The 56,429-nt window shown below is 68.3% G+C and carries 54 protein-coding genes (1 of these 54 cut by a window edge); 25 read left to right on the forward strand and 29 right to left on the reverse strand.

Translation table 11 applies throughout. The features are described from left to right. Positions 1 to 829, forward strand: the 3' portion of a protein-coding gene (locus ACQ5DX_RS18655; protein WP_430333974.1) for a polyphosphate kinase 2 family protein. 35 nt of this gene lie to the left of the window's left edge; only the last 829 of its 864 coding nucleotides appear in the window; its start codon lies off the left edge, out of view; it ends in the stop codon at positions 827 to 829. Positions 830 to 862: 33 nt separating this feature from the next. Here ACQ5DX_RS18655 and ACQ5DX_RS18660 read toward each other — a convergent pair whose 3' ends face one another. Together ACQ5DX_RS18660 and ACQ5DX_RS18665 are read right to left on the reverse strand one after the other, a co-directional pair. Continuing rightward, positions 863 to 1,084 carry a hypothetical protein gene (locus tag ACQ5DX_RS18660; RefSeq protein ID WP_430333975.1) on the reverse strand — a complete coding sequence of 74 codons (222 nt, stop codon included), beginning with the start codon at positions 1,082 to 1,084 and terminating at the stop codon, positions 863 to 865. Positions 1,085 to 1,252: 168 nt separating this feature from the next. Beyond that, a complete protein-coding gene (locus ACQ5DX_RS18665; protein WP_430333976.1) occupies positions 1,253 to 2,293 on the reverse strand; it encodes an NAD(P)-dependent alcohol dehydrogenase in 1,041 nt (346 codons plus the stop codon). A 186-nt stretch (positions 2,294 to 2,479) separates the two neighbouring features. Between ACQ5DX_RS18665 and ACQ5DX_RS18670 the strand changes: the two genes are divergently transcribed. Next, positions 2,480 to 4,030, forward strand: a complete 1,551-nt coding sequence (locus ACQ5DX_RS18670) for a cellulase family glycosylhydrolase (RefSeq protein ID WP_430333977.1) — start codon at positions 2,480 to 2,482, stop codon at positions 4,028 to 4,030. Positions 4,031 to 4,097: 67 nt separating this feature from the next. Here ACQ5DX_RS18670 and metE read toward each other — a convergent pair whose 3' ends face one another. From metE to ACQ5DX_RS18690, 4 genes are all read right to left on the reverse strand, one after another. Continuing rightward, positions 4,098 to 6,386, reverse strand: a complete 2,289-nt coding sequence (gene metE / locus ACQ5DX_RS18675) for a 5-methyltetrahydropteroyltriglutamate--homocysteine S-methyltransferase (protein WP_430333978.1) — start codon at positions 6,384 to 6,386, stop codon at positions 4,098 to 4,100. Between the two features lie 119 nt (positions 6,387 to 6,505). Further along, positions 6,506 to 7,402 (reverse strand): 3-hydroxybutyryl-CoA dehydrogenase, encoded by an 897-nt coding sequence (locus ACQ5DX_RS18680; protein ID WP_430333979.1) that lies wholly within the window; start codon positions 7,400 to 7,402, stop codon positions 6,506 to 6,508. A gap of 91 nt (positions 7,403 to 7,493) precedes the next feature. Beyond that, entirely contained in the window at positions 7,494 to 8,783 is a 1,290-nt protein-coding gene (gene aceA, locus ACQ5DX_RS18685; RefSeq protein WP_430333980.1) for an isocitrate lyase, read from the reverse strand. Between the two features lie 437 nt (positions 8,784 to 9,220). Beyond that, a complete protein-coding gene (locus ACQ5DX_RS18690; protein ID WP_430333981.1) occupies positions 9,221 to 10,063 on the reverse strand; it encodes a hypothetical protein in 843 nt (280 codons plus the stop codon). 421 nt (positions 10,064 to 10,484) lie between these two features. On the opposite strand from ACQ5DX_RS18690, the gene ramB reads away from it, so the two are divergent. Beyond that, positions 10,485 to 11,894 (forward strand): acetate metabolism transcriptional regulator RamB, encoded by a 1,410-nt coding sequence (ramB, locus tag ACQ5DX_RS18695; RefSeq protein ID WP_430333982.1) that lies wholly within the window; start codon positions 10,485 to 10,487, stop codon positions 11,892 to 11,894. Between the two features lie 21 nt (positions 11,895 to 11,915). Here the strand turns inward: ramB and ACQ5DX_RS18700 are convergent, their stop codons facing one another. After that, positions 11,916 to 13,562 carry an AMP-binding protein gene (locus tag ACQ5DX_RS18700; protein WP_430333983.1) on the reverse strand — a complete coding sequence of 549 codons (1,647 nt, stop codon included), beginning with the start codon at positions 13,560 to 13,562 and terminating at the stop codon, positions 11,916 to 11,918. A 131-nt stretch (positions 13,563 to 13,693) separates the two neighbouring features. Further along, positions 13,694 to 14,440: a TetR/AcrR family transcriptional regulator gene (locus tag ACQ5DX_RS18705; protein WP_430333984.1), complete on the reverse strand. Its 747-nt coding sequence runs from the start codon at positions 14,438 to 14,440 to the stop codon at positions 13,694 to 13,696. Positions 14,441 to 14,607: 167 nt separating this feature from the next. Here ACQ5DX_RS18705 and ACQ5DX_RS18710 point away from each other — a divergent pair, with 167 nt between their 5' ends. After that, on the forward strand, positions 14,608 to 15,192 hold the full coding sequence (locus tag ACQ5DX_RS18710) for a carboxymuconolactone decarboxylase family protein (RefSeq protein ID WP_430335738.1): 585 nt from the start codon (positions 14,608 to 14,610) through the stop codon (positions 15,190 to 15,192). 26 nt (positions 15,193 to 15,218) lie between these two features. Beyond that, positions 15,219 to 15,920, forward strand: coding sequence for a GTP pyrophosphokinase (locus tag ACQ5DX_RS18715; protein ID WP_430333985.1), 702 nt, complete (start codon positions 15,219 to 15,221; stop codon positions 15,918 to 15,920). A 55-nt stretch (positions 15,921 to 15,975) separates the two neighbouring features. Here ACQ5DX_RS18715 and ACQ5DX_RS18720 read toward each other — a convergent pair whose 3' ends face one another. Together ACQ5DX_RS18720 and ACQ5DX_RS18725 are read right to left on the reverse strand one after the other, a co-directional pair. After that, a complete protein-coding gene (locus tag ACQ5DX_RS18720) occupies positions 15,976 to 17,106 on the reverse strand; it encodes an Ig-like domain-containing protein (RefSeq protein ID WP_430333986.1) in 1,131 nt (376 codons plus the stop codon). Positions 17,107 to 17,130: 24 nt separating this feature from the next. After that, positions 17,131 to 18,327, reverse strand: a complete 1,197-nt coding sequence (locus ACQ5DX_RS18725; protein ID WP_430333987.1) for an Ig-like domain-containing protein — start codon at positions 18,325 to 18,327, stop codon at positions 17,131 to 17,133. A 532-nt stretch (positions 18,328 to 18,859) separates the two neighbouring features. On the opposite strand from ACQ5DX_RS18725, the gene ACQ5DX_RS18730 reads away from it, so the two are divergent. Next, the gene (locus tag ACQ5DX_RS18730; RefSeq protein WP_430333988.1) at positions 18,860 to 20,467 is read left to right on the forward strand and encodes an MFS transporter; all 1,608 of its coding nucleotides are present in this window, start codon (positions 18,860 to 18,862) and stop codon (positions 20,465 to 20,467) included. An 81-nt stretch (positions 20,468 to 20,548) separates the two neighbouring features. Here ACQ5DX_RS18730 and ACQ5DX_RS18735 read toward each other — a convergent pair whose 3' ends face one another. Beyond that, positions 20,549 to 21,406 carry an SDR family oxidoreductase gene (locus tag ACQ5DX_RS18735; protein ID WP_430333989.1) on the reverse strand — a complete coding sequence of 286 codons (858 nt, stop codon included), beginning with the start codon at positions 21,404 to 21,406 and terminating at the stop codon, positions 20,549 to 20,551. Positions 21,407 to 21,524: 118 nt separating this feature from the next. On the opposite strand from ACQ5DX_RS18735, the gene ACQ5DX_RS18740 reads away from it, so the two are divergent. Both ACQ5DX_RS18740 and ACQ5DX_RS18745 read left to right on the forward strand, forming a co-directional pair. Next, positions 21,525 to 21,914 carry a winged helix-turn-helix transcriptional regulator gene (locus ACQ5DX_RS18740; protein ID WP_430333990.1) on the forward strand — a complete coding sequence of 130 codons (390 nt, stop codon included), beginning with the start codon at positions 21,525 to 21,527 and terminating at the stop codon, positions 21,912 to 21,914. Between the two features lie 49 nt (positions 21,915 to 21,963). Next, on the forward strand, positions 21,964 to 22,824 hold the full coding sequence (locus ACQ5DX_RS18745) for an alpha/beta hydrolase fold domain-containing protein (protein ID WP_430335739.1): 861 nt from the start codon (positions 21,964 to 21,966) through the stop codon (positions 22,822 to 22,824). Positions 22,825 to 22,843: 19 nt separating this feature from the next. Here ACQ5DX_RS18745 and lpdA read toward each other — a convergent pair whose 3' ends face one another. Beyond that, the gene (lpdA, locus tag ACQ5DX_RS18750) at positions 22,844 to 24,244 is read right to left on the reverse strand and encodes a dihydrolipoyl dehydrogenase (protein WP_430333991.1); all 1,401 of its coding nucleotides are present in this window, start codon (positions 24,242 to 24,244) and stop codon (positions 22,844 to 22,846) included. A gap of 965 nt (positions 24,245 to 25,209) precedes the next feature. Between lpdA and ACQ5DX_RS18755 the strand changes: the two genes are divergently transcribed. Together ACQ5DX_RS18755 and ACQ5DX_RS18760 are read left to right on the forward strand one after the other, a co-directional pair. Next, positions 25,210 to 27,255 (forward strand): prolyl oligopeptidase family serine peptidase, encoded by a 2,046-nt coding sequence (locus ACQ5DX_RS18755; RefSeq protein ID WP_430333992.1) that lies wholly within the window; start codon positions 25,210 to 25,212, stop codon positions 27,253 to 27,255. 66 nt (positions 27,256 to 27,321) lie between these two features. After that, positions 27,322 to 28,374, forward strand: coding sequence for an alpha/beta hydrolase (locus ACQ5DX_RS18760; RefSeq protein WP_430333993.1), 1,053 nt, complete (start codon positions 27,322 to 27,324; stop codon positions 28,372 to 28,374). A 78-nt stretch (positions 28,375 to 28,452) separates the two neighbouring features. Here the strand turns inward: ACQ5DX_RS18760 and ACQ5DX_RS18765 are convergent, their stop codons facing one another. Together ACQ5DX_RS18765 and ACQ5DX_RS18770 are read right to left on the reverse strand one after the other, a co-directional pair. Continuing rightward, the gene (locus ACQ5DX_RS18765) at positions 28,453 to 28,581 is read right to left on the reverse strand and encodes a hypothetical protein (RefSeq protein WP_430333994.1); all 129 of its coding nucleotides are present in this window, start codon (positions 28,579 to 28,581) and stop codon (positions 28,453 to 28,455) included. A 126-nt stretch (positions 28,582 to 28,707) separates the two neighbouring features. After that, positions 28,708 to 29,520, reverse strand: coding sequence for an alpha/beta hydrolase family protein (locus ACQ5DX_RS18770; RefSeq protein ID WP_430335740.1), 813 nt, complete (start codon positions 29,518 to 29,520; stop codon positions 28,708 to 28,710). A gap of 207 nt (positions 29,521 to 29,727) precedes the next feature. Here ACQ5DX_RS18770 and ACQ5DX_RS18775 point away from each other — a divergent pair, with 207 nt between their 5' ends. Then, positions 29,728 to 29,928 (forward strand): PspC domain-containing protein, encoded by a 201-nt coding sequence (locus ACQ5DX_RS18775; RefSeq protein ID WP_430333995.1) that lies wholly within the window; start codon positions 29,728 to 29,730, stop codon positions 29,926 to 29,928. A 99-nt stretch (positions 29,929 to 30,027) separates the two neighbouring features. Here ACQ5DX_RS18775 and groL read toward each other — a convergent pair whose 3' ends face one another. The 6 genes from groL to ACQ5DX_RS18805 all read right to left on the reverse strand — a co-directional run bounded on the left by groL (position 30,028) and on the right by ACQ5DX_RS18805 (position 35,650). Then, positions 30,028 to 31,653, reverse strand: a complete 1,626-nt coding sequence (groL, locus tag ACQ5DX_RS18780; protein WP_430333996.1) for a chaperonin GroEL — start codon at positions 31,651 to 31,653, stop codon at positions 30,028 to 30,030. Positions 31,654 to 31,913: 260 nt separating this feature from the next. After that, the gene (locus ACQ5DX_RS18785; RefSeq protein ID WP_430333997.1) at positions 31,914 to 32,435 is read right to left on the reverse strand and encodes a DUF6764 family protein; all 522 of its coding nucleotides are present in this window, start codon (positions 32,433 to 32,435) and stop codon (positions 31,914 to 31,916) included. Positions 32,436 to 32,546: 111 nt separating this feature from the next. Next, positions 32,547 to 33,326, reverse strand: coding sequence for an HAD-IIA family hydrolase (locus ACQ5DX_RS18790; RefSeq protein ID WP_430333998.1), 780 nt, complete (start codon positions 33,324 to 33,326; stop codon positions 32,547 to 32,549). A gap of 38 nt (positions 33,327 to 33,364) precedes the next feature. After that, the gene (locus ACQ5DX_RS18795; protein WP_430333999.1) at positions 33,365 to 34,219 is read right to left on the reverse strand and encodes a mechanosensitive ion channel family protein; all 855 of its coding nucleotides are present in this window, start codon (positions 34,217 to 34,219) and stop codon (positions 33,365 to 33,367) included. A gap of 115 nt (positions 34,220 to 34,334) precedes the next feature. Next, positions 34,335 to 35,111 (reverse strand): hypothetical protein, encoded by a 777-nt coding sequence (locus tag ACQ5DX_RS18800; RefSeq protein WP_430334000.1) that lies wholly within the window; start codon positions 35,109 to 35,111, stop codon positions 34,335 to 34,337. Next, a complete protein-coding gene (locus ACQ5DX_RS18805; protein WP_430334001.1) occupies positions 35,066 to 35,650 on the reverse strand; it encodes a hypothetical protein in 585 nt (194 codons plus the stop codon). Before ACQ5DX_RS18805 ends, ACQ5DX_RS18800 begins: the two co-directional genes overlap by 46 nt. A 224-nt stretch (positions 35,651 to 35,874) precedes the next feature. On the opposite strand from ACQ5DX_RS18805, the gene ACQ5DX_RS18810 reads away from it, so the two are divergent. The 3 genes from ACQ5DX_RS18810 (at position 35,875) to ACQ5DX_RS18820 (ending at position 37,986) form a co-directional block, all read left to right on the forward strand. Continuing rightward, positions 35,875 to 36,342 (forward strand): SRPBCC family protein, encoded by a 468-nt coding sequence (locus tag ACQ5DX_RS18810; RefSeq protein WP_430334002.1) that lies wholly within the window; start codon positions 35,875 to 35,877, stop codon positions 36,340 to 36,342. Positions 36,343 to 36,436: 94 nt separating this feature from the next. Beyond that, complete coding sequence (locus ACQ5DX_RS18815; RefSeq protein ID WP_430334003.1) at positions 36,437 to 37,150, forward strand: phosphatidylserine decarboxylase; 714 nt, start codon at positions 36,437 to 36,439, stop codon at positions 37,148 to 37,150. 47 nt (positions 37,151 to 37,197) lie between these two features. After that, positions 37,198 to 37,986: a CDP-alcohol phosphatidyltransferase family protein gene (locus ACQ5DX_RS18820; RefSeq protein WP_430334004.1), complete on the forward strand. Its 789-nt coding sequence runs from the start codon at positions 37,198 to 37,200 to the stop codon at positions 37,984 to 37,986. A gap of 121 nt (positions 37,987 to 38,107) precedes the next feature. Here ACQ5DX_RS18820 and ACQ5DX_RS18825 read toward each other — a convergent pair whose 3' ends face one another. After that, positions 38,108 to 38,986: an endonuclease domain-containing protein gene (locus ACQ5DX_RS18825; RefSeq protein WP_430334005.1), complete on the reverse strand. Its 879-nt coding sequence runs from the start codon at positions 38,984 to 38,986 to the stop codon at positions 38,108 to 38,110. 236 nt (positions 38,987 to 39,222) lie between these two features. Here ACQ5DX_RS18825 and ACQ5DX_RS18830 point away from each other — a divergent pair, with 236 nt between their 5' ends. After that, complete coding sequence (locus ACQ5DX_RS18830) at positions 39,223 to 41,400, forward strand: AAA family ATPase (protein WP_430334006.1); 2,178 nt, start codon at positions 39,223 to 39,225, stop codon at positions 41,398 to 41,400. Between the two features lie 21 nt (positions 41,401 to 41,421). After that, complete coding sequence (locus ACQ5DX_RS18835; RefSeq protein ID WP_430334007.1) at positions 41,422 to 42,735, forward strand: hypothetical protein; 1,314 nt, start codon at positions 41,422 to 41,424, stop codon at positions 42,733 to 42,735. A 46-nt stretch (positions 42,736 to 42,781) separates the two neighbouring features. Here the strand turns inward: ACQ5DX_RS18835 and ACQ5DX_RS18840 are convergent, their stop codons facing one another. Further along, positions 42,782 to 43,204 carry an NUDIX hydrolase gene (locus ACQ5DX_RS18840; protein WP_430334008.1) on the reverse strand — a complete coding sequence of 141 codons (423 nt, stop codon included), beginning with the start codon at positions 43,202 to 43,204 and terminating at the stop codon, positions 42,782 to 42,784. Positions 43,205 to 43,403: 199 nt separating this feature from the next. On the opposite strand from ACQ5DX_RS18840, the gene ACQ5DX_RS18845 reads away from it, so the two are divergent. Genes ACQ5DX_RS18845 through mnhG form a run of 6 tightly spaced genes read left to right on the forward strand, consistent with a single transcriptional unit; the run spans position 43,404 to position 49,551 of the window. Then, positions 43,404 to 46,235 carry a Na+/H+ antiporter subunit A gene (locus ACQ5DX_RS18845; RefSeq protein ID WP_430334009.1) on the forward strand — a complete coding sequence of 944 codons (2,832 nt, stop codon included), beginning with the start codon at positions 43,404 to 43,406 and terminating at the stop codon, positions 46,233 to 46,235. Then, on the forward strand, positions 46,235 to 46,792 hold the full coding sequence (locus tag ACQ5DX_RS18850; protein ID WP_430334010.1) for a Na(+)/H(+) antiporter subunit C: 558 nt from the start codon (positions 46,235 to 46,237) through the stop codon (positions 46,790 to 46,792). Before ACQ5DX_RS18845 ends, ACQ5DX_RS18850 begins: the two co-directional genes overlap by 1 nt. Then, on the forward strand, positions 46,789 to 48,390 hold the full coding sequence (locus tag ACQ5DX_RS18855; RefSeq protein ID WP_430334011.1) for a Na+/H+ antiporter subunit D: 1,602 nt from the start codon (positions 46,789 to 46,791) through the stop codon (positions 48,388 to 48,390). Before ACQ5DX_RS18850 ends, ACQ5DX_RS18855 begins: the two co-directional genes overlap by 4 nt. Continuing rightward, on the forward strand, positions 48,387 to 48,959 hold the full coding sequence (locus tag ACQ5DX_RS18860) for a Na+/H+ antiporter subunit E (RefSeq protein ID WP_430334012.1): 573 nt from the start codon (positions 48,387 to 48,389) through the stop codon (positions 48,957 to 48,959). Before ACQ5DX_RS18855 ends, ACQ5DX_RS18860 begins: the two co-directional genes overlap by 4 nt. Continuing rightward, positions 48,956 to 49,216, forward strand: a complete 261-nt coding sequence (locus tag ACQ5DX_RS18865) for a monovalent cation/H+ antiporter complex subunit F (protein ID WP_430334013.1) — start codon at positions 48,956 to 48,958, stop codon at positions 49,214 to 49,216. The genes ACQ5DX_RS18860 and ACQ5DX_RS18865 overlap by 4 nt, the downstream gene beginning before the upstream one ends. Next, entirely contained in the window at positions 49,213 to 49,551 is a 339-nt protein-coding gene (gene mnhG / locus ACQ5DX_RS18870; RefSeq protein WP_430334014.1) for a monovalent cation/H(+) antiporter subunit G, read from the forward strand. Before ACQ5DX_RS18865 ends, mnhG begins: the two co-directional genes overlap by 4 nt. An 18-nt stretch (positions 49,552 to 49,569) precedes the next feature. Here mnhG and ACQ5DX_RS18875 read toward each other — a convergent pair whose 3' ends face one another. From ACQ5DX_RS18875 to ACQ5DX_RS18900, 6 genes are all read right to left on the reverse strand, one after another. After that, positions 49,570 to 49,752, reverse strand: coding sequence for a hypothetical protein (locus tag ACQ5DX_RS18875; protein WP_430334015.1), 183 nt, complete (start codon positions 49,750 to 49,752; stop codon positions 49,570 to 49,572). Positions 49,753 to 49,819: 67 nt separating this feature from the next. Further along, positions 49,820 to 51,148, reverse strand: a complete 1,329-nt coding sequence (locus ACQ5DX_RS18880; protein WP_430334016.1) for a DUF5933 domain-containing protein — start codon at positions 51,146 to 51,148, stop codon at positions 49,820 to 49,822. A 24-nt stretch (positions 51,149 to 51,172) separates the two neighbouring features. Next, complete coding sequence (locus ACQ5DX_RS18885; protein WP_430334017.1) at positions 51,173 to 52,291, reverse strand: glutamate--cysteine ligase; 1,119 nt, start codon at positions 52,289 to 52,291, stop codon at positions 51,173 to 51,175. Positions 52,292 to 52,394: 103 nt separating this feature from the next. Next, complete coding sequence (sodC, locus tag ACQ5DX_RS18890) at positions 52,395 to 53,102, reverse strand: superoxide dismutase[Cu-Zn] (RefSeq protein ID WP_430334018.1); 708 nt, start codon at positions 53,100 to 53,102, stop codon at positions 52,395 to 52,397. A 62-nt stretch (positions 53,103 to 53,164) separates the two neighbouring features. Beyond that, on the reverse strand, positions 53,165 to 53,743 hold the full coding sequence (locus ACQ5DX_RS18895; RefSeq protein ID WP_430334019.1) for a LytR C-terminal domain-containing protein: 579 nt from the start codon (positions 53,741 to 53,743) through the stop codon (positions 53,165 to 53,167). Positions 53,744 to 53,827: 84 nt separating this feature from the next. Beyond that, positions 53,828 to 54,154, reverse strand: a complete 327-nt coding sequence (locus ACQ5DX_RS18900) for a DUF3263 domain-containing protein (RefSeq protein ID WP_430334020.1) — start codon at positions 54,152 to 54,154, stop codon at positions 53,828 to 53,830. A gap of 227 nt (positions 54,155 to 54,381) precedes the next feature. Here ACQ5DX_RS18900 and ACQ5DX_RS18905 point away from each other — a divergent pair, with 227 nt between their 5' ends. The 3 genes from ACQ5DX_RS18905 to ACQ5DX_RS18915 are packed head-to-tail and all read left to right on the forward strand — an operon-like array spanning position 54,382 to position 56,056. After that, complete coding sequence (locus ACQ5DX_RS18905) at positions 54,382 to 54,987, forward strand: peptide deformylase (protein ID WP_430334021.1); 606 nt, start codon at positions 54,382 to 54,384, stop codon at positions 54,985 to 54,987. 11 nt (positions 54,988 to 54,998) lie between these two features. Beyond that, complete coding sequence (locus tag ACQ5DX_RS18910) at positions 54,999 to 55,241, forward strand: GNAT family acetyltransferase (protein WP_430334022.1); 243 nt, start codon at positions 54,999 to 55,001, stop codon at positions 55,239 to 55,241. A 14-nt stretch (positions 55,242 to 55,255) separates the two neighbouring features. Then, on the forward strand, positions 55,256 to 56,056 hold the full coding sequence (locus ACQ5DX_RS18915) for an exodeoxyribonuclease III (RefSeq protein WP_430334023.1): 801 nt from the start codon (positions 55,256 to 55,258) through the stop codon (positions 56,054 to 56,056). Here the strand turns inward: ACQ5DX_RS18915 and ACQ5DX_RS18920 are convergent, their stop codons facing one another. After that, entirely contained in the window at positions 56,057 to 56,401 is a 345-nt protein-coding gene (locus ACQ5DX_RS18920; RefSeq protein ID WP_430334024.1) for a GNAT family N-acetyltransferase, read from the reverse strand. It abuts the gene before it with no gap. Positions 56,402 to 56,429: the final 28 nt, after the last annotated feature.

Raw genomic sequence — 56,429 nt, forward strand, 5'->3', positions numbered from 1 at the left:
ACCGGCGATCGAGGCACTGCGCGCGGGACCGCACACGAAGGTCTCGAAGATCGACCCCAAGGCGACGCCCGGCTTCGTCGGCAGCAAGACCGACGGTGAACGCCTGCTCGAGGAGCGCGGCGCAATGCTGTCGGCGCTGCAGGAGAAGCTGTACGCCAACGGCCGCTCCGGCGACAAGCGGTCGGTACTGCTGATCCTGCAGGGCATGGACACCGCCGGGAAGGGCGGCATGGTGCGGCACGTCATCGGGCACGTCGATCCGCAGGGCGTCGACCATGCGGCGTTCGGTGTACCGACGCCCGAGGAGAAGCGCCATCACTATCTGTGGCGGATCAACAAGGCGCTGCCGCGGGGCGGCCAGCTCGGCGTCTTCGACCGTTCGCACTACGAGGACGTGCTGGTGGTCCGGGTGCACAATCTGGTGCCGCCGGACGTGTGGCATGGCCGCTACGAGGAGATCAACCAGTTCGAGCGCGAACTGGTCCACAACGGGACGACGCTCGTGAAGGTCGCGATGTTCGTCTCGCTCGACGAGCAGAAGCAGCGATTGGCGGAACGGCTCGAGCGACGCGACAAGTACTGGAAGTACAACCCCGGCGACGTCTCCGAGCGGGCCCTGTGGCCGCAGTATCAGGAGGCGTACCAGGCGATGCTGGACAAGACGTCCACCGATCACGCGCCGTGGTACGTCGTGCCGTGTGATCGCAAGTGGTACAGCCGAATCGCGGTGACGGAGCTACTGATCGACGCGCTCGCGCGCCTCGACCTGGACTGGCCGCTCGCCGAGTTCGACGTCGAGGTCGAGAAGGCGCGCTTGTCCCGCTCCTGACCGCGATCGCCGACGGCGTCGATTCAGGTCTATTCAGAGCATGTGCGGCGTGCTGTGGTGCATCTTGTGATCGTGGCGGGTGACGCCTCCGAAGATCGCGGCAGACAGCGCGAACGCCGTGAACGACACGAGCCCGGCGATCAAGGCCCACCCGGCGAATCCACCCCCGGCGGCCACCAGGAACAGTCCCATCGTGGCGATGCCGGTCAGCGCCAATCCGTATCCGGCCCATCCGGCGAAGTCGTTGATGGTCATCTGCAACTCCCTCCTCGAATGCGACGCATAGAGGTCCGTGCCCTGACGCTACGCCGCACGGGGCGAGTGCGCGAGAAACCGACCGGTCGCAGCCGACACCCGAAATGACCTGTCGCCCACGCGATCGCGTGGGCGACAGGTCAGGATGCGAGCGAGAGCGGCAGCCGGTCAGAACGTGGCGGCGTCGATCACGAAGCGGTAGCGCACGTCGCTCGCGACGACGCGGTCGTAGGCCTCGTTGATCCTGTCCGCCGAGATCAGCTCGATCTCCGCTCCGATGCCGTGTTCGGCGCAGAAGTTCAGCATCTCCTGGGTCTGCGGGATGCCGCCGACGAGCGATCCGGCGAGGCTGCGGCGATTCTTGAGCAGCGAGAAGCCGCGGACACTGATCGGGTTCTCGGGCAGGCCGAGTTCGACGAGCGTGCCGTCGACCGCGAGCATCGACAGGTACCGGTCCATGTCGAGGTTGACCGAGACGGTGTTGAGGATCAGGTCGAACCGGCCGCGCAGCGCCTTGAACGTCTCCTTCTCGGCGGTCGCGTAGTAGTGGTCGGCGCCGAAGCGCAGTCCGTCGTCCTTCTTGCTGAGCGACTGGCTCAACACGGTCACCTCGGCGCCCATGGCATGCGCGATCTTGACGCCGACGTGCCCCAGACCGCCCATCCCGACGATCGCGACCTTCTTGCCCGGGCCGGCGCCCCAGTGCGCGAGCGGCGAGTACAGCGTGATCCCGGCGCACAGCAGCGGTGCCGCGACATCGAGTCCGAGTCCGTCCGGAATGGCGAGCACGAAGTCCTCGTCGACCACGATGTGCGTGGAATATCCCCCGGCCGTGCGCTTTCCGTCACGCCCCACCGTGTTGTAGGTGTCGACGACGCCGTTCTCGCAGTACTGCTCCTCCCCGGCCTCGCAATTCGAGCACGTGCGGCACGAGTCGACGAAGCAGCCGACACCCACCCGGTCCCCCACCGCATGCCGGGTGACCCCGGATCCCACCTGGGCGACGATGCCGGTGATCTCGTGGCCGGGCACCACCGGGTACGCCGTGCCACCCCACTCGTTGCGAGCGGTGTGGATGTCGGAGTGGCAGATGCCCGCGTACTTGATCTCGATGAGCACGTCGCGTGGGCCGACGTCACGGCGCTCGATGGTGGTCTTCTCGAGCGGGCCGTCGGGGGAGTTCGCTGCGTAGGCGGAGACGTCGATCATGCCTACATGCCTACCGGGTGTTCGGAAGCATGCGCAACGAAGGCCACATGACCTGCGGAGACGCCGGAAGCCGATTTCGGCGAAACGCCCACCCAGGGTACCCGGTTCCGTCTACCATCGCCGCAATTGGACAGATGTCCACGTTCTCGGCGCGAAGTGCCCACTCGACACGAAACGAGGGATGGGATGTGTAGATCAGGCTCTGTCGTCGCTGCGGTGGTCGCAGCCTGCGCACTCTTGTTCGTACCGTCGACCGCCGCCGTCGCGGCGCCGCAGTCCAGCCCGATCTCGGCGCTGCACACCGAAGGCACGAGCCTGGTCGACGGCTACGGCCGCACGGTGCTGCTGCACGGAGTGAACAACGTCGACAAGGCGGCTCCGTACGTCGAACCGGGTGACGGTTTCACGCTCACCGCGGCCGACGCCGATCTGCTTGCGGGGCACGGCTTCAATACCGTCCGACTCGGTGTGTCGTTCGACGCGCTCATGCCGAGCCGCGGCGTGATCGACACCGCCTTCCTCGATCGGGTCGCCGGCGTGGTCGACGTCCTGTCGGCGCGCGGCATCCATGTCCTCCTCGACAACCACCAGGACGGCCTCGCGCCGCAGTGGGGAGGCAACGGGTTCCCGGAATGGTCGATCGAGTCACGGCCGCAGCCGTGGGAGCCCAATCCCGGATTCCCGCTGTACTACCTCATGCCGAGCATGAACGCCGGCTGGGACGAGGTGTGGGGCAACACGCACGGTGCACTCGACTACCTCGGTACCGCCCTGGCAGCCCTGGCCGAGCGCGTGCACGGCAAGCCCGGCGTGCTGGGGATCGAGCTGATGAACGAACCGTGGCCCGGTTCGGCGTTCGTCTCGTGCTTCCCGAACGGGTGCCCCGGGTTCGACGCCAAGTACCAGGCCGCGATGCAGAAGCTGACCAACGCTGTCCGGCAGGCGAATTCGAGCATCCCCGTGTTCTGGGAGCCGAACGTCACGTGGAACGAGACGATGCCGTCGTACATGGGCGACCCGCCCCGCACCCCCGCGATCACCGACCCGAACGTCGTGCTCGCCCCGCACGACTACTGCATCCCGAGCCAGATGGCGATCTATCTGGGACTGCCGGAGTCGCTGCGTTCCCTCTGCTCGGCTCAGCAGGGCAAGACGTGGGGGAACATCGACTCGTTCACCGAGCGGACGCAGATCCCCGCGCTGGTCACCGAGTTCGGTGACGGCGACGCCACCGTCCTCGAGAACACCCTCGCGCGCGCCGACGAGCGCTTCATCGGATGGCAGTACTGGCACTACTCGTCGAGCTTCGGGCCCTCGCCCAAGCCGGATCCGTTTCTCGGTGACATCGGACGTCAACTCGTTCGCACCTACCCGCAGGCCACGGCAGGCGTACCCGGGCGAATGATCTTCGACGCCGACAACGGCGACTTCGCCTACCGCTACACCCCGCGGGCCGCGACCAAGCCCACCGAGATCTTCGTGTCGGATCTGCACTACCCGAGCGGCTACGAGGTGACGGTCGACGGCGGCCATGCCACGTCGGCACCGGGCGCCCGGGTCGTCACCGTCGTCGCCGACGGCACCGCCCCCGTCACCGTGAAGATCAACCGCCTCGGATCGCCCGGAATCGACGTGCCCGACGGGCCGATCAGCACCGGATCGTCCGGCAGCACCGGATCGTCCGGCAGCAGCAGCTCACTCGGCAGTACCGGATCGCTCGGCAGCACCGGGTCCTAGAAACACAGCACACCGGGATCGGATCCGCAGACGATCCGATCCCGGTGTGCTGCAGGGGTCGGCGTGCCTACCCCTGCGCGGCACGCCGCCGCAAACGCCGTGCCGCCGCGACGAGGTTGCGCAGCGACGGCTCCAGCTGCCAGTAGTGACGGGTCTTGAGCCCGCCGTCGGGGTTCGCCCACAGCCGGTCGAGGTCCACCGATTCGGCGGCCTCGGTCAGCAGTTCGTCGAGTTCGTCGATGTCGGGGATCCGCGCCGATCGGCTCTCGTAGACACCGGGACCGACACCGTGCGTGAGCGCCTTCTCCTTGATCGCCTCCAGCACCCAGCTGATCGAACGGGTCGCGACGATGGCCGTGACGTCGGCGTCCAGGCGCTCGATCGCATCGACCACCGACCGCTTGCCCGAGTACGTCAGATGCGTGTGGATCTGCGTCTCCGGCTTCGCACCACCGGTGGCCAGCCGGAACGCGTCGACCGCCCAGTCCAGGTACTCCGTGCGCCCGGTCTCCCGCAGCGGCAACAGTTCCCGGATCGCCGGCTCGTCGACCTGGATGATCACGATGCCCGCGGCCTCGAGGTCCGCGATCTCGTCGCGGATCGCGAGCGCCAACTGGTCGGCGGTCTCGTGCAGCGGCTGGTCCTGCCGGACGAACGACCGCGCCAGCATCGTCACCGGACCGGTGAGCATGCCCTTGACCGGCTTGTCGGTGAGCGACTGCGCGTACGTGATCCACTCGACCGTCATCGCCTTCGGGCGGCGGATGTCGCCGTACAGCACGGGCGGACGCGTGCACCGCGAGCCGTACGCCTGCACCCAGCCGTTGTGGGTGAACGCGTAACCCTCGAGCAGCTCCGCGAAGTACTGGACCATGTCGTTGCGTTCGTGCTCGCCGTGGACGAACACATCGAGGCCGATGTCCTCCTGCAACGCAATGGTCTTCGCGATCTCGTCCTGGATGCGCTTGTAGTACTCGTCCCAGCCGAGCCGACCCTGACCGAGGTCGTAGCGGGCCTGCCGGATCGCGTCGGTCTGCGGGAACGACCCGAGCGTCGTCGCCGGCACGAGCGGCAGGTCCAACCGTGCCTGCTGCGCGACGCGCCGCTCCTCGTACGGTGCGCGGACGCGGTCCGCGGGCCTGATCGCGTTGACGCGCGCGCGGACGTCGTGCTTCTGCTTGAAGTGCACCGACGTCGGCTTCTTGCGCCACCGCTCGGACGGACCCTCGGTGAGCGCCTTGGCCAGCGAGACCACCTCGCCGACCTTCTGCTTCGCGAAGGCGAGGCGGTCGGCGACGTCGCCGGGCATGTCGTACTCCATGAGCACGTCGTAGGGGACGTGCAGCAGCGAGCACGACGTCGACACGACCAGGTCGGGAGTGACGTCCTTGATCTTGTTCAGGTAGGTGAGCGTGTTGAAGCGGTCGACGCGCCACACGTTGCGGCCGTCGACGATGCCCGCGTAGATCCGCTTGCGCCTGATGCCGGGGATCTTCGCGAGTTCCTCGGCGGTGATGCGACCGTTCACCAGGTCCAGACCGAGCGCCTCCACAGGGGTGGCGGCGAGGATCGGCAGCGCCTCGCCGAGATGCCCGTACGGTCCGGTGACCAGGATCCGCGGACGCAGCGGGGCGTGCGCGAGCGTGTCGTACGCACGCCCGAGTGCCGCGAGTTCCTCGGGCGTACGGTCCTCGGTGAAGGACGGCTCGTCCAGCTGGATACACGTCGCGCCGGCCTTGGCGAGCTGCGCGAACAGCTTCTCGTATTCCGGGAGCAGCCGGTCGAGAAGGTCGAGCGTCGAGAAGCCCTCCTGTGTGGAGCCGGGGGCGATCTTCGACAGCAGTAGCAGCGACACCGGCCCGAGCACCACCGGACGCAGTTCGATGCCCATGGCCTTCGCACGCTCGAACTCGTCGAGCAGAGTGTCCGATCGCAACTCGAACGTCGAGTGCTCGGACAGCTCGGGCTGCCGGTAGTAGTAGTTGGTGCCGAAGAACCGCACCAGCTCGAGCGGCGGGAAGTCGGGCCGGCCGCGAGCGATCGTGAAGTAGAAGTCGAGCGGGTCGAGCTCGCTCTCGAGCGGGGCGAACCGCTCCGGGACCGCCCCGAACAGCAGCGCGTTGTCGAGGACGTGGTCGTAGTAGGAGAACGTGTTGCCGGGGACCTGCGTCAACCCGGTGGCGGCCAGCTCGCTCCAGGTCTGCTCCTGCAATTCCTGTGCGACGGAGACGAGTTCAGCTTGGGTGCCCGTCCCGTGCCAGTAGGCCTCGAGGGCCCGCTTGAGTTCGCGACGGGGCCCGATGCGCGGGTATCCGAGGACGCTGGATCCGTACCCGGCGGTGTTTGCGGCGGACATTCGGATCGACCTTTCCCTTCGAAGCCACTCGAGCCCGTGCGCCTTGTCCGCTGCCGAGAGAGCGCGGAGAAGGCGCACGGGCGCCGAGGAGCGGGCTTGGTGTTGCCGTGAAGTGCGGGCTAGCTTGCCTTCTTGGTGACACGGCCGTTGTCGGCGTACTCGTAGAAGCCGGCGCCCGACTTCTTGCCGACGAGCCCTGCCTCGACCATCCGCAGCAGCAGAGGCGGTGCCGAGTACAGCGGCTCCTTGAACTCCTCGTACATCGAGTCGGCGATCGACTTGACGGTGTCAAGCCCCACCAGATCGGTCAGCGCGAGCGGGCCCATCGGGTGCGCACATCCGAGCACCATCGCCTTGTCGACATCTTCCTTGGTGGCGAACCCGGATTCCACCATGCGGATCGCGGAGAGCAGGTACGGCACCAGGAGGGCGTTGACGACGAAACCGGAACGGTCCGCCGAACGCACGACCTGCTTGCCGAGCAGCTCGCTCGCGAAGGTCTCCGCCCGCTGGGACACCGCCGGGCTGGTCTTGAGAGTGGTGACCAGCTCGACGAGCGGGAGGACGGGCACCGGGTTGAAGAAGTGCATGCCGATGACGCGCTCGGGCGCCTTGGTCGCAATGCCCAACTTCATGATCGGGATGGACGAGGTGTTCGATGCGAGCACCGCGTCCGGATCCGTCACGATCTGGTCGAGTTCGGCGAAGATCTCACTCTTGATCTTCTCGTCCTCGACGACGGCCTCCACTACGAGCTGCCGGTCTGCGAAGTCGCCGAGATCGGAGGTGAAGCGCAGCCGCCAGGCGGCCTGCTCGCGTTCCCGCTCGGTGATCTTGCCGCTGCTCACTCCGCGATCGAGGGAGCGCAGGATGCGCGCACGTCCGGCCGCCGCAAGTTCGCGGCTCGGCTCATACACCAGCACGTCGACGTGTGCACGAGCGCACACCTCGGCGATTCCGGAACCCATGATGCCGGCGCCGATCACGCCGACGCGCTGAATCTTTTCGCTGGTCACGTCAGCTCCTTTTCGGGAAGTGGAGGTCGGTCCCAGGGGAGGGATCGGCACGGAGGACACCCTGCCGATCCCTCCTTGGGGGTGGAGAGAACTAGTGGAACTGGCCCTCTTCGGTGGAGCCCTTGAGGGCAGCCGTCGAGGTGTTGGGGTCGACGGTGGTGGCGATCGAGTCGAAGTAGCCGGCGCCGACCTCACGCTGGTGCTTGATGGCGGTGAAGCCACGCTCCTCGGCGGCCTTGAACTCGCGCTCCTGCAGGTCGACGAAGGCGGTCATGCCCTCGCGGGCGTAGCCGTGCGCCAGGTCGAACATGCCGTAGTTGAGCGAGTGGAAGCCGGCCAGGGTGATGAACTGGAACTTGAAGCCCATCGCGCCGAGCTCCTTCTGGAACTTCGCGATGGTCGCGTCGTCCAGGTGCGCCTTCCAGTTGAAGGACGGCGAGCAGTTGTAGGCCAGCAGCTGGTCCGGGAACTCGCCGCGGACGGCCTCGGCGAACTTCTTCGCGACCTCGAGGTCCGGCACGCCGGTCTCCATCCAGATGAGGTCGGAGTACGGGGCGTAGGCCTTGGCGCGAGCGATGCAGGGCTCGATGCCGTTCTTGACGCCGTAGAAGCCCTCGGCGGTGCGGGTGCCGTCGAGGAACTCGCGGTCACGCTCGTCGACGTCGGAGGTCAGCAGCGTGGCGGCCTCGGCATCGGTACGGGCGATGACGACCGTCGGGACGTCGGCGACGTCGGCGGCCAGACGCGCGGAGGTCAGGGTGCGGATGTGCTGCTGGGTGGGGATGAGCACCTTGCCACCGAGGTGGCCGCACTTCTTCTCCGACGCGAGCTGGTCCTCCCAGTGCGAGCCGGCGACACCGGCCGCGATCATGGCCTTCTGCAGCTCGTAGACGTTGAGCGCGCCACCGAAGCCGGCCTCACCGTCGGCGACGATCGGAGCGAGCCAGTTGTCGACGGAGGTGTCGCCCTCGACCTTGGCGATCTCGTCGGCACGCAGCAGCGCGTTGTTGATGCGGCGCACGACCTGCGGCACCGAGTTCGCCGGGTAGAGGCTCTGGTCCGGGTAGGTGTGGCCGGAGAGGTTCGCGTCACCGGCGACCTGCCAACCCGAGAGGTAGATGGCCTTGAGGCCCGCGCGGACCTGCTGGACGGCCTGGTTGCCGGTGAGCGCACCGAGCGAGTTGATGTAGTCCTCGTTGTTGACGAGATCCCAGAGGATCTCGGAGCCGCGGCGGGCGAGGGTGGCCTCTTCGACCACGGTGCCCTGGAGCTTGACGACCTGCTCCGCGGTGTAGTTGCGGGTGACGCCCTTCCAGCGGGGGTTGGTGTCCCAATCCTGCTGGATCTGCTCTGCGGTCCTCGGGGTGCCGGTGGTCGACATCGAAAGCTCCACTTCTTCTCTGCTGCTTCGACCGGTACGGATGTACTGCTTCACATCGTTGCCAGGCCGTTCGGATGTACAAGCCGAGAATGGCACAGCCGAAAACCGTCGTCTACCTGTTGCTAATGCCAACCTTCGCTAGGTTTTCATTTCAATCTGCAAAGCTTGCTAATTTCTTGACAGCCAAGCAGTTGCTTGGGTTACCGATCAGTAGCATTGGAAGTTACCCGCAAGTAGCCTTCTACCTCGGCATTCGCGCGAGAATCGGACACGGTCGCCGAACGTGAAATCGGACACGCGCCGGATGCCCCGGGTGGCGACTCTTCACAGCGCGCCGTTCCGCCTGTGAGGGCAATCACACGAATCGGACACCGTTCCGTACAGCGGAACGAACGCGAACGCGGGTTACAGATACCTCGACGACGCCGATCGGGACGCTAGGCCCCGGGTTGCCGTCCGACGATCTCCACCCTCGCGAAGCCGTAGCGGGCGTCGAGCGAGGCGGCCGAGGAGAGGTCATAGGCACGCGGACCGAACTCCGCACAATCGACGACGGCCGAACCGGTGACGGTCGGCGACAACCGGGTCACCTCCCACTGGGTGTGGACGAAGTCGCCCGGTCCCCCGCTGCTCACAACTCCGACGGGTTGGACGAGATCCGTCCGCCACGACTGGCAGGCGAGCCAGTCGGGCGTCAACCGCACCTGCTCGGACCCGGAATCCGACAGCTCGACCCGGCCCACCAGTCCACGCCCGCCCCCGTCGGCAGGGGGGATCGAGAACCCCATGCCGCCGACACCGTTCACCAAACTCAGTGCCGCCTGCGGCAGCTCCGGCAGCGCGAAGGGGCTGCGGTCCCCGTCCACGATCGGGGCACCCACCAGAAGATCGGACGTGTACGCGCTCTCGTCCTGTTCGCCGGGCAGCAGGCACGAACACGACAACCCGGCGAACAGCCGGCCCTCGGGCACACCCACCTCGTCGGAGTCCGCGGACAGCGGCTCGACGATCCACACCGCGATGCTCGGCTGCTCCGGCACCTCGAAGTACTCCGGCAGCAGCGCGCGGCTGAAGGCGTGGCTGATGTCTGTCGAGAGAATCAGCCATCGGGCTGCCACGGAGATCGCGTCGAGGTCCTGCGGCTCCCCGACGATCTGCTCGTCGGGCAGCACTGTCGCGACGTCCGCCGGTGGTGCCGTGTCGTCAGCCGAGACGGCGGACGGAAAGAGCGACGGCGGCTGGACGGCGCCACGCGAGCGACGCTTCGAGGTGAAGATCATCGTTACCTCTGACGGAACCTGGTAGAGCAACGGGGCCACGGGCCGTGACCACAGGCACTGGAACAAGGGACGGCCGACGCCCTGTTCGGAGGGCTGGCGCAGGCCGGGAGCTCCGTCACGAAGGCGGGAGCCCACGTCTGTTCGCTCGGGACGCGCGAGCCCCCGCCCCACGCCCCAAACTGCCTAGCGAGCAATGCTTTACACAACCGAGCACTGACTGTCGCCCAGCCTTTGCCACCGTCACCGAGATGTCAAGAGTCGTTCGAAAAACGTAATGTTCGGTCGGTCGGCCCCTCGACCCGCGACGGGTGGGTCATTCCCTCGTCACGCTGCGGTCTCGGCCCGAGAAGTCCTCCCCTTTTCGCCCCCACTGCTAACCCAACCCTTTGCACGGTTAGCAGCACGCTCGTACCCTGACGTCATGTCCAAGACCTTCGTCGGCGCCCGGTTGCGACAGCTGCGGACGGAGCGCGGCCTGAGCCAGGCGGCCCTCGCCAAGACGCTGGAAATCTCCGCGAGCTACCTCAACCAGATCGAGCACGACGTGCGGCCGCTGACCGTGCCGGTTCTGCTTCGGATCAGCGAGGTGTTCGGGGTAGACACGACGTTCTTCTCGTCGCAGGACGACACCCGCCTGATCGCCGAGTTGCGCGAGGTGGCCCTCGACGAGGACATGGGGATCGACGCCGACGCGCAGGAGATCGCGGAGATGGTGTCGTCGCATCCGGGTCTGGCGAAGGCGATGGTGAACATGCACCGCCGCTACCGCAACACCTCCGCCCAGCTGGCCGCCGCCACCGAGGACCGGTTCAGCGACGGCAGCGGCAGCGGCTCGATCACGATGCCGCACGAAGAGGTCCGCGACTACTTCTATCAGCGGCAGAACTACATCCACGATCTCGATACCGCGGCCGAGGAGCTGACGGCGCGGCTGCGCTTCCACCGCGGCGACATCGCGGACGGAATCGCGCGACGGCTCGAGAACCTGCACGACGTCCAGATCGTGCGGCGCATCGACCTCGGTGAGAACGTGCTGCACCGCTACGACCCCGAGACGCGGGTACTGGAGATCTCGCCGGCACTGTCGGGCGGGCAGCAGGTGTTCAAGTTCGCCACCGAGCTTGCCTACCTCGAGTGCGGCGACCTGCTACGCAGGCTCGTCGACGAGGGCAACTTCACGTCCGACGAGGCCCGCTCGCTGGCGATGCTGGGCCTGGCCAACTACTTCGCGGCCGCGACGGTGCTGCCGTACGGCCAGTTCCACGAGATCGCGGAGGACTTCCGCTACGACATCGAGCGGCTGTCGGCGTTCTACGCGATCAGCTACGAGACCATCTGCCACCGCCTGTCGACGCTGCAGCGTCCGAAGCAGCGCGGGGTGCCGTGGTCGTTCGTGCGGGTGGACCGCGCGGGCAACATGTCGAAGCGCCAGTCCGCCACGGGGTTCCACTTCTCGTCGAGCGGCGGCACGTGCCCGCTGTGGAACGTGTACGAGACGTTCGCCTACCCGGGCAAGATCATGACCCAGATCGCACAGATGCCGGACGGCCGCAACTACCTGTGGGTGGCGCGCACGGTGGAGCGGCGCGCGTCGCGGTACGGCCAGCCGGGCAAGACGTTCGCGATCGGCCTGGGCTGCGAGCTGAGGCACGCGCCCCGCGTCGTGTACGCCGACGGACTGGACCTGGGCGGCAACACCGCCACCCCGATCGGCGCCGGCTGCCGGGTGTGCGAACGGATCAACTGCCCGCAGCGCGCGTTCCCGCCGCTGGGGAAGGCCCTCGACATCAACGAGCACCGCAGCTCGGTGTCGCCGTACATGATTCACTGATCCACCGGGACGCGGTCGGCCTCATCGGCTGAGGCGGTCCTCGGCAAGGACCTTGACGGACCCCTTGGCGACCTTGCCGCCCGGAGCCAGGGGAAGTTCGTCGACGGTGACGACGTGCTCGGGGATGTATTCACGGGTGACGCCCTGCTCGGCGAGCCACGCCGACAGCTCGGGCGCGGTGAGCTCCGCGCCGTCGGTCGTCACCACCACGCCGCACACCTTCTCGCCGAACAGCTCGTCGTGGACGCCGACCACCGCGACCAGCGCGACGGCCGGATGGGCACGCACGAACTCCTCGACCTCGACCGCCGAGATGTTCTTGCCACCGCGAATGATGATGTCCGCCTTGCGCCCCACGACACGGACGCGTCCGGCCGCGTCGATCTCCACGATGTCGCCCAGCAGCATCCAACCGTCGTCGGTGTAGAGCTCGGCGTCGGCGGCCGTGTCGTCCCAGTACCCGTGGCACATGAGCGGTCCGTTGACGCCCGGCTGGCCGCGGCGTTCGTCGCCGACCACCTCCACGCCCGTGTCGTCGAACACCCGCACCCGCATGTTCGCGAGCAGGTGACCGCACGTCTGCAGCCGGGTGTCGGGGTCGTCGTCGACGGTGGTGACGCTCACCGCTCCGGTCTCGTTGGAGCCGTAGAACTGCAGCACCGCCGCGCCCGTACGCCGCTCGAACTCGAGGGCCTCCGAGTACGGCACCGCCTCGCCGCCCGTGAACATCGCACGCAGGGCGGACAGGTCGGCGGTGCGGGCCCGCTCGGACCGCAGCAGCATCTTGAACTGCGTACTGACGCAGTGCAGGACGGTCACCCGCTCACGCTCGAGCAGGTCGATCATGACGTCCGCGCTGAACCGTTCGAGCACCACGGTGGGGGCTCCGAGGAGCGCGGGCAGGAAGTGCGCGGTCCACAGCCCGAAACCGAACGGGGCCGGTACCGCGCCGAAGAAGACGTCGTCGCCGGTGATCCGTCCGGCACGGACGGCAACCGTCGAGAACGCGATCCACCGGTGCTCGGTCTGGGTCACCAACTTGGGCAGGCCGGTGGTGCCCGACGTGGAATTGAGCATGGACACGTCGCCGATGCCGAATCGTGGGCTGGTGGCGTCGAACCGGCGCTCGTCGACCGGCACCTGCTGCCCGTCGACGTCCTCGACGGTCACCGATCCGCGGTCGTCGACGTAGAGCACGTGCTGCGGCCCGCCGTCGCCGGCGTGCAGTTCCGCGACGAGCGCGGCGGTGTCCTCGCCGCGGAGAGTGCGCGTGGTGATCAGCGTGCGGGCACCGGCCCGGTGCATCAGATGCGCCACTTCGCGTACGCCCGAACGGGATCCGATGCCGACCGCAATGCGGCCCGTCCGGTACGCGGCACACAGCGCGGCGTGGACGATCATCGTGTCCGGCAGGTACAGCGCGACGGCACCTGGTTCGTCCTCCCCGAGCGCGGCCAGCGCGGACGCGATCCGGTCGGCGGCCGCGTCGTACTCCGCCCACGTGACCCGCGCGTCCGGCGTCACGAACGCCGTCCGGTCGGGCGTGGTGAGCGCCCAGTGACGCACCATCTCGCTGACGCTCAGTTCGGTGAACTTCTCGGGTGCGGTGGCGAAGTCACCCACCGCGATGTCGAGCGCTCCCGACGCGGCACCAATTCCGATCCCCACAACCGACTCCTGTCCCGCACCGTCCGACTCGTGGTCAATCAAGCAATTGCTTGACTGACCGCGTCCGGGCCAGAGTATGCCCCCGGTCACACACCAAGTCAACGCCGCGCCGGGCCCGTCGGCCGCGCCGATCAGCCGCCGCGGACCGCGCGGAGCGCGCGCAGTTCGCGGATCGCCTCCTTGAGTTCGCGGACGTCACGGCGCAACTCGGCGATCTCCGAAACGTCGACGGCATCGACGCTTTCGCCGGCCGGACCCGATCCGGACGGCGACGCCGCCGGGATCGGCGCCGACGCCACCCCCGCCCCGGTCGCACAGCCGTCGAGGAACACGGCGATCAGGTCGTGGCGCAGGCGCTCCGCGTCGGCGGCGAGCGTCGCACGGTTGAAGCGCACGGTGGACCACACCGACTCGCGGAGCATGCGGTGGAACTGCCGCGGATCGAGATCACTGCGGAACTCACCCGATGCGACGCCGCCGTCGATCGCGTCGGCCCAGTAGTCGTTGGCGCGGCGCACCGCCTTCGCGATCTGCCCGTCCCCGAACCGAGTCCCGAGCGCACGCTCGTTCTGATAGATCTCGGTCGCGAAGGGATGGTCGACGGCCGCGGCGAACGCGACCGCGACCATGTGGTCGAGGCGTTCGCGGCCGGATTCCCCCGGAACCAGCGAGGCCTCGAAGCGCTCGTTGAGGTCGTCGACGTACGCGATCACGATCTCGAAGACAATCGCATCCTTGGACCCGAAGTAGTGGTAGAGACTGCCGGAGAGGATGCCGACCTCGTCGGCGATGTCCCGCACCGTGGTCGCCGCGACACCCTTCTCGCTGAACAGCTTCGCGGCGTGGAACAGAATCTCTTCGCGCCGGGTCGATGCCACCTGGGGACTCCCCCTGCTCGTGCTGTTCGATCAATCGAACGCTTGATTGATGTCGAGATCCTACCGGGGCTCTCGCTTTTCCCGACAGATCCGTCGCGCGATGTTAGCGTCCGTCCTACCGCGCGGCAGCAAAGGGTGGGACAGACTCGATGACCGGAACGAAACGGATGGGTGGGATCCGAGTGACCGCACACGGCGAGAAGACCGGCAACGGCACCGAGCCGCGTGTCGCGCCCGGGCGGCTGCGGGAACTCGGTCTCGTCAACTGGGCCACCTGGCGAGTGCTTTCACTCGGGTCCCGGACGAAGGACGCGCACCTGTTCAGCACCCTGGGCCGCACCGGTGGACTGTTCCGCGGCTGGCTGCACTACTCCGGCGTGCTGATGCTGCTCCCGGGCACCAAGCTGTCCCGGTTCGAGATCGAACTGGTCGTCCTGCGCGTCGCACACCTGCGAGAGTGCCGTTACGAGATGGAGCACCACATCCGGCTCGGCCGCCGGGCCGGCGTGACGGAGCGGATCCTCGACCGAATACTGACGGGACCCGACCATCCCGACTGGAGCCCGCGACACCGCGCGATGATGGCGGCGACGGACCAGCTGGTCGCGACCGACGACATCGACGACGTGACGTGGTCGACACTGGCCGCGCACCTCGACGATCGGCGCCTGGTCGAGTTCTGTCTGCTGGTCACGCAGTACGACGGTCTGGCCACGACGATCGGGACCCTGAGGATCCAGCCCGACTTCTGAACCGGACCGATGGCACACTGGAGTCCGTGGACCCTGAGCAACTCCGAACCGATTTCTCCCGTTTCATGGTGTCGTACCGGTTCGGAATCACTCAGCTGCTGACCAAGGTGAACATCCTCAAGGACGAGTTCACGCACATCAATCTCTACAGCCCCATCGAGCACGTGGCCTCCCGGCTCAAGACGCCCGAGAGCATCATCCGCAAGGCGCGCCGCATCGGGTGCCCGCTCACGCTCGACGACGTGCGCGAACAGATCCTCGACATCGCCGGGGTGCGGATCACGTGCAGCTTCATCTCCGACACCTACCGCATCGCCGAGATGATCACGAGCCAGCCGGACATCGAGGTGCGCGAGGTCGAGGACTACATCGCGAACCCGAAGCCGAACGGCTACAAGAGCCTGCACCTGATCGTCGAGGTACCCGTGTACCTGAGCGACCGGGTGCAGCGCGTCCCGATCGAGCTCCAGATCCGCACCATCGCAATGGATTTCTGGGCCAGCCTCGAGCACAAGATCTACTACAAGTTCAACCGGGAGGTGCCGGCCGAACTGCTGGCCGAGCTCACGGAGGCCGCGGAGACCGCGCACCGGTTGGACGTGAAGATGGAGCGGCTCAACGACGAGTTCGCGAAGATCAAGGCCCGGCCGGGAGTGGCCGACGACGGCCCCGAGGTGACCCTTCCGCCGCAACTGCTCGACGCGCTGCGGATGCGGCTGCCGGAGTGATGCGCACGCAAACCCGCCGGACGGCACTCACGCTCCGTCCGGCGGTGTGACGATGTCAGCGTCCGCCGAGTGAACCGGTGGTCAGCCCCGGCAGCAGGCTCGACAGCGATCCCGCCCCGCCCGGCCCGGTCGGGTCGGTCGGTCCGGTCGGATCGGTGGGTTCGACCACGACGACACCCGGAACCGTGACGGTCACGGTCTTGTCGTCGGAGGTCGACGACGCGAATCGCTTGGTGCCGACGAAGCTCGCGGTGATCGGGTGCTCCCCCTGGTCACGGAACGGCCAGACCATCTCGGCGTGACCGTCGGCGTTCAGCGGAGCGCTGCCGATGAGGTCGGCGCCGTCGTAGAACTCCACCACGCCCTCGCCGGGGTTGGGTGCGACGTCGGCCGCGATCCGGACGTCGTCGCCGGTGAGCGCCTCGAGCGCGACCTCGACCGCGGTCTGCGTCTGGTTCACCGAGAACACCTCGGTGGTCGAGACCGCGCTCCGCCCGGCACCCGCCGCGACGCAGTAACCGGCGCCGTTGACCCAGCGCGACTCGCCGAAGCTCATACTGGTGTCCCGGATCTTGATCACCGGGGTGGCCGCACCGGCGCGGACCGCGGTCGTCACCGGGGTGTTCTCGGCACCGGCACGCAGCGTGAGTTCCACGGCGGGGAAACGGAAATCCGTGTTCGCCTTGACCTGCAGGCCCTCCTTCGGCCTGTTGTCGTTGGGGCTCGGACCGTCGTAGATGGTGAGGTTGCTCGTGCCGGTGATCCGCAGGTACTCGCCCGCCGGGTTCGTCTTGCCGTCCGTGCCGACCCGCAGCAGCGTCGGCGCCTCACCGATCAGGTTGCTCGACGTTCCGGGCACGAGTGCGTACGAGAGCAGTTCGGCGCCCTTCGGAACCGCGAAGTCGTACTTGAGTCGGCCGGTGTCGGAGTCGGAGGTGCGCATCGCACCGGGGTGCAGGCGGACGGTGAACTCCGCGCCGGGCCGGACCGCGTCGGGCGCGGTGACCTCAAGGTTGTCGTTGAACGAGTAGTCCCAGTCGGTGAACCCGTTGACGCGGCACTTGTGCTCGAACGAGACGGTCTTCGTGACGGGGTCGGCCGAGGCGGCGGGCGCACCCACCGTGAGCACACCCCCGGCGGTAAGCGCCGAGACCGCAAGCATGCTCGCCACATTGGAGATCTTCATTGCGTTGCCTTTCGGAAGATTTGGTCAGCGTCCGCCGAGCGAGCCGAGGTCGAGTCCGGGCAGCAGGCCGCCGAGGCTGCCGGTGCCGCCGGGGTTCTCGGGCTGCGGGTCGACAGGTCCGGTGTCACCGCCGGTGACCGTGAGCACGTGGGACGCGGTGGTGTACTGCTTGCCGTCGCTGTCGGTGAACACCGCGGTGACGACCTTGACGCCGGGCTTGCCGAACGTGAGGTCGAGCCGCGCGATACCCCGGACCACCGGGCGCGGATCGCCCACCGGCTTGCCGTCGACCATGAACTGCGCTGTCCCGGTTGCCGTTTCCGGGGCAACGTTCAACGCGAACGACACCTTCTCACCGGTGCTCGCCGATACGGGACCGTCGATCGTCGCGGAGGTCTCGGCACCGGTTCCCGGGTCCACCGGATCGCCCTCGATGGCGATGGTGGCGAGCGGTCCCGCGCCGGAGTTCAGTCCACTCTCGGGAGTGTCTCGCGGCGAGCAGTAGGTGGGTGCCCAGATGGTGCCGGCAAGCCAGTGGCTCACCTGGGGCAGGAAGGTCAGGAAGGACTCGGGGGTTCCGAAGGCCCCGGCCGCACCGGCAGTTCGGACCACGGGCTCGATCGTGCCGGACGCACCCGCCTTCAGCGTGATCCGGATCTTCGGGAACGCGAGCGTGGTGGTCGCACCGGACTGCGCGTTGACTGCCAGGCCGCCGTGGGACGACGTCGACGACGACGGCCCGTTGCCGATCGTGACGTTGTTGCCCGACAGTCGCAGCAATGATCCGGTCGCGGACGGATTTCCGGCCTCGTCGACCCGGATGACCGAGGCCGGCACACCCGCAGTCAGGTTGCCCGGATCCGCGATGCCGGCACCGATGAACTCCGCGTTCGCGGGGATCGGCAGGTCGATCTTGGCGCGGGAGATCTTCTTGACGTCGGCGCCGCTGACGCTGTTCGGGATCTGGACCGTGCCGGGGTCGATCACGATGTCGAAGGTCTCGCCGGGTGCCACCGACGGCGGCGCCGTCACCGCGACGGTGGCAGGTTTGCCGTCCGCCGTCGGGCCGCTGAATGCGCTGGGCACGGCGTTGCATGTGACCTGGAATGTGGTGGCGGTCGTGACGGGAACGGGCGCCGCATGCGCAGCGGGAACGCCCACCGCCGCAACGCCGGCCACGAGGCCGGCAAGTGTGGCGAAACGAGTCGCGCGGGAAGTCATGGTGTCCTCTCATTGGGGGGCAACCTGTTTGGTGCGATCGACCAGGAAGGTACATCACCTTTACAAACTTCGTATAGACGCAAAAGAAACCCTTTACGTCAAGCTGCGACTACGTAACCGTAGGTTTCGATGACTCGAGACCCCTTGTTGCGCAATGCAATTGACACCAGTCAACCAGCGGCACCGAATTCGGTGAATCGACCGAACGTCTCCGCTACTCAGCGATTTTCGATACGAAACGGTGAACTGCCGACAATCGGGCGGATAATTTTCCTCCGCAATTCGATTCCGCGACCGAACGTGCGACCGGCCGATCGGCCCGTGATGCGATCGTGCGGTGGATCGACCATGCCCTCGGCCACCGCCGCGCTCCGATTGCTCACACTTCACCGCGGAGCACAATCCCCGGAGCGCTCCGTGTGACGATCCCGACGATCGTCCCGAATTCGATTGTCGCTCGGCCCAGCTCGCCGGTAGCGTCTCCCTGTTGGGCCGCGACAGTCGTCCGTGCCCCCGATCCGGTAGGAACTGCATGTCCCAAGACGTCCAGGTGACCGCGAGTCCCGACGCCCCCGCAAACGACAATCCCAATCACGACCGCCGCTGGCTCGTGCTGTGCATCGTCGCACTGGCCCAGCTGACCGTCGTCCTCGACGGCACGATCGTCAGCATCGCACTGCCCGACGCCCAGAAGGACCTGGGCATCAGCAACCTGGACCGGCAGTGGGTGGTGACCGCGTACGCGCTCGCGTTCGGTGCGCTGCTGCTGCTCGGCGGTCGCATCGCCGACTTCTGGGGCCGCAAGCGCTCGTTCATGGTCGGCATGGCGGGCTTCGCGGTGGCGTCGGCCGTCGGCGGCTTCGCGCAGACCGGGATGCAGTTGTTCGTCGCGCGCGCCGGCCAGGGCGTGTTCGCGGCGCTGCTCGCGCCGGCCGCGCTCGCGATCCTCACGACGACGTTCGTCGGGGAGAAGGAGCGGGCCAAGGCATTCGCGGTGTTCGGCGCGATCTCCGGCGGCGGCGCCGCGATCGGCCTGCTGCTCGGCGGCGTCCTGACGCAGTACGTCGACTGGCGCTGGTGCCTGCTGGTGAACGTCCCCGTCGCGATCTTCGCGATCGCGGTGACGCTCCCGATCGTCAAGGAGACCAAGGCGCACGGCGACACCAGCTACGACCTGCCCGGCACCGTGCTGGTCGCGATCGGCCTGGGCTCACTGGTGTACGGCTTCACCAAGGCCGAGCACGGCTGGCTGCAGACGCAGACGCTGCTGTTCATCGGCATCGGCCTGGTCGCCCTGATCGCGTTCGTGCTCGTCGAGAAGCGCACCGCCAATCCGCTTCTGCCGCTCAGCGTTCCGTGGCACCGCGACCGCGGCGCCGCGTTCATCGGGTCGGCACTGGTGGGTGCCGCGCTGCTCGGCGGCACGCTGTACCTGACGTTCTACCTGCAGATCGTGATGGGACTGAGCCCCGTGATGTCGGGCGTCGGCTCGCTGCCGATGGCGTGCTTCATCGTGCTGGCGTCGACCATCGCGGCGCAGCTCACCACCCGCATCGGGCCCAAGCCGCTGATGGTCGTCGGACCGACCGTCGCGGCGGCCGGCCTGTTCCTGCTCACCCAGATCGAGGTGGACAGCTCCTACTGGACCCACGTGTTCCCCGGCCTGGCGACGTTCGGCTTCGGCCTGGGCCTGCTGATGGTGCCGATGCAGAACCTGGCACTGCTGGGCGTCCCCAACCACGACGCCGGCGCCGCCAGCGCCCTCGCGAACGCGACGCTCCAGGTCGGCGGCGCCCTGGGCACCGCGCTGTTCACCACGGTGTACGCGTCGGCCAAGGATGCGTTCCAGGCCGACAACCCGGCACCCACTCCCCCGCCCGGCTTCCCCACCGATGCCATCCCGTCGGACCTGGCGAACGCCACACCGCCGACGCCCGAGCAGATCGCGGCCATGCCGCAGCCCGCGCAGGACTTCGTCGGCAAGGTCATGGACTGGGTGTTCGGCACCGAGGTGGCGGGCTACGCGCACGCGTTCGGCTGGGCGGGTGCACTCATCCTCGTCATCAGCCCGGTGGTGGTGGTCCTGGTCCGCGCCGAGAAGGCCGACCTGCCCACCGAGGGTGCCGTCGGGATGCACTGACCGCTCCCCTCTCAGGAAGCTGAAGGGTCCCTTCGTGCGCTGTCCGCGCATGAAGGGACCCTTCAGCTGTTCACGGGGCGGTCAGAGCGCGGCGCGCAGCACCGTCTCGAGCGGGGTCGACGGCCGTCCGATCAGCCGCTGCAGGTCGCCGCTGGCGACGTCGAGGACGCCGGTCGCCACACCCGCGTCGGCGTCGGCGAGAACACCGGCAACCGGGGCGGGCAGCCCGACGGACTCGAGCACACCCTGATACTCGGCGACCGGAAGGTTCCGGTACTCGACCGGCTTGCCGGTGACGTTCGAGATGGCCTGGGCCAGCTCGGGATACGTCAGGTGCTCGTCACCGCCGAGCTCGTACACCTTGCCGGCCTGGTTCTCGTCGGAGGTGAGGACCGCGGCGGCCGCCTCGGCGTAGTCGGCGCGGGCCGCACCCGCGACCCGGCCGTCGCCGGCGCTGCCGACCAGGACGCCACGTTCGGCGGTCCCGACGAGGTCGTTCGTGTAGTTCTCCCAGTACCAGCCGTTGCGGAGCAGCACGTGGTCGATGCCCGACTCCGCGAGCAGGCGCTCGGTCACCTGGTGCTCCTGCGCCAGCTGGAGCGTGTTGTTCGGCGCGTCCGGGATGGACGTGTACGCGACGAGGCCGACGCCGGCGGCCTTCGCGGCGTCGATGATGTTGGTGTGCTGGGGCACGCGACCGCCCACCTCACTGCCCGAGATCAGCAGCAGCTTGTCGACGCCCGCGAACGCGGCGTCGAGAGCGGCGCGGTCGGCATAGTCGGCGGTGCGGACCTGGACGCCGAGCGCCGCGAGGTCGGCGGCCTTCTCCGGGTTGCGGACGACGGCGACCACGTCGGACGCGGGGACACCGCGTCGCAGCAGGGCGTCGACGGCGAGACGACCGAGGTGTCCGGTGGCGCCGGTGACGGCGATGGTCATGAGAACTCCCGATGTTGAACCTTCAATGCTTCGTTCACGCTCCATAATCCACTTATTTTTCGTAAGTGCAAGCGTTCGAGTCAGCACTGATCGATCGGACGGTAGTAACCTCGGTGTCGTGAGCACCGCTGACCAGCAGTTCGACGACCCGACGCTCGAGGCCGACGTCTTCGCGCGCGACTGCCATTCGCGCGGCGCGCTGCTCAACATCACCGGCCGGTGGGGCACGCTCGCGCTCGCCGCGCTCGCGGAGGGTCCGTACCGGTTCGGGGCGTTGCGGCGACGGGTCGACGGGGTGAGCGAACGGATGCTCGCGCAGACGCTGCAGCAACTCGAGCGCGACGGCCTGGTGCATCGGGAAGTCCGCGAGACCATCCCGCCCAACGTCGAGTACAGCCTCACGCCGCTGGGCGACGAGATCGCCGAGAGGCTGACCGGACTGATCGACCTGCTCGAATCACACATGCCGGACATCACGGCGGCGCAGACTCGGTACGACGCGCGCTGACCGAACGAGACGACAGGGGTGCCCGATGCCCAGCCTGACCAGTAGAGCCATGCCGTTGGCCATCGCACTCCTGGGTCGGCGCCGGCCGACGGCCGACGACATTCGCCGCGAGATCGTGGCGCTGCAGGCCGAGCCGAAGCCGTTCAGGCCCCCGGCAGCGCTGGGCCGCAGCCTCGACGTTTCACCCTCGACATCACCTGCGGGTTGGCCGGTATTCACAGTCACCCCGCGAGGCACGGCACCCATATCGCCGGTGCTGTACCTGCACGGCGGCGCATACATCCGGGAGATCACCCGGCATCACTGGAAACTGGTGGGGCAGTTGGCCTCCGCGGGGGCATCGGTGACGGTGCCGATCTATCCGCTCGCGCCGCGCGGGACGGCGGCGCACGTGGTGTCCGGGTCAGCCGACCTCGCCGAGCAGCTGGCGGCGCGCGGCGAACCGCTGGTGATCGCGGGCGATTCCTCGGGGGGCGGGCTGGCTCTGGCGGTGGCGCTCGCGCTGCGCGATCGCGGCACCGTCGTCCCCGACCACACCGCGCTGATCTCGCCGTGGCTGGACGCGACCGGGTCGCATCCGGGAATCCTCGAGGTGGCGCCGCGGGATCCGTGGCTGCATCTGGGCGGGCTCACGGTGGCCGCCGACGCCTACCGCGGGGACCTGGATCGGGAGCACCCGTGGGTGAGTCCACTGAACGGTGACCTGGCCGGACTCGGTCCGATCACGCTGTTCACCGGTACCCGTGACATCCTCAACGTCGACGCCCGCCGCTTCCGGCCTCTGGCGACCGACGCCGGGGTGTCACTCGACTTCCACGAGGCGCCAGAGATGATCCACGTCTACCCGCTGCTCCCGATCCCGGAAGGCAAGAAAGCCCGCACAGTACTGTGCGGGCTTCTCGCGAACTAGCTCTTCCGGCGGCGAACCGTCAGAAGTTGATCATGTGGCCGGCCAGGCCGTGGATGGCCTCCTGCAGCGCCTCGCTGAGCGTCGGGTGCGTGTGGACGTTGCGCGCGAGCTCGTTGACGGTGAGGTCCCACTTCTGGGCCAGGGTCAGCTCGGGCAGCAGCTCGGAGACGTCGGGGCCGATGAGGTGGCCGCCGAGCAGCTCGCCGTACTTCTTGTCGGCGATCAGCTTGACGAAGCCGTTGGGGTCGTTCAGGCCGTGGGCCTTGCCGTTCGCGGTGAACGGGAAGGTCGCGACCTTGATGTCGTAGCCCTCGGCCTTGGCCTGCGCCTCGGTGAGACCGAAGCTCGCGACCTGCGGCTGGCAGAACGTGGCGCGCGGCATCATCCGGTAGTCGCCCAGCTCCATGGTCTCGGCGCCACCGATGGTCTCGGCGGCGACGACGCCCTGAGCCTCGGCGACGTGCGCGAGCTGCAGCTTGGCGGTGACGTCACCGATGGCGTAGATGCCGGGGACGTTGGTGCGCATGCGCTCGTCGATCGCGATGGCGCCACGCTCGAGCTGGACGCCGGTGTTCTCGAGGCCGTAGCCCTCGACGCGGGGCGCGAAGCCGACGGACTGCAGGACCTTGTCGACGGTGACCGTCTCGATCTCGCCGGACTTGTTGTCCTTGATCGTGACGGTGACGTTTGCGCCGTTGTCGACGATCGACTGGACCGCGGCACCGGTCTTGATCTTGACGCCGAGCTTCTTGTAGTGCTTGGCGATCTCCTTGGAGACGTCCTCGTCCTCGTTGGGGAGAGCACGGTCGAGGAACTCGACGATCGTGACGTCGACACCGTAGTTGGAGAGGACGTAACCGAACTCCATGCCGATGGCGCCGGCACCGACGATGATGATCGAGCCCGGGAGGTCGCGGGTGAGGATCTGCTCCTCGTAGGTGACGACGTTCTCGCTGAGCGAGGTGCCCGGCAGCAGCTTGGTCACGGAACCGGTCGCGACGATGACGTTGTCGAAGGTCACCGTGTCGGTCCCACCGGAGGTGAGCGCGACCGAGATGGTCTTGGCATCGACGAACGTGCCCCGACCGTCGTACTCGGTGATCTTGTTCTTCTTCATGAGGAAGTGCACGCCCTTGACGCGGCCGTCCGCGACCTTGCGGCTGCGGTCGAAGGCTGCGCCGAAGTCGAACGACACGTCTCCCGACATGCCGAACGCCTTGGCCTCCTTGTGGAAGATGTGCGCGAGTTCGGCATTGCGGAGAAGCGCCTTCGAGGGGATGCAGCCCACGTTCAGGCAGACACCGCCCCAGTACTTCTCTTCGATGATTGCGGTCTTGAGGCCCAGCTGTGCCGCGCGGATAGCAGCGACGTACCCACCGGGACCGGCTCCGAGGACAACGACGTCATAGTGTGAGGTCACGAGCGCCTAGCCTAGTCCCGCCGCAATTCGGTGTCCCGAGTTGGTCCCTACTCGAAAGTAAGGTCGGGGCGCCGCCGCGGCGTACTACAACGTCCCTGCACACACCTGTGACCCCAGTCGCTGTGCGACTGGGGTCCAGGTGCGAATGCTTTAGCTGAACGAGATGGAGCTCCCAAGGTCTCCGATGGTGCTTCCGCCGAAGACACTGCCCCGGCTGAGGCTGAGGAGAATGTCGAGCACGCTCGACATGGAACCCGCTGCGGCCCCGGACAGTGAGCCGAGGTCGATGGCGTTCAGATTCATAGCAGTCGCCTTTCTTGATTCGCCTGAAGCTTCGGGGTCAGGAGATGTTGGTGACCGAACCGAAGTTCACGATGTTGCCGATGAAGAGGGTGATGGCCGAGATGATCTCATCAAGGTTCATTGTGTTTCCTTACGTTCGTGGTGGTTTGGTGACAGGTAGTGCGACGAACTAGCTGATGTCGGTGACCGAACCGAGGTTCACGACGTTGCCGATGAAGCCAACCAGGGCGGCGATGATTGCGTCGATGTTCATTTTCACTGCCTTTCGAGGGAGATTGAGTGGTGCATTGTGATTGCTGCGTGATTTCTCCCGCAGCGTGGTCCGGAGTGTGGCCGACCGGGGGACCCCGCTACCCCGGATTCATCCACTCCCTGTACATCCCACCCGCTTGGCATCAGCTGCGGTGTGACCGTGGTGTGCCACTCCGCTGCCTCCCGGCTGGGACGCCGGTCGGGTTTATTCGACCGTGATCGAAAGATAATCCAGGTCACATCGACTTGTCCGCGGTTTCGTTACCAAAACTGGGCGGGTGTCCATGATGCCGAGAAATTCACCCCCGCCCTCACCCTCGGGCAACCTCCGGGTTCCACACCCGCGCCGTTCACCACACCACCCCGGACGGGACAGGACGGAGCCCTCCGGGACCGGCGACAATGAACCCATGACGCATACTCCACCCTCCCCCGCGCCGGCCGATGATCCCAATCTGTGGCTCGAGGACGTCACCGGCGACGACGCGCTCGCCTGGGTACGCGAGCACAACGACAAGACCGTCGCGGAGTTTGCCGACACCATCGAGTTCGAGCAGCTCGAGACGGCGATCCGCTCGATCCTCGACACCGACGCGCGCATCCCGTACTCGCGGCGACGCGGGAAGTACCTCTACAACTTCTGGCGTGACGCCGAGCATGTCCGCGGCCTGTGGCGTCGCACCACGATGGACGAATACCGCAGCGCCACAACGGAATGGGAGATCCTCGTCGACGTCGACGAGCTCGCCGAGCGCGAGGGAGAGAACTGGGTGTGGTCCGGCGCCCAGGTGCTGCGACCCGAGCAGGACCTGGCGCTGATCAGCCTCTCCCGAGGCGGCGCCGACGCCGTCGTCGTGCGCGAGTTCGACCTGACCACCCGCACCTTCGACGACAGCGCCACCGGCTTCCGAGTCGAGGAGGCCAAGACCGACATCGGGTGGATCGACTCCGAAAATGTCTACATCGGAACGGATTTCGGCGACGGGAGCCTCACCGACTCCGGCTACCCGCGCCTGGCGAAGCGGTGGCGCCGTGGCACGCCGCTGACCGAGGCCGTCACCGTTTTCGAGGGCGAGCAGTCCGACGTCGCGATCTCCGCGTGGCACGACAGCACGCCCGGCTTCGAGCGCAGCTTCGTCGAGCGCGCCGTCGACTTCTACACCGCGGAGCGTTTCCAACTACTCGACGACGACAGCCTCGTCCGCATCGACACCCCCGAGGACGCGCGGATCTCCGTCTACCGGGAGTGGCTGCTGATCCGTCCCCGCTCACCGTGGACCGTCGGCGACACCACCTACCCGGCCGGTGCGCTCCTGGCTGCCGGGTACGACGACTACCTCGCCGGCTCGCGCGAACTGACCACACTGTTCCAGCCCGACGAGCACACGTCGCTCGAGCAGTACTCGTGGACCCGGAACCACCTGCTGATGGTGACGCTCTCCGATGTCCGGTCCACCGTGTACGTCGTCACCCCCGGCGAGAACGGTTGGGAGACCCGCCCGCTCGACGGCCTGCCCGAACTCACGTCCACCGAGATCATCGACACCGATCCGCGCGAGAGCGACGACTTCTTCCTCAACTCCAGCGGCTACCTCACCCCCGCCACCCTGTTCTCCGGGACGGTCGGCGGGCCGCTCGAGGCCCTCAAGTCGGCGCCGGAGTTCTTCGACACGAGCGGCCTCGCCGTCGTGCAGCACTTCGCCGAGTCCGCCGACGGCACCCGCATCCCGTACTTCGTCGTGCGCCGCGAGGGCGCCCCGGCCGGCCCGACGCTGCTGTACGGCTATGGCGGATTCGAGAACTCGCTCACCCCGGCCTACAGCGGGATCAACGGCATCTCGTGGCTGCAGCGGGGCGGCACCTACGTCGTCGCGAACATCCGCGGCGGCGGAGAGTACGGCCCGGCCTGGCACACGCAGGCCGTGCGCGATGGCCGGCACAAGGTCCACGAGGACTTCGCCGCGGTGGCCCGCGATCTCGTCGCGCGCGGAATCACCACACCGGCCCAGCTCGGCGCGCAGGGTGGCAGCAACGGCGGCCTGCTGATGGGGATCGTGCTCACCAAGTACCCGGAACTGTTCGGTGCCATCGTCTGCCAGGTGCCGTTGCTCGACATGAAGCGCTACCACCTGCTGCTCGCGGGGGCCTCGTGGATGGCCGAGTACGGCGACCCCGACAACTCCGACGACTGGGCGTTCATCTCCGAGTACTCGCCCTACCAGAACACCAGTGCCGATGCGTCCTACCCGCCGATCCTCATCGCGACCTCGACGCGCGACGACCGCGTCCACCCCGGTCACGCTCGCAAGATGACGGCTCGTCTGGAGCTCGAGGGCCATCCCGTCCACTACTACGAGAACATCGAGGGCGGCCACGGCGGTGCGGCCGACAACGCGCAGGCTGCGTTCAAGTCGGCGCTCACCTACACGTTCCTGTGGGATCAGCTGACGCGATGACGCCCGCCCAGTCCCGCTCCCGGGCTACCATGCGCCGGAAGTGAACGATCGGAAGTGAGCTGCCACATGACATCCCACCCGAGCACCCGCCCGTCGCTGCGCCGTCTGGGAGCGAGTGCCCTGGTCACCGTCACCACGATCGGCGCGTTGCTGAGCGCCGCGCCGATCGCTGCGGCCGGGGGCATCCCGAACTCGGCCGTGACGCAGACGGATCCCACTGACGGCGATCGGTCCGACGGCGCCTACATCACCCGCATCGAGAACATCACCGACCGGTGGTTGCGGGTGTTCGTGTACTCGCCGGCAATGGGATCGGAGCAGGAGGTGCAGGTGCTGCTGCCCCGCGACACCTCCGCACCCCGCCCGACGCTGTACATGCTCGACGGCCGCTCGGCGTCACCGGGCATGAGCAACTGGACCACTCAGGGTGGCGCTGTCGAGTTCTTCGAGGACAAGCCGGTCAACGTCGTCATGACGACCGGCGGCCGCGCCAGCTACTTCACCGACTGGGACCGACCGGACCCGACGCTCGGCAACTACAAGTGGGAGACGTTCCTGACCAAGGAGCTTCCCCCGCTGATCGACCAGCGGTTCGACGGCAACGGAATCCAGTCCATCGCCGGTCTGTCGATGGGCGCCCAGTCGGCGATGATGCTCGTGGTGCGCTCGCCGGGACTGTACCGGGGCGTGGCCGCCTACAGCGGGTGCTACCAGTCCACCGGCGAGCTGGGCCAGACCCAGATGGACCTGGTGGTGTCGAGCTACGGCGGCAACATCGAGAACATGTGGGGACCGTTCACCGATCCCCAGTGGGCCGAGCACGACGTCCTTCTGGGCGCCGAAAAGCTGCGCGGTACCGCTATGTACATCTCGACCGCCACCGGACTGCCCGGCCCCAACGAGAACCTGAGCAACCCCGACCTGGTTCCGCTCGTCACGCAGGGCGGGCCGATCGAGGCTGTCACGAACTTCTGCACGCACCGGCTCGACGACCGGCTGCGGTCGCTCGGGATTCCGGCGACCTTCGTCTACAACCCGGTGGGCGTCCACACGTGGGCGTACTGGCGTGAGGAGCTGCCCAAGTCGTGGCCGACTCTCGCCGAGTCGATGGGCATCTGAGTCCGGCTCGAGACACGAAAAGGGCGGTGACGGTGCAGATGCACCGTCACCGCCCTTTTTGATGCTCCGAGGCGGAGCTCAGCTGAGCGAGCTCAGCGAGCCCGAATCGGCGCTGCCGCCGCTCGAGCTGGCGGTGCCCAGGGTGTTGAGCGCGCTGACGAGGGTCTGCAGAGCGTTGAGGACGCTGATGATCTGGGAAGAACCCATGGAAAGCTCCCTGTATTCGGTGTGGTGTAGCGCCTCGAAGCGAAAGCGCCTGCCGTTAATATAACGGCGCGGACACGGGCCTGCACCGGAATGGCGATCGATCCGGGATGAAAGCAAGGGTGAATATCAGCCGTGGTCGTGGATCCACTCGGCAATCCGGTCGACCGTGCTGCCGGGCGTCCGGATCCAACCGTTGTGCCCGAGGGCCTCCGGTTGGTGCCACGTCGTCACTTCCGATCCGGACAACTTACCCAACAAGTTTCCCGCGGCGCTGCGGGGCGCGAGGTCGTCGCCCTCGATCGAGATCGACAACACCGGAAGCTTCAGGCGTCCGATGCGCTCCTCGTAGTCGATGTCCGCGCCGGCCGGTTCGATGCGGCCGCTGCGGGCAAACCGTGACCAGTCGGAGATCAGCACCCGTGACTGGCGGCCGAACCCGCCCACGTCCAGTCGATCTCCGGGCCAGAATCCGGCGACGCTCGCCGTGATCGACATCGCGGCCGAACCCAACAGCAGCCCCGGCGAGCGGGTTCCCGGAAAACCTCGGTAATACGGCGAACCGGACGCCACCAGGATCAGCCCACCGAGCCGGCCCCGAATCCGCGCCGCGTACATCACCCCCAGCTGTCCACCCATGCTGTGCCCCAACAGGAACGGGGTGCTCGCGTCGAACCGCTCGCGCACCACCTCGAACATCGCCGGCAGGTCGACCGCCACCAGCTCCTGATAACCGAACGTGCTCGACACACTCGGGCGGGGTCGACTGTCCCCCTGACCGCGCAGCTCACACGTGGCCGCGCAGAATCCATGCCCAACAATAGAATTGGCGAACCTGTCGTAGAACGCGCCGGGAATTCCGAGACCCGGGACGATCACCACCACCGGCGCCCCCTCTGGTCCGGGGAACAGTCGCACCGGCGTCGTCGTCCCGTCGGGCATCTGGATCGGCACGGTCTCTACCACGACTTCGAGCCTATGCCCAGATTGTCCGCCAGGCGCGGTTATCGGCGCCTGCGCGCAGACGCGTTCGTACGGTCGTCGCAAGGATCGGGCGCCCCTGGGGCTGACCCCGAGAACAAAGATCAGGGTGCAGATCGGGGGGAATCCCGATGGTGTCGGGCGCGGCCGGAAACCAGAATCGATGTCATGACCTCCAGCGACTCGCCCCGACAGTTCGTCCGTTCCCGCAACCAGCGCATGCTCTCCGGAGTGTGCGGCGGCGTCGCCGAGTACTTCGGCGTCGACGTCAACCTCGTCCGTGTGGCCGCCGTCATCGGCGCGTTCGTCTCGTTCGGCACCGTCGCGCTGATCTACCTCGCAGCCTGGATGATCATGCCTAGCGAGTGACCGCTCCTCCGAGGACGCAGAAATGCGAGAAGCCCGGGACACCGTGAAGGTGTCCCGGGCTTCTTCGTCTATCTGAGCTCAGGCTTTCCGATCGTCAGATCAGAAGTCCATGCCGCCCATGCCACCGGTCGGGTCGCCCATCGGAGCAGCGGCCTTCTCCGGCTTGTCGGCGACGACAGCCTCGGTGGTCAGGAACAGAGCCGCGATGGACGCAGCGTTCTGCAGCGCCGAGCGGGTGACCTTGACCGGGTCGTTGATGCCCGCGACGAGCAGGTCCTCGTACACACCGGTCGCGGCGTTCAGGCCGCTGCCGGCGGGCAGGTTGCGAACCTTCTCCGCGACGACGCCGGGCTCGAGGCCGGCGTTGAACGCGATCTGCTTGAGCGGCGCCTCGAGGGCAACCTTGACGATGTTGGCACCGGTGGCCTCGTCGCCCTCCAGCTTCAGGTCGTCCAGGACCGGAGCGGCCTGCAGCAGCGCCACGCCACCACCGGCGACGATGCCCTCCTCGACGGCAGCCTTCGCGTTGCGGACAGCGTCCTCGATGCGGTGCTTGCGCTCCTTGAGCTCGACCTCGGTCGCAGCGCCGGCCTTGATGACGGCGACGCCACCGGCCAGCTTGGCCAGGCGCTCCTGCAGCTTCTCACGGTCGTAGTCCGAATCCGACGCCTCGATCTCGGCGCGGATCTGGTTGACGCGACCGGCGATGGCGTCGGCGTCGCCGGCACCCTCGACGATGGTGGTCTCGTCCTTGGTGACGACGACCTTGCGGGCGCGGCCCAGCAGCTCGATGCCGGCGGTCTCGAGGGACAGGCCGACCTCTTCGCTGACGACCTCGCCACCGGTGAGGATGGCGATGTCGGCGAGCTGCGCCTTGCGGCGGTCACCGAAGCCCGGAGCCTTGACGGCGACGGACTTGAAGGTGCCACGGATCTTGTTGACGACCAGGGTCGACAGGGCCTCGCCCTCGACGTCCTCGGCGATGATCAGCAGCGGCTTGCCGGCCTGAATGACCTTCTCCAGCAGCGGCAGCAGGTCCTTGACCGTCGAGATCTTGGAGCTGACCAGCAGGATGTACGGATCCTCGAGGACCGCTTCCTGACGCTCGGCGTCGGTGGCGAAGTACAGCGAGATGTAGCCCTTGTCGAAGCGCATACCCTCGGTGAGCTCGAGCTGCAGGCCGAAGGAGTTGGACTCCTCGACGGTGATGACGCCTTCCTTGCCGACCTTGTCCATGGCCTCGGCGATGAGCTCACCGATGGACGAGTCGCCTGCCGAGATACCGGCGGTGGCAGCGATCTGCTCCTTGGTCTCGACCTCCTTGGCGGTGTCGAGCAGCTTGGCGGTGACGGCCTCGACGGCCTTCTCGATGCCGCGCTTCAGACCCAGCGGGTTGGCGCCGGCAGCGACGTTGCGCAGGCCCTCACGGACGAGCGCCTGAGCGAGGACGGTGGCGGTGGTGGTGCCGTCGCCAGCGACGTCGTCGGTCTTCTTGGCGACCTCCTTGACCAGCTCGGCGCCGATCTTCTCGTAGGGGTCCTCGAGCTCGATCTCCTTGGCGATGGAAACACCGTCGTTGGTGATCGTGGGGGCGCCCCACTTCTTCTCCAGCACGACGTTGCGACCCTTGGGTCCCAGCGTCACCTTGACGGCGTCGGCGAGGCTGTTCAGGCCACGCTCGAGGCCGCGACGTGCCTCTTCGTCGAACGCGATGATCTTGGCCATTGCGAAGTGATCCTCCGGATTGGGGGTGACACACGGAGGCGATCGTCTTGTCGGATCGCCCCATTTACGCTTCCGGCCAGGCTCGGTGCCCGCGACGGACGACCAGGGGTGTCTAGGTTCCCGGTCTCACCGTCCCGACCTGGCACTCACGAGTCGCGAGTGCCAAGTGCATTCTTAGCACTCGAGCTGGGTGAGTGCAACGTCGTGCGGGGGTCTCCGCCCACGGCGAACACCCCCGCACGAGCGACGAGTTCCGTCCCCTAGCCGAGGCAGGTCTGACCGGTCTTCAGGTTCCACGCGAACGACAGCGGACCCATGCAGTCGACACTGTCCTTCTCGGCCGTCGCGCCCGAGCCCCAGCCCGCGATCGCGAACGTCGCGTAACCGTCGTCCGCCCACGAGTGCGCGATGCCGCCGCCGATCGCCAGCGCCAGCGACTGGCCGTTGCCGCGCGACGCGCTCAGCGCGGTGCCGAAGCCCGTCGCGAGGCTGTTGGACGAGCCGAAGCCCTGCGCGACCGACACGGCCGTGCCGCTGTCCATCGCGGCCGAGCGCGACACACCCTGCTCGAACGCCTGCGCACCGCAGCTCGCGTACTCCGAGATCTGGATGTCGTTGGGCGCGGTCGGCGACAGGCACACCACGGGCGCGGCCGACGCGGCACCCGCACCGACGAGCGAAACTCCTGCTGCCACACCGATTCCCGCAGTCGCAATCACCGCAGTCCGGGTCATCCGCCTCCCGAAGCTCGAGATTGCACGCAGGCGGGAAAAGGTCGACATTCGGACTCCTTCACGGACAAACGGGAGAAGTAGGGAAGAGTGCCCGCGAGATTACCGGTTCGTGTCCCCGAAACGAGGCATTTCGATAGCTATCCGAAGTAGCTCGGCGCGTCACCCGAGATCGGCCAACAAAGCGGGCAGATCGGCCACCGAATCGATCACGTGATCGGGCCGATCCACCGCGAGGTCGAGGATCGGCTGACGGAACTTGCCCGTCCGCACCAACACCCCCGTCATGCCCACCCGCTGCGCCGGCAGGACGTCGCTGCGGAAGTCGTCGCCGACCATCACCAGCGTCGCCGGATCCACACCCATCAACTCGGCCGCCGTGAGGAACCCCGCGAGCGACGGCTTGCCCACCGACACGATCCGCGAGCCCGACGCGTCCTCGAGACCCGGCAGGTACGCACCCGTGTCCAGACGCAGACCGTCGGACTCCGACCACATGAGTGCGCGATGCATCGCGACCACGGGCACCCCCGCCACCATCAGGTCCAGCACCCGGCTGAGCGCGTCGTGCGTGAACTCCGGACCCGCGCCGCCGATCACGACCACCTCGGGATCATCGTCGTCGAACTCGATGCCCTCCATGTCGGCCCGGATGTCGCCGTGGTTGAGCAGCATCACCCGCGCGCCCGGATACGTCGACCGCAGGTACTCGGTGGTGAGCCGCACCGCCGTGACGATCTCCTCGGGACGGATGTCGAACCCCGCGGCGTCCAGCGCCGAGGCGATCTCGCCGCACGTCCGGGACGTCGTGTTCGTCAGAAACGACCGCACACCCCCACTGCGGCGCAACTCGCCGAGCGCCTCCACCGACCCGGGGACCGGCCGCCACGACGTGACCAGCACCCCGTCGATGTCGAACAGCACGCCCTCGACCCGGGTCATGGATTCGAGGGTATCCGCCGTCAGGGACGGCTGCTGGGCTATCCGACCGGAAGCATCGACGGCGTCTGCGCGGTCGCCTCGGCCTGCGCGGTCCGCACCGACTCGCGCCGGCTGTCGATCGCCTCGCCGAACCGCCGCGCCAGCGCCGGGCGGGTCCGCACCAGCCGCGAGGGCTCTGCGACCCGGACCAGATCGTCGCCCGAGATCTTCAGCGCCGCCGACACCACCGACGCGGCGGCGGTGCGCCGCTCGAGCGAGTCGAAGTCGTCGTCGGGCGCGTCGTCGAGGTGCAGACCCGCACGCCGAGAGGCATACCAGAGCCGCTGCAACAGAAGCGACTTGGCGCCACCGTCGTCGGCCGGTGACGCCACCGGGATCGACACCGCGTACACGCCCTCCGCGCCGGGGGACACCGACACCGTGCCGCCGCGGGCGACCATGGGCAAACCCTGCGCGGTCTCGGTGACCACGCGGATCACGTCGACCGGCGGATCCTGCACCGCGAACTGCAGTTCGGCCTTCGCCTTGTGCGCGTTCTCACCCACCCGCGACAGGTTCGTGAACGCCGCCGCCGCGAGCTGGGCGTTGGGCACCACCTGGATGCCGTTGCCGGTGTCGATGTGCACGGCCCGCCAGTTGACCTCCACGACCCGACCGCGCACCACCGGCGACTCGAGCCAGTCGCCGAGCGTGAACGGCTGCTCGAACAACAGCAGCAGGCCCGCGACGACCGGGCCGACCGCGTTCTGGATGGCCAGACCGATGACGATGGAGGTCACGCCGAGGGCCGCGAAGAGTCCGGCGACGTTGGCGCCCCACACCTGCGAGAACAGGACCGCCAGGCCGACGATGATGAGCGCCAACCGGGCGATGTCGATGAAGATCGACGGCACCCGGGTTGCGCCAGCTGCCCGCCCGCGCGTTGCCGAAGAGCGCCGCGTTGAACACCGACAGCACCCACAGGATCACGAGGAATCCGAGCACCGTGCACCTCGGTAAGCACGAGCATCAGCACCGGCAGGCCGACTGCGACCGCCACCACCGGCCAGAACCACGAGCCCCCGACCCACTCAGACATCGTCGGCCTCGACCGTCAGCTTCCACACACGCTCGGCGCCGGCCTCGATGGTCACCGACCCGGCATCGGTGAACGTCCGCATCCCGGAGAGCGCGTACACCACCGACACGTCCTGGTGCTCGTCGACGATCCGGAATCTCCTCCCCCAGGCCACGTGCGGTGACGCCGCGGACCGCGGTCGCCAGCTGGTTCAGCGGTCGGGTGAACACCCGCGCGAACAACAACGACAGCACCGACACGACCAGGATCAGCGCCGCCGTCGACAGTGCCAGGGTCTTGGCGAACCCACTCACCGGCGCGAACGCCTCGTCGGTCTCGATCTTCGCGACGATCGTCCACTCCAGGTCGTCGAAATCCAGCGGGGCGTACGCCATGAGGGTCTCGGCACCGGTGTAGTCCGTCGAGATCATGGTGCCCGCCTCGCCGTCCAGGGCCCGGCGCACCGCCTCGGTGTGGGTGGGCTGCAACAACTCGCTGCCGCCGACCTGGACCTGCAGCTCGGCGACGCCGCGCGGGGTGCCGGCGCCGGTGACCCGCTCGACGAACTTGTCGGGGTTCTCGAGCAGCAGACGCGAGACCGATCGCATCGTCTGGTCGGATCCAGCGAGATATGCCTCGCCCGTCCGGCCCAGGCCGATATCCGGCCAGCTCTGGTTGCCGGTCATGACGCCGTTGGTGAACCCCGCCGGCATCTGCAGCGCCAGCACTCCCGTGCGCTGACCGCCGACCACGCGCTGTTGTCACCGGCATCGCTGTTGTCGAGGGACACCGTGAAATCGCCCGCCGCCGGGACCGTGTACCAGCCCTGCAGGTATCGCGCTGCGGCGTTCTTCGGGTCGAACAGTTCAGCGTCGACCGGCTGACCGGTCCCCTTCTCCAAATTCTCCGCGAAGACCTTGCGGTAGTACTCGTCCAGCGCGGCGCTCTGCTCCGGTGGTCGCTGTGCACCCGCCAGCTGGCGGTACGCCGCCGAGAAGTCCCGAGCGGCGTCCGAGACGACGAGGCTGCGCGAGTACGTGGCGGCCACGTTGCGCATGTCCTCGATCAGCGACACCACCGCCTGGCTGCGTGACTCACGAACCTCGACCAGTCGGTCGAACTCGGCGTCGCGGAGCGCCGAGGTGCCCGAGGCGTACCCGATGCTGCCGATGATCAGTGCCGACGCAACGCTGACGCCGAGGAGCATCATCAACAGTTTCGACTGGATCCCGAGCCTGCCCCGTAGCCGCGACCCGAGACTCCGCACGGTCGAATGTCGGCTCGCGGCCGGATTCCTTTCGAGCAACACGCTTCCAGAGAGAGTCCGTGTCAAGCGGTTTGCCTCTTTTTCCGGAAACTACCAACCATGTGGTCTGTCGGCAGGACGAACGCGGAATCGTGACCTGCCGCACAGGCAGTCCGAGCCCGCGCCTACGATGGCCCGGTACGCGTGACCTCCTGTACCACCTAATTCGAACCGGAGAGCCGACCGTGACCAACACCCTCGAAGCCAGCATCGAGATCGCTGCCACTCCCCAGGACGTCTGGACGATCGTGTCCGACCTGAAGCGGATGGGTGAGTGGAGCCCGCAGTGCCGCAAGATGCGCGTCTCCGGCGAGGTCCGCGAAGGCACCAAGACGTTCAACATCAACCGCAAGGGGCTGCTGGTGTGGCCCACGACGTCGAAGGTCATCCGGTTCGAGCCGAACAAGGCAATCGCGTTCCGTATCAACGAGAACCGCTCCATCTGGTCGTACACCCTCGAACCGACCGAGACCGGCACCCGTGTCGTCGAACGCCGCGAGGCCCCCACCGGAACCAGCCAGGTGTCGCAGTTCCTGATCAAGACGGTCCTCGGCGGCGCCGACGCCTTCGAGACCGATATGGTCGCCGGCATGAACGCGACGCTCGCGCGGATCAAGTCCGAGGCCGAGGCACTGGCCGTCGACGCCCGGTAGCACATCGCGACCTACCGGTTCTCGGTGGTCACGTAACCTTGGTCAGCGAAAGCGGCACCCGCCGCCGTCAGACCCCGACAGGTAAGAGGAGCCCGTGGCACGCCGACCGACCCCCCCTGGTACCCCCCAGCCCACAGGCGTCGGCCACGTCATCGGCCTCGTCAAAGCTGCCGTCCCGCCGCTGCATCCCGCGGGCCTGCCGTTCGTGCTGGCCCCGCTCGCGGTCGCGGCGGTGGGACGCAACCGCAAGTGGGTGCGCCGGGCCGGGCTCGCGTCCGCGGCGGCGTGTGCCACGTTCTTCCGTCACCCGCACCGTGTGCCACCGAATCGCCCCGGCGTGATCGTCGCACCGGCCGACGGTGAGGTCGCGCTCGTCGACACCGCCGTCCCGCCCGCCGAGCTCGGCATGGGCGACCAGCCGCTGCCGCGCGTGAGCATCTTCCTGTCCGTGCTCGACGTCCACGTCCAGCGCGTCCCGGTCGCGGGCCTGGTCCGGAAGGTCGTCCACCAGCCGGGGCAGTTCCTCTCCGCGGATCTGGCCGACGCCAGCGAGGTCAACGAGCGCAACAGCATGCTCATCGAGATCGCCGACGGCCGCGAGGTGGCCGTCGTGCAGATCGCCGGGCTACTCGCGCGCCGCATCGTGTGCGACGCCCGCGAAGGCGACAAGCTCACCATCGGCGACACGTACGGCCTCATCCGCTTCGGTTCCCGAGTGGACACGTACTTCCCGGCCGGCACCACACTGCTCGTCGAGCCCGGGCAGCGCACGATCGGTGCCGAGACCGTCCTCGCTCAGCTGTCGTGAGACCGCCGCGCGCCAGCGGACGGAACGCCGTCCGATTACTGCCGAGCATGATCACGATCCTCGCGCTCTGCAGCGGGCTGTCGGCGGTCAAGTTCGCGCTCGACGGTGAGCTGGGGACCGCCCTCGCGATGATCGGCGCCGCGGCCGTCCTCGACTCGCTCGACGGCCGCATCGCCCGGATGCTCGACGCCACCAGCAAGCTCGGCGCCGAACTCGACTCGCTCGCCGACGCCATCTCGTTCGGCGTCGCGCCGGCACTCGTGCTGTACGTGACCCTGCTCGACGGCAACAACTTCGGCTGGATCATCGCGCTGCTGTACGCCGTGAGCATCGTGCTGCGCCTCGCCCGGTTCAACACCCTGCTCGACGACGACACCGTGCCCGCCTACACGAAGGACTTCTTCGTCGGCGTGCCCGCACCGGCCGGGGCGCTCATCGCGCTCACCCCGATCGCCGCCTACATCCAGTGGGGTGACGGCTGGTGGTCGTCGATCGGTGTCGTCACCGTGTGGACACTGCTGTCGGCCACGTTGATCGTCAGCCGCATCCCCACTTTCGCAATGAAATCCGTGTCGGTGCCGGGACACCTGGCCGCGGGACTGCTCGCGCTCGTCGCCCTCGCCGCCGCGGCGCTCATCACGTACCCGTATCTGCTGCTGATGGTGCTGGTCGCCGCTTACCTCGCGCACATCCCCTTCGCGATCCGGTCCAAGCGCTGGGTCGCGGCCCGCCCCGAGACGTGGGACATCAAGCCCTCCGAGCGTCGCGCCATCCGCCGCTCCCCCAACGGCGACCGGCGTTCGGCTGCGCGCCTGGGACTGCGCCGGCCTCGCTGATCCCTCTCCCGCGCGTTTCGCGCACTTGTCGCGGAAATCCCGGCCCTACCCTCACGTTTTGCGCACTAATCGCGAGGAGAGGGGCGGGATTTCCGTGTTTGGCGCACTTGTTGCGACCGGGTCAGAGACGTCGGCGTCGCGAACGCAGCAGGGCGCCGTGGATCTCGTCGATCACGGCATCCGGATTCACCATCATGTCCTTGGTGACGAAGTGGATCGTCCAGCCGGCCTTCCGGAGGTCGTTCTGCCGACGACGGTCCCGTGCCAGCGCCGACGTCTTCCCATGCCAGTCCCCGTCGTACTCGACGACCAGCCGCTCCTCCTCGAACCCGAAGTCGACACGGGCGACGAACGTTCCGCCCGCGTAGATGTGCAGTTGCAGCTCGGGGTGCAATCCGGCATCGTGCATGCGCACTCGTAATTCGGACTCCGGCGGCGACTCCGCACGCGGATCGGCGAGCGCCAACGCCTCGCGCGCACGCACGATGCCGTGGTCGTGACGACCCTCGAGGTACGCCGTCATGCGCGCCTCGGTCGTCAACTTCGCGCGCAGGATGCGGTCAACATCGGCCACCGCTCTGATCAGCGGCCCCGTCGACAGCACGTCGAACGTCATCCGTTCGGGGCGCGCGATCGGGATGTTCCCCCACGGCTCGTGGTCGCCGGTTTCGATCGCGACCCGCCAGACATTCAGCCCCGGACGTCGGTTCACCCGACAGCCGGGCAACGCGATCACGTCGACCGTGTCCGACGCCGACGCCAACTCGACGCCCCGCACCACCGCCGCCGACCTGCCGGTGAGCACCAGCGCTCCCTCACCGGTGAGCGCGGCCGCTCTGCACCGCAATTCGTGGTCGACACGAACGCCGGCCGGGCAGTACACACCGCGGAACAGCCGACGGACGCGCGGGCCGCGCAGGTCCGATGCGGTGAGTGCTCCCTCCCGCACCGCATCGCGTCCGACGAACACTTCCGGTAGCTCCGGTCTCTTCCTCCTCATGCCCCGTCACGGTGCCTCACCGCCCCGACCCTGGAACCGTCTGAGCACCGAGTTATCCACAGCCGTGGGCGTTTTCCACAGCCCCTCCCCTCGCGTTTTGCGCACTTGTCGCGAAATTCAGGCGGAGTTCGGCGCGACAAGTGCACAAAACGCGGGCGAGGAGGAGGCGGATGCGCGAGAAGTGCGCACAACGCGGGACCGGAGGAGCCGTGGGCGCCTTCACTAGGCTGGACCGCGTGACCACACCCGAACTGACGCTCACGGTCCGGCTCAACACGTCCGCCGCGGACGCCCGACGCGGCGTCGTGCGCCTGCATCCCGAAGTACTCACGGCGCTCGGGTTGCGCGAGTGGGACGCGATCGCACTGATCGGGGCCCGTCGGACCGCCGCGGTCGCGGGTCTCGCCCCGGTCGGCACCCCCACCGGCACGGCCCTGCTCGACGACGTCACGCTCTCCAACGCGGGCCTGCGCGAGGACGCGACGGTGGTGGTCGCGCCCGTCACCGTGTACGGCGCACGGGCAGTCACGGTGAGCGGGTCGGCGATGGCGCAGCAGTCCATCTCGGACGCGACGCTGCGGCAGGCGCTGCTCGGGAAAGTCCTCACCGTGGGCGACGCGGTGTCGCTGCTGCCGCGAGACCTGGGGCCGGGCACCAGCACGGCGCCCACCGCGCAGACCCTGTCGAGGACGTTCGGGGTCACATGGACGTCCGAACTGCTGACCGTCACCGGCGTCGACCCGTCCGGCGGACCGGTGAGCGTGCAGCCGAACTCCGCCGCGGGCTGGGGATCCGGTGTCGCCCAGGAGCTTCCCGCTCCGACCGCCACCGCACCTCCGACGATCACCGAGCCACGCACCGCCGATGCGGTCCCGGTCGAGGACCTCGTCGGCGCGCAAGCGCAGGCCGCGAAGCTCTCCGAGTGGCTGACGCTGGCCCTCGACGAGCCCGAACTGCTGCAGAAGCTCGGCGCCTCACCACATCTCGGCGCCTTGATCACCGGACCGGCCGGCGTCGGCAAGTCGACGCTGGCACGCTCGGTCCTCGCGAAGCGCCGGGTGGTCGAGGTCGACGGTCCGGGTGTCGGTGCGTCCGAGGCACAGTCGCGGCTCGAACAGGTCACTGCGGCAGTGGACGCCGTCCGCAGCGGCGGGGTGCTGCTCGTCACCGACATCGACGCGCTGCTGCCCGCGGTCCGCGAACCGGTCTCGACGCTGATCCTCGACCAGTTGCGCCGCGCGGTGGAAAGCGAATCGGTGGCGTTCGTCGCGACCACCGCCCACCCGGAGGGACTAGACGACCGCCTGCGCGGCCCGGACCTGTGCGACCGCGAGCTGGCGCTGTCGCTGCCCGACGGCGCCGGGCGCCGCCAACTGCTCGAACTGCTGCTGCGCAAGGTTCCCACCGCCGACCTCAACCTGCCCGAGATCGCCTCGCGCACCCCCGGATTCGTCGTCGCAGACCTGGCGGCGCTGTGCCGGGAGGCCGCGCTGCGGGCCGCATCCCGCGCGAGCAGCGCCAAGTCGGAGCCGCGGCTCACCCAGGAGGACCTGGTGGGTGCCCTTCACGTGATCCGGCCGCTGTCCCGCTCGGGCACCGAGGAACTCGCGATCGGCAGCGTCACCCTCGACGACGTCGGCGACATGGTCGAGACCAAACAGGCCCTCACCGAGGCGGTGCTGTGGCCGCTGCAGCACCCGGATTCGTTCGCACGCCTCGGCGTCGATCCCCCACGCGGCGTGCTGCTGTACGGGCCGCCCGGCTGCGGCAAGACGTATCTCGTTCGCGCACTGGCCAGTTCGGGACAGCTCAGCGTGCATGCCGTCAAGGGCGCCGAACTGATGGACAAGTGGGTGGGCGCGTCCGAGAAGGCGGTGCGCGAGTTGTTCCAGCGCGCCCGCGACTCGGCACCGTCGCTCATCTTCCTCGACGAGGTGGACGCCCTCGCGCCGCGCCGCGGTCAGAGCTCCGACTCCGGTGTCTCCGACCGCGTCGTGGCCGCACTGCTCACCGAACTCGACGGCGTCGAACCGCTGCGCGACGTCGTCGTGCTCGGCGCCACCAACCGGCCCGACCTGATCGACCCCGCGCTGCTGCGCCCCGGACGCCTCGAGCGCCTGGTGTTCGTGCCGCCACCGGACGCGGACGCGCGCAAGGAGATCCTGCGGACGTCGGGCAGGTCGGTGCCGCTCGCCGAGGACGTGGACATCGCTGCCCTCGCCGAGGACCTCGACGGCTACTCGGCCGCCGACTGCTCGGCCGTGCTGCGGGAGGCGGCGCTCGCAGCGATGCGGCGCAGCGTCGACGCGGCCGACGTGACCGCCGACGACGTCGCCGCGGCCCGGGAGAAGGTCCGGCCGTCGCTCGACCCCGACCAGGTGGCACACCTGAAGGCGTACGCCGAAAACCGGTGAGCGGCAGGTAACGTCGGGCCGATGACCCCGAACGTCCGCTTGTCCCTGTCGGCTGTCGCCACCCTGTTCGCGGGCGTGCTGGGAACGTTCGTGCTCACCAGCCGCCCCCAGTGGGGACCGCTGTTCAGCGCATCCGAGCGCCAGCTGGACGACTGGAACGCCACCCTGCCGACCGGGGTCGCCGTCGGCTGTGTCCTCGCGGTACTCGCGTACGCGGCGCTCCAGCGCGGTGCGTCGGCTCGGCCCGCGTGGATCACGGCAGTGGTCGCGACGGCCGTCCTGATCGCGGCCCGCCTGACGGTGTCGGGTGTGAGCGATCTCGACCAGCTGACGCTGCTGTACTACGCCAAGTGCGTGGCCGGCGGAGTGCTGCTGGGTGCGGCCGTCGCGGCGGCGTGGTCCCGCCCGCTCCCCAGGCTCGTGCTCGTCGGCGCGGTCGCGTCGACGTTCGTCGTCGCGCACACCGCGCACTCCGGCTGGACACCCAGCACCTCGGCGCTCGGCGAGCCGTTCTGGTGGGTGCTGATTCCTGCGATCGTCCTCGCGGCAGTGTGTGCGGTGATCGACACGGGCGAACCTGCACGCGCCGACGCCGGGATCGTCCGCGAGGTGATCGCGGCCGTGCTCACGCTCGCCGTCGCGCACCGCCTGCTCGGAGCGTGGATCGACGGTCAGAGCGGGTCACGGTTCCGGCTGTGGATCGTCATCGGGCTGTGCCTCGTCCTCGTCGTCGCGCTCACCGAGTTCTGGGCCCGGCGCCTGGATGCGCCGTTCCTGCTCGCCGCGACGGCGGTGGCCGCATCCGCTGCTCCCGTGAGGACGCTGCTCGCCCAGCAGCACCCGCGACTCGAGCCGTGGATTCTGGTCACCGTCGGCGTCGCCGCCGTCGCGGCGGGGGCCGCGGTGGCATCGCGACGACCGTCGCCCGTGGTCGGCATCGCTGCGCTGACCGTCATCCCGCTGTGGATCGCGATCGATCCGACCTCAGGAGACAGTCGCACACTTCTGCTCGTGCAACTCGCAGCGCTCGGGGTCGGCATCGGGCTCGCCCTCGGCTCCACTCTGCCCGACAGCGGCGCGCTCGCCGCGCTGGGACTCGTCGTGCCGTTGTTGTCGATGGTGTTCACCGCATTGGTCAGCGTCACGACCACATTCATCACCTACAGCGGGTCGTACGAGCCGCTGCCGTACGCCCCGCTGACGGCCAAGGCCTCGTTCGACAGCCCCGTCACCTTCGACCGCGGCGCCGGCATCGCACTGCTGCTGGTGGTGGTGTTCTGCGCGCTCGCGATCCGCGGTCTGCGGCCCCACGCGTCCGCGCCGCGCGCGGATTGACGCCCCGCGGGCACGATTGCGCGCGCGGGTGACGAATCTGCGCGCGTCAGTCGACGAGATCCAACTCTCGCAACCTTGCGAAGACCAGCCGCGAGCCGGGGGCGGTCTCGGGCATGGCGGCGTACTCGGCCTCGGTGAAGTAGCGGATTTCGGCGACCTCGCTGGTGGCCTGCGGCTCGTCGACGAGGTCGGCGAGGTAGCACGTCATGTGCAGGCGGGTGCCGGGCCGGTGCCCGAAGGCCGGCGCCTCGAAGACGCCGAGTTCGCGGAGGCTGCCGGGTGCGATGTCGGTGTCGAGTTCCTCGCGGATCTCCCGGTGCAACGCCTGCTCGGCGGTCTCACCTGGGTCGATCTTGCCGCCCGCCATGTAGAACGCGGTCTTGCCGGCGGACCGGGCCTGCAGCATCCGACGGTCACGGATGTGGGCGAGGGCGGCGGTGCGGATCACGATGGGCTTCTCGTCGGACACCCGTCGAAACGTACCCCCGCCCCGATGCCGCTGCAGACCCAGCCACAAATGTCCGCTTTGCACCGATTGAAGTCGGGTTCGCCCCACTCAGTAAGATGTACCTCGTAGTCCACTTTGCTAGCTAAGCGAAGGGTCTACTCCGACTCTCGGTTCACGCCGTTTCGTCACCCCGCCGCCCGACCAACCGACGGAGTGCCATTTGCTTGTCATATTGATCGCTCACGCGATAGCCGCCGTTCTGGCTCCGCTCGTCGTGCGATCAATAGGGCGCAATGCGTTCTACCCGCTCGCACTCGTGCCGCTCGCGAGCCTCGGCTGGGTGATCGCGAACTGGGGCACCGAGCGGGAACTGCACATCCAGTGGGCGCCCGGCCTGTCGATGGACATCGACATGCGGTTCGATTCGCTGGCCGCGATCATGTCGGTGCTGGTCCTGGGCGTGGGCACGCTGATCCTGGTCTACTGCGCGCGGTACTTCACCGACGACGAACCCCGCCTCGGCATCTTCGCCGCCGAGATGGTCGCGTTCGCGGGCGCCATGTTCGGCCTCGTGACCAGCGACAACATGATCATCCTCTACACGTTCTGGGAACTGACGACGATCCTGTCGTTCCTGCTCGTGGGCCACTATGCCGAGCGCGCGACCAGCCGCCGCGCCGCCACGCAGGCGCTGCTGGTGACCACCGCCGGCGGCCTGGCGATGCTGGTCGGCATCATCATGCTGGGCCAGCAGGTGGGCAGCTACAACCTGTCCGACGTGGTCGCGAACCCTCCGACCGGTTGGCTCGCGAGCGTCGCGATCGTGCTGGTGCTGATCGGCGCGCTGTCGAAGTCGGCGATCGTGCCGCTGCACTTCTGGCTGCCCGGCGCGATGGCCGCCCCCACCCCGGTCAGCGGCTACCTGCACGCGGCGGCGATGGTCAAGGCCGGCATCTACCTCGTCGCGCGGATGGCGCCCGGCTTCGCCGACTCCCCACCGTGGCGGGTCACCATCATCACGCTGGGCCTGGCGTCGATGCTGCTCGCGGGCTGGCGGGCGCTGCGCTCGTTCGACCTCAAGCTGGTGCTCGCGTTCGGCACCGTCAGCCAGCTCGGCTTCCTGATGGTGCTGGTCGGGGTCGGCTCCCGCGACGCCGCCCTGGCCGGCATGACGATGGTCGTCGCGCACGCGCTGTTCAAAGCCGCGCTGTTCATGGTGGTCGGCATCATCGACCACTGCACCGGCACCCGCGACATCCGCAAGCTCGCGCGCCTCGGCGCCAGCGCACCGTGGCTGGCCACGATCGCCGCGCTCGCCGCCGCGTCGATGGCGGGTCTGCCGCCGTTCCTCGGGTTCGTCGGCAAGGAGGCCGCGCTCGAGGCGATTCTCGATGCGAACATGCTCGAGCCGTGGCAGCGGACGACGGTCGTCGCGGCCATCGCGCTGGGCTCGGTGCTCACCGTCGCCTACAGCATCCGGTTCGTGTGGGGCGCGTTCGGTCGCAAGCGGCAGCGCACCCCGAGCGCGGCGGTCGAAGGCATGCACGCCCCGAGCGCACTGTTCCTGGCGCCGCCCGCGGTGCTCGCGGTCGCGGGCCTGGTCGCCGGCCCGCTGTCACCGCAGCTCGAGAAGCTGCTCACGCCGTACTCGACGACGTTGCCCGCCGGCCCGCACGCCGACTACCAGCTGGCGCTGTGGCACGGGATCAACACTCCACTGCTGCTCACCGGCCTGATCGTCGGCGCGGGCACGCTGCTGTTCGTCGCGCACCGCTGGGCGGTCCAGCGCCTGCGTTTCCAGACCCCGCCGCTCGGCAACGCTGACCGCGCCTACGACGCCACGCTGCGCGCGATGGACACGCTGTCGATGCGACTGACCGGTTTCACCCAGCGCGGATCGCTGCCGCTGACGCAGTCGACGATCCTCGCGACGCTGGTGCTGCTGCCGGTGATCCTGCTGGCACTGCGCACCGACGTGTGGGCCGAGATCCGGCTGTGGGAGTCGCCGCTGCAGTTCACCGTCGGGCTGATGATGATCGCGGCGGCGCTGGCCGCGACGGTGCTGCGCAACCGCCTGGCCGCGGTGATCCTGGTCGGGCTCAGCGGCTACGGCTGCGGCGTCATCTTCGCCCTTCACGGCGCCCCCGACCTGGCCCTCACCCAGTTCCTCGTCGAGACCCTCACGTTGGTGATCTTCGTGCTGGTGCTGCGGAAGCTCCCCGCCGAGGTCGACGAGCGTCAGTCCATCGGGTTCAAGTTGCCGCGCGCGATCCTCGCGGTCGGTGTCGGCGCCGCGGTCACCACGCTGGCCGCGTACGCGATGAACGCCCGCTCGTCGGCGCCGATCTACCACCAGCTACCGGAGGCCGCGTACACGCTCGGCAACGGCCGCAACATCGTGAACGTCCTGCTCGTCGACATCCGCGCGTGGGACACGCTCGGCGAGATCTCGGTGCTGCTGGTCGCGGCCACCGGCGTCGCCAGCCTGGTCTTCCGGCACCGCCGGTTCGGGACCGCCCCGCGCGTGGCCGACGCCCCGGCCGTCGTGCTGGAGGCGGCGTCGAGCACGGAGACGACGTGGCTGCGCGGCGGCGACCTCATCGACCCGCGGCATCGGTCGCTGGTGCTCGAGGTGACCACGCGACTGATCTTCCCGACGATGATGGTGCTGTCGGTGTACTTCTTCTTCTCCGGCCACAACGCGCCCGGTGGCGGTTTCGCGGGCGGTCTGACGGCGGGTCTAGCGCTGGTGCTGCGGTACCTCGCCGGTGGACGCTACGAACTCGGCGAGACCGTCCCGATCGACGCCGGCAAGATCCTCGGCGTTGGTCTGCTGCTCGCGGCGGGCACCGCCGTGACGTCACTGTTCCTGGGAGCCCCGCCGCTGTCGTCTGCGGTGTTCGAGGTGACGCTGCCGCTCCTCGGACACATCAAGCTCGTCACCGCACTCTTCTTCGACCTGGGGGTGTACCTGATCGTGGTTGGCCTCGTGCTCGATGTGCTCCGCAGTCTCGGGGCTCGACTCGACGCACAGGAGGAGGTGAACGCCTGATGAGCGCCGACCTCGCATCCCTGATCCTCATCGGTGTGCTGTCCGCGGCGGGTGTGTACCTGCTGATCGAACGCAGTATCACGCGGATGCTGTTGGGCCTGCTGCTCATCGGCAACGCCGTCAACCTGCTGATCCTCACCGTGGGTGGACGCGCCGGCAACCCGCCGATCGTGGGCCGCGAATCGGTACACGAGGAGATCGCCGACCCGCTGGCACAGGCGATGATCCTGACCGCGATCGTCATCACGATGGGCATCGCCGCGTTCGTGCTGGCCCTCGCCTACCGCTCCTACAAGATCACCACCGCCGACCGGGTCGAGGACGACACCGAGGACACCAAGGTGTCCAAGCGCCGCAGCCCGGCCGAGGCGCCGGACCGCGACCGGTCCGACGACCCGCTCACCGGCGCGCCGTCCAAGAGCGGCGACGCGTTCGACGCGGCGGGCAACCCGATCCCCGTCGATCTCCTCGAGGACCCCGAGGACTACCAGTCCTACGAGGAACTACACGAGGGAGACGGCGAGTTGGAGACCGAAGCACCGGGAGGTAAGCGATGACGCTCTCCCCCGAACTGATCGGTACCCTCGCCCCGCTGCCGGTGCTGATCCCGATGATCGCCGCGGCGGTCACCCTGTTCGTCGGCCGTCGGCCCACCGCCCAGCGGTGGATCACCGTCGTCGCACTCGTCGCCGTCACGGCGGTGTCGGCGACTCTGTTGTACCTCGCGGACCGGCACGGCACCACCGCGATCCAGGTGGGCGGCTGGGACACCCCGATCGGCATCACGCTCGTCGTCGACCGCTTGTCGGCGGTGATGCTGCTGGTGTCGTCGATCGTGCTGCTCGCCGTCATGATCTATTCGATCGGTCAGGGCATCCGCGACGGCCAGGAACACCAACCGGTGTCGATCTTCCTGCCCACCTACCTGGCGCTGACCGCCGGCGTGTGCAACGCGTTCCTCGCGGGCGACCTGTTCAACCTGTACGTCGGGTTCGAGGTGTTGCTGGCCGCGAGCTTCGTGCTGCTGACGCTGGGGGCGAGCGCCGACCGGGTCCGCGCCGGCGTCTCGTACGTCATGGTGTCGATGGTGTCGTCGCTGATCTTCCTGTGCGGCATCGCGTTCGCCTACGCCGCGACCGGCACGCTCAACCTCGCGCAGATGGCGCTCCGGTTCGACGACGTCCCGGTCGGCACCCGCATGGCGATCTTCGGTGTGCTGCTGGTGGCGTTCGGCATCAAGGCCGCGGTGTTCCCGCTGTCGACGTGGCTGCCCGACTCCTATCCGACGGCCCCGGCCCCGGTCACCGCGGTGTTCGCGGGCCTGCTCACCAAGGTCGGTGTGTACGCGATCATCCGCGCGCACACGCTGCTGTTCCCGCAGGGTGAGCTCGACAACGTCCTGATGGTGTGCGGCCTGCTGACGATGATCGTCGGCATCCTCGGTGCGATCGCCCAGAGCGACATCAAACGTCTGCTCTCGTTCACGCTGGTCAGCCACATCGGCTACATGATCTTCGGTGTGGCGCTGTCGACGCAGTCGGGCCTGTCCGGCGCCGTCTACTACGTGGCGCACCACATCATCGTGCAGACGACGCTGTTCCTGGTGGTGGGACTGATCGAGCGGCAGGCCGGGTCGTCGTCGCTGCGCCGCCTCGGCGGTCTCGCGGCGGCCAGCCCGCTGCTCGCGATCGTGTTCCTGGTGCCGGCGCTCAACCTCGGCGGCATCCCGCCGTTCTCGGGCTTCATCGGCAAGATCGCGCTGTTGCAGGCCGGTGTCGCGCACCCGAGCGCGCTGTCGTGGATCCTCGTCGCCGGCGGCACCGTCACCAGCCTGCTGACGCTGTACGTGGTGGCGCGTGTCTGGACCAAGGCGTTCTGGCGGGCCCGCGCCGACGCCCCCGAGGGCGACCTCGCGGACGTGAGCCCGTCCGCGCTGATCGACGAGTCCGAGGAGGACATCGCCTTCGTCGACCGCGAGGACGTGGGCCGCATGCCGGTGTTCATGCTGCTGCCGACGATCGGCCTGGTCGGCGTCGGCCTGGCGCTGACGGTCTTCGCGGGCCAGATCATCGGGATCACTGACCGGGCCGCGCAGGACCTGCAGAATCGGGACGTCTACATCACGGCCGTCCTGGGCGAGGGAGGTGGCCGATGACCCGCGAACGCGTACTGCGCGTCGGCGTCCTCGCGTGGCTGGCGCTGGTGTGGATCCTGTTGTGGGGCACGTTCAGCATCGCGAACCTGGTCGGCGGCCTCATCGTGGGCGCGCTCATCATGTGGCTGCTGCCGCTGCCGCGGGTGCCGGTCGAGGGCCGGGTGCACCTGCTGTCGATGGTCAAGCTGGTCTGGATGATCATCTTCTACGCCGCGCAGTCGAGTGTGCAGGTCGCGCGGCTCGCGGTTCGTCCGGGACCGCCCCCGGTCACCGGGGTGCTGCGCTGCAAGCTCGGCATCAAGTCGGACCTGGTGCTCACGCTGTGCATCGACGTCCTCAACCTGATCCCCGGCACCATGGTGCTCGAGGTGGACCAGGCCCGACGCGCGGTGTACGTCCACGTCCTCGACGTCGGCACCACCAAGGCGGTGGACCAGTTCTACCGCTCGGTGCGTCAGCTCGAGCGCCTGTTCATCGCGTCGTTCGAGCGTGATTCGGACTGGCAGCCGGCGCCGTGGCACCTGCGCGATTACGAATACCACGAAGAGGGCAGAGAGGATCCAGCATGACGGCCGTGATGATCATCGCCGGAGCGATGCTGGTGGCGGCGGCGCTGCTCACCACCTACCGGCTGCTGGCCGGCCCGGGCAGCCTCGACCGCCTGGTCGCGATGGACACCCTCGTCGCGACGGCGATCTGCGGGCTGTCGGTGTGGGCCGCCTACAGCGGCGACACCACGATCGTGCCCGCCATCGTCGCGCTCGCCCTGGTCGGCTTCGTCGGCTCCGTGAGCGTGGCCCGATTCCGGGTGAGTGACGACTCGTGAACACCTTCCTCGACGTCCTGGCCGCGATCTGCATCCTCACCGGCTCGCTGCTCGCGCTGACCGCGGCGATCGGCATCGTCCGCTTCCCCGACACGCTCTCCCGCATGCACGCCGCCACCAAGCCGCAGGTCGTCGGCCTGGTCCTGGTGCTCGTCGGTGCGGTGATCCGGCTGCACGGCAACGTCGACATCTGGATGCTGGTGCTGATCGGCCTGTTCACGCTGCTGACCGCGCCGGTCATCGCGCACAGCGTCGGCCGGGTCGCCTACCGCGAGCAGCGGGGACGCGACGGGCTGATGATGAACCACGACGAGGACCCGGGCACGTTCCGCTGATCGGTGAGCGCACGCTGTTCACCGATCGCGGCCCGAGTCGGGCGGCAGGATCCGGCACAGCGCGGCGAGCGCAGCGGCGAACGTGTGGTCCGACGGGGCGGCGTAGCCGACGACCAGTCCGTCGAACGCCGGCGCGGCATCGCGATGGCGGAAGTCCGCGAGACCGTCGAGTGCGATGCCCTGTCGAGCAGCGGCCGCCACTGTCGACGCCTCGGTGCCGGGTGGCAATCGCAGCACTGCGTGCAGGCCCGCGGCGATACGAGCGCCGCTAGTCGCCGCCGGGCGCGCCACTCCCCACCGTGGTCTGTGCCTCGCTCGGGATGGCCGTGCGGTAGAACGTCCGCCAGTACCCGTAGGCGAGCAGCGCCGGCAGGCCAAGCAGCAGCGGGGTCGCCACGATGGGGTACTCGGCGATCTGCACGGCGAGGTAGCGGTAGCTCAGCAGCAGCGCGGCCAGCAGGACGGCACCACCCGCGACGAGCCGGACCCGGAACAGGCCCCAGCCGCGCTCGGGGGCGCGCAGCGCCGACTCCAGGGTCAGCGTCAGCACGACGCCGGCGATCAGGTCGACGCCGTAGTGGTAGCCGAAGCCGAGCGTCGCGGACAGGGTGCACACGAACCAGAACGCGCCGCCCCAACGCAGCCACCACGGTCCGCGCCGGGAGTGGAGGAACAGCGCCAGCGACCACGCGGTGTGCAGGCTGGGCATGCAGTTGCGGGGCGTGGCGTCGTCGAACGGCATCGCCGACGGCGTCAGGTCGAACGGCACGGCGTCGGGCCAGAAGTCACCGACCTGGAAGCCGTTGCCGTCGGCGCCGAAGGCGAAGATCGGCCCGACCACCGGGAACAGGATGTAGAAGATCGGCCCGATCAGCCCGATCAGCAGGAAGGTGCGCACCAGGTGGTGCGACGGCCAGCCCTTGCGCAGCTGGTAGAGCGCGACCACGATCGCGGCGACCGGCAACTCGATGTACACCCAGTGCAGGACGCCGTAGCCGACGGAGCCGAGCGCGTCGACGACGTTCCCCATCACCCACGACGGGTTGCCGAGGGCGTGGTCGGCGAGCTGGACGTACTGGTCGAGGACCATGGGCCGGGCGATGACGGTGATCTGCAACCACACGTCGCCGAACTTGGTGGCGACGATCAGCAGCGCCCCGAGCCCGACGCCCATCAGTGCGCTGCGCCGCTGCTCGCCTTGCCATTTCACGCCGGCATACACGCCGATCGAGGTCAGCACGATCACGGCGCCGTTGCCGACGGTCAGGGGCCCACCGGCGAGGTAGCGGATCGCGGCGACGACGACGTCGATCCCGGTGGCACTGGACAGCGCGATGACGCGCTGCCGGTTGGTGAGCCCCACCATGGCGAGCGCGAGCCCGGCCCACGGCACGGATGCCGACTTCGGGGTGCCTACGAAGTCGTCGAGGAGGCTCGTCAGCGGTCCCTGGAAACCGCGTGAGGACGCGAAGATCTGCAGCCCGGTGAGAACGAGAACAACGGCGGCGACGCCACTCCCGAGCAGTACATTTCGGGTTCGATCGGTGAGCCGCACCGGCTCCGTACGCGCGCCACCGTCCACCAACACGCCGTCCATAGTAAACGGCGAGTGAATCCTGGCTTACGTGTCTAGTTCGTCGACGAGCGAGCTGACGACCGCACGCACGTCCCCGCCGGTGGACGCGGCGACCTTGCGCTGGCGTTGGTACGACGCCCCGCGTCGCGGGATGTCGGCGACGCGGGCGAGTTCGTCGACGCAGCCGAGTCGCGCGGCGGTGGGGGTGAGCTTCTCGAGCAGGTCGTCGAGGTCGTCGGTGACGAGGCGTTCGCTGTTGTCGGCCCCCAGGATCACCTCGGCGTCGAGCCCGTATCGGGCTGCGCGCCACTTGTTCTCCTGCACGTGCCACGGCGGCATGGACGGCAGCGTCTCCCCCGCCTCGAGCCGGGTGTCGAGGTCGACGACGAGGCAGTGGATGAGCGCGACGAGGGCACTGAGTTCGGTCCGGGTGGAGACGCCGTCGCACACGCGCACCTCGATGGTGCCCCAGCGCGGCGCCGGGCGGATGTCCCAGTGGAGGCCGCCGAGGGTCTCGATGACGCCGGTCGTGAGCTGGTCGTGGACGTAGCTCTCGAACTGGGCCCAGTTCTCGAACTGGAACGGCAGCCCGGCGGTAGGCAACTGCTGGAACATCAGCGCACGATTGCTCGCGTAGCCGGTGTCGACGCCGGCCCACATCGGCGACGACGCCGAAAGTGCGAGCAGGTGCGGATATTTCAGCAGAAGCGAGTTCAGGATCGGGAACACCTTCTCCTTCGCGGAGACCCCGACGTGCACGTGCACACCCCAGATGAGCATCTGCCGCCCCCACCACTGGGTGCGTTCGATCAGCTCGTCGTAGTGCGGGGTTCGGGTGAGCAACTGGGTGGACCACCGCGCGAACGGGTGGGTTCCGGCGCACATGAGGTCGACGCCGAGCGGGTCGGCGGCCCGACGCACCAGTGCCATCGTCTCGGAGAGGTCGTCGATGGCCTCACCGACGTTGTCGCAGATCCCGGTGACGAACTCGACGGTGTTGCGCAGCAACTCCTTGGTGACCCGGGGTTCGTCGGCCAGTTCGCCGACCGCGTCGAACACGGCCGCGGCAGTGTTCGACAGATCGCGGGTGGTCCTGTCGACCAGCGCGATCTCCCATTCCACCCCGAGGGTCGGACGCGGTGAACCGGCGAACGGGACTCCCACGAATCCGATCCAACCACAGCGTCCCGATGCCCGCAGGTCGCCGGAGAACGCGAAACGGCGGGGCCGAGAGGCCCCGCCGTTTCGGCGACTACGTCTGTTGTCGTCAGCCGTTGATGACACCGCAGGCGACGCGGCCGCCGGCGTCACCGGTGGTCAGCGTCTGCTGGTCCGGCACCGGCGCGTTGTCGGGCAGCGTGTAGCGGTTGGGGATGTTGGCGAAGTTGTCCGAGCCCGCGTGGATCATCAGCGCGGTGCCCTTGCCGCCGTTCTTCAGGTCGGCGAGGGTGAAGGCGTCGGTGGTGGTGACGAGGTAGGCCTTGCCGTCCTCGCGCACCTCGAGCGAGGTGAGGTCGCCGCTGGACGGGTGGCCGGTGTGGCCCTCGACCTGATAGTGGCCGCCGGCGGAGAGGAAGTTGCCGGGCTCACCGCCGGTCGGGGCGACCGAGTTGGGCTCGCACTTGCCGACGGAGTGGATGTGCAGACCGTGGAAGCCGGGGGTCAGGCCCTGCGCGTCGACCGTGATCTGGACGTAGCCGCCGGTCTCGGTGAGGGAGGCGGTGCCGACCTGGGTCCCCTTCGGGTCCTTGAGCTGGACCGAGACGCTGTCCGCAGTGGTGGTGGTGACGTGCTCGGAGCCGCCCTCGGCGTGTGTACCACCGGGGGCGGCGCTACCGGTCCACACCGGCGGGGTGGTTCCGGGCTCGGTGCTCGACTCTTCGCTGTTGGAGCACGCGGTGAGGCCCAGCGCGGCGATCGCGACCAACGGGGTCACGACGCGCCAGGACTTGCGACGGGTGAATTGCGAGGCCATCGAACCGCTCCTTCGAGGTGGTTGAAATCTGCGGATGATCATAACGATGAGGTCCCGCGCACCTAATTGGAGGTGACGATCACGATCACGCCCGGCGAGGCGCTGGCGATACCGGTGAAACGAGGTTCGGCGGGCACACCCAGCTCCGCCGCGATGGCCTGTGCAGCCTGCTTCTCGGCGGCGGTGTTGCCGTAGTAGACGGTAGTCGTCTGGATCAGCCCGTAGCTGTAGTTACCGGTTTCGGAGACGTTCCAGCCCTTGGAGGTCAGGTCGTCCGCGGTCTGCGCGGCGAGCCCCGACACGGTGCTGTTGTTGAACACCCGCACCGGCACCGTCTTGTCGACCGGGCCCGAGGGCGCCGCCGGGACCGTGGCGGTCGTCGTCGGCGTGACGGTCGGGGTGGTGGTCGTGGCCGCGGAAGCCGCGGAGGTGGTGGTCCGGGCGGCCTGCGCGGCGGCGGATGTGGTGGTGGCCGCAGCGGTCGTCGCGGACGTGGTGGCCGCGACGGGCGCCGATTCGCTGGAATCCGAGCCGCCCAGCGACGCCGCGCCCAATCCGGCGAAGAGGATCGCGAGGGCGATCAGCACCATCGCGATCGCGCGCAGCGGGGGGCCTGACGACTCGGGGTTCGGGGTGGTCACTTGTCCGACCTTAATCGGCGCGTCGGGTGCTTCCGGTAACGAGGTGACGACGGCCGGGTGTTGGGTGACGGCTGAGGAAGCGATCTAGGTGGAGATCTCGAACCCGAGTCGGCGCGCGGCGCGGGCCTTCTGCCGGCTGGCCCGCAGGCGACGCAGCCGCTTGACCAGCATGGGGTCGGCGGCCAGTGCCTCGGGACGGTCGACGAGGGCGTTCAGCACCTGGTAGTAGCGGGTGGCCGACATGGCAAAGAGCTCCTTGATGGCCTCTTCCTTGGCACCCGCGTACTTCCACCACTGCCGCTCGAAGGAGAGAATGTCGTGTTCGCGGCGGGTCAGACCGTCGTCTCCGACGTCGTTTCCCGACGCGTCGTCGCTGTGTTCGGATTGGTTCCGCGCTGCTGCGCCGTCCATCTCACTCCTCGATGATCTCTCGATCCCGCTCGACCTCAGCGAAACCTTCGTGCCTGGGGACCCGACGGGATCAGGCCGAGCACCGTACTCGGACGCTGAGACATCGCTCGGGACCGAGTACGAATTACACCGATGTTCTTCCTGGTCATTGAATCACGATCAGGGCCGCGACGACCGGGTTCCGGCGGGGCGCGCCGCGAATCTCGCGCCCATTATCCTTGGTGACCATGGCAATTCTTCCGATCCGGATCGTCGGCGACCCGGTACTGCACGAGCCGACCAAGCAGGTGACCGAGTCACCGGCCGAACTCGCCGACCTGATCCGCGACATGTACGAGACGATGGACGCCGCGAACGGCGTCGGGCTGGCCGCGAACCAGGTGGGTGTCGCGAAGCGCCTGTTCGTCTACGACTGCCCCGACCTCGACGACAAGGGCAAGTCGGTCCGCCGGCGCGGCTGCGTGGTCAACCCGGTGCTCGAGACGTCGGAGATCCCGGAGACCATGCCGGATCCGGACGATGACGTCGAGGGCTGCCTGTCGGTGCCCGGTGAGCAGTTCCCGACCGGCCGTGCCGACTGGGCGAAGGTCACCGGCACGGACGAGGACGGCAACCCGGTCGAGATCGAGGGCCACGGTTTCTTCGCGCGCATGCTGCAGCACGAGACGGGCCACCTCGACGGCTTCCTCTACGTCGACGTCCTGATCGGCCGCAACGCGCGTGCCGCGAAGAAGACGATCAAGCGCGAGGGCTGGGGTGTGCCGGGCCTGAGCTGGACGCCGGGCACGGTCGACGACCCGTTCGGTCACGACGACGAGGACGACGAGGACTGAGCCGGGGAACGATGCCGACGGAGCCGATCCTCGGTGGCCGGGTGGTGGTGCGGTATCGCCTGCCACCCGGTAGCTCGCACCCGCTCACCGATGTGATCGGCACGCTCGAGCAGCTCGAGCCGACGGTGGTGGTCCGCACCGCCGACGACCGGGTCGTCGAGGTCGATCGCGCCGACGTCGTCCGACTCAAGGCTCTGGGACCGAAGCCGGTGCGCCGGGCCGGGACCGGGTCCGACGACTGTCGGGGCGGCTGACTACCCTCGGCGGTGTGCGACTCGCGACGTGGAATGTGAACTCGGTCCGTGCCCGAACCGACCGGATCGTGGACTGGCTGGCCCGCACCGACACCGATGTGTTGGCGATGCAGGAAACCAAGTGCAAGGACGAGCAGTTCCCGTACGAGCGGTTCACCGAGGCCGGCTACGAGGTGGCTCACGTCGGCCTGAGCCAGTGGAACGGTGTCGCGATCGCGTCGCGCATCGGGCTCGAGGACGTGCAGATCGGGTTCGCGGATCAGCCCGGGTTCGACAAGGACCCGGCGGCGGAGGCCAAGCAGGAGGCCCGCGCGATCGGCGCGACGGTCGGCGGGGTGCGGGTGTGGAGCCTGTACGTGCCCAACGGCCGTGAGCTGACCGACCCGCACTACGTCTACAAGCTCGAGTGGCTGGCCAAGCTGCGCGCCGACGCCGAGGGATGGCTGGCGGGCAACCCGGACGCGCAGATCGCGCTGGTGGGCGACTGGAATGTGGCGCCCACCGACGAGGACGTGTGGGATCCGGCGTTCTTCGAGGGCAAGACGCACACGTCGCAGCCGGAGCGGGACGCGTTCGACGCGTTCGCCGAGGCCGGGTTCGCCGACGTGGTGCGCCCGCACGCGCCCGGCCCGGGCGTCTACACCTACTGGGACTACACGCAGCTGCGGTTCCCGAAGAAGCAGGGCATGCGCATCGACTACGTGTTGGGTTCGCCGGCGTTCGCGTCGCGGGTCACCGGCGCACACATCGACCGGGATGAGCGCAAGGGCAAGGGCGCGAGCGACCACGCACCGGTCGTCGTCGATCTGGCCTGATCAGTCCGCCAGCAAGTCCAGGTACTCGGTGTGCACACCGAGAAAACGCTTGACGTAGGTGCACACCGGACGGATCCGGGTTCCTTCGCGACGGGCCCGCTCGAGCACTTCACGAACCAGCACCGCGGCCCAGCCGCGGCCGCCGCGATCCTCGCGGACCACGGTGTGCAGCAGTGTCAGGACCTCACCGGCGGGCCCGGCGCTGTCACGGCAGTAGCCGACGATGCCGACCAGTTCGCCGCGTACCCATAGTTCGTAACGCTCGTGGGGCGGGCTGTCGACGATGCGGACCGGCGCATCGACCGAGCCCGAGGTGCGTGGGGCTTCGGTGTTCACGTTTCCCATGAAACCGGTCGAACCGCCGGCACCGGGT

It is taken from the genome of Rhodococcus sp. ACT016, assembly GCF_050477185.1.
Classification (GTDB): Bacteria; Actinomycetota; Actinomycetes; order Mycobacteriales; family Mycobacteriaceae; genus Prescottella.

Coding starts and splice junctions, on each gene's coding strand:
- ACQ5DX_RS18660 (WP_430333975.1), bottom strand. CDS start 1,084: ATGACCATCAACGACTTCGCCGGATGGGCCGGATACGGATTGGCGCTG.
- ACQ5DX_RS18665 (WP_430333976.1), bottom strand. CDS start 2,293: ATGATCGACGTCTCCGCCTACGCAGCGAACTCCCCCGACGGCCCGCTC.
- ACQ5DX_RS18670 (WP_430333977.1), top strand. CDS start 2,480: ATGTGTAGATCAGGCTCTGTCGTCGCTGCGGTGGTCGCAGCCTGCGCA.
- metE (WP_430333978.1), bottom strand. CDS start 6,386: ATGTCCGCCGCAAACACCGCCGGGTACGGATCCAGCGTCCTCGGATAC.
- aceA (WP_430333980.1), bottom strand. CDS start 8,783: ATGTCGACCACCGGCACCCCGAGGACCGCAGAGCAGATCCAGCAGGAT.
- ACQ5DX_RS18690 (WP_430333981.1), bottom strand. CDS start 10,063: ATGATCTTCACCTCGAAGCGTCGCTCGCGTGGCGCCGTCCAGCCGCCG.
- ramB (WP_430333982.1), top strand. CDS start 10,485: ATGTCCAAGACCTTCGTCGGCGCCCGGTTGCGACAGCTGCGGACGGAG.
- ACQ5DX_RS18710 (WP_430335738.1), top strand. CDS start 14,608: ATGGGTGGGATCCGAGTGACCGCACACGGCGAGAAGACCGGCAACGGC.
- ACQ5DX_RS18720 (WP_430333986.1), bottom strand. CDS start 17,106: ATGAAGATCTCCAATGTGGCGAGCATGCTTGCGGTCTCGGCGCTTACC.
- ACQ5DX_RS18725 (WP_430333987.1), bottom strand. CDS start 18,327: ATGACTTCCCGCGCGACTCGTTTCGCCACACTTGCCGGCCTCGTGGCC.
- ACQ5DX_RS18730 (WP_430333988.1), top strand. CDS start 18,860: ATGTCCCAAGACGTCCAGGTGACCGCGAGTCCCGACGCCCCCGCAAAC.
- ACQ5DX_RS18735 (WP_430333989.1), bottom strand. CDS start 21,406: ATGACCATCGCCGTCACCGGCGCCACCGGACACCTCGGTCGTCTCGCC.
- ACQ5DX_RS18745 (WP_430335739.1), top strand. CDS start 21,964: ATGCCGTTGGCCATCGCACTCCTGGGTCGGCGCCGGCCGACGGCCGAC.
- ACQ5DX_RS18755 (WP_430333992.1), top strand. CDS start 25,210: ATGACGCATACTCCACCCTCCCCCGCGCCGGCCGATGATCCCAATCTG.
- ACQ5DX_RS18760 (WP_430333993.1), top strand. CDS start 27,322: ATGACATCCCACCCGAGCACCCGCCCGTCGCTGCGCCGTCTGGGAGCG.
- ACQ5DX_RS18765 (WP_430333994.1), bottom strand. CDS start 28,581: ATGGGTTCTTCCCAGATCATCAGCGTCCTCAACGCTCTGCAGACCCTC.
- ACQ5DX_RS18770 (WP_430335740.1), bottom strand. CDS start 29,520: ATGCCCGACGGGACGACGACGCCGGTGCGACTGTTCCCCGGACCAGAG.
- ACQ5DX_RS18775 (WP_430333995.1), top strand. CDS start 29,728: ATGACCTCCAGCGACTCGCCCCGACAGTTCGTCCGTTCCCGCAACCAG.
- groL (WP_430333996.1), bottom strand. CDS start 31,653: ATGGCCAAGATCATCGCGTTCGACGAAGAGGCACGTCGCGGCCTCGAG.
- ACQ5DX_RS18785 (WP_430333997.1), bottom strand. CDS start 32,435: ATGTCGACCTTTTCCCGCCTGCGTGCAATCTCGAGCTTCGGGAGGCGG.
- ACQ5DX_RS18790 (WP_430333998.1), bottom strand. CDS start 33,326: ATGACCCGGGTCGAGGGCGTGCTGTTCGACATCGACGGGGTGCTGGTC.
- ACQ5DX_RS18820 (WP_430334004.1), top strand. CDS start 37,198: ATGATCACGATCCTCGCGCTCTGCAGCGGGCTGTCGGCGGTCAAGTTC.
- ACQ5DX_RS18825 (WP_430334005.1), bottom strand. CDS start 38,986: ATGAGGAGGAAGAGACCGGAGCTACCGGAAGTGTTCGTCGGACGCGAT.
- ACQ5DX_RS18835 (WP_430334007.1), top strand. CDS start 41,422: ATGACCCCGAACGTCCGCTTGTCCCTGTCGGCTGTCGCCACCCTGTTC.
- ACQ5DX_RS18850 (WP_430334010.1), top strand. CDS start 46,235: ATGAGCGCCGACCTCGCATCCCTGATCCTCATCGGTGTGCTGTCCGCG.
- ACQ5DX_RS18855 (WP_430334011.1), top strand. CDS start 46,789: ATGACGCTCTCCCCCGAACTGATCGGTACCCTCGCCCCGCTGCCGGTG.
- ACQ5DX_RS18860 (WP_430334012.1), top strand. CDS start 48,387: ATGACCCGCGAACGCGTACTGCGCGTCGGCGTCCTCGCGTGGCTGGCG.
- ACQ5DX_RS18865 (WP_430334013.1), top strand. CDS start 48,956: ATGACGGCCGTGATGATCATCGCCGGAGCGATGCTGGTGGCGGCGGCG.
- ACQ5DX_RS18880 (WP_430334016.1), bottom strand. CDS start 51,148: ATGGACGGCGTGTTGGTGGACGGTGGCGCGCGTACGGAGCCGGTGCGG.
- sodC (WP_430334018.1), bottom strand. CDS start 53,102: ATGGCCTCGCAATTCACCCGTCGCAAGTCCTGGCGCGTCGTGACCCCG.
- ACQ5DX_RS18900 (WP_430334020.1), bottom strand. CDS start 54,154: ATGGACGGCGCAGCAGCGCGGAACCAATCCGAACACAGCGACGACGCG.
- ACQ5DX_RS18905 (WP_430334021.1), top strand. CDS start 54,382: ATGGCAATTCTTCCGATCCGGATCGTCGGCGACCCGGTACTGCACGAG.
- ACQ5DX_RS18910 (WP_430334022.1), top strand. CDS start 54,999: ATGCCGACGGAGCCGATCCTCGGTGGCCGGGTGGTGGTGCGGTATCGC.
- ACQ5DX_RS18920 (WP_430334024.1), bottom strand. CDS start 56,401: ATGGGAAACGTGAACACCGAAGCCCCACGCACCTCGGGCTCGGTCGAT.